Below are 56,760 nucleotides of genomic sequence, written 5' to 3'. Positions count from 1 at the left end.
GCTTAAGGGACGAATCATCACGGATAGGAAACGATCATGCCTTTGACGCCAGCCTCCGTCTCCATTTTTTTCAGCGTGGCTTCCGCCCGCGCCCGATCCAGCTCCGGCCCAACGCGCACCCGGTAACTGTTGCCGTTGGGGCTGGGGATCATCTCCACGAAGGCGGCGACATTGGCTTGGCGCAGCTTGACCAGCAAAGTCTTGGCGTTGGCCTCGTCGCCGAAGCTGCCGGCCTGGATGATCCAGGCCGACATCTTGACCGGAGCGGTCGGGGCCGGCTTCGCATCGGCCGCCGCCGGCGGCTTGGCGGCGACCGGCGCCGCCGCCTTGGGCTTCGCCGCCGCAGGAGCCGCCGCCGGCGTCGCGGGCACGACGGGCGCCTTGGCCGGGGCCGGCTCCGCCACGGGGGCGGGCTTCGGTTTGTCCAGCGGTTTGAGCAGTTCCGCCGCGGTCGGTTTGGACGGCGCCTCCTTGACCAACGGCTTCACCTTGGGCGGCGCGTTCTGCGCTGTCGCGGAGCGGCCGGCGCGGGGCGCGCTTTCCGGCATCAACGCGTCCTGAGCGTCGGCCGAAACGCCCATGTCGTCGGTCGGCTCGCCGCCGCCGCTCGGAACGTCCAGCGGGTCCAACGGTTCTTCGCGGATCGCCGTGGGTTCCGGCGCCGGCGGCAATGCCGCCATTTTCGGCGCGGAGGAAGGAAGCGGCAAAGCCTGGGACTGCAACTCTTGGGGGAACTCGGGTACGTTGGCGGCACCGATACTAGCCGCTTCCCGGTCGCTGCTGTCTTCGAACAGCATCGGCACGAAAATCACGACCAAAGAAACAACGATGGTAACGCCGATTAACCTAGTCTTTAACTGTTGATCCATGAGCTACCTCAACTCCCGACGCCATTTGCGCCAAAAACTCCGCCACCAAAAAAAAGGATCCGAACACCACGATCAAGTCGTCCGCGCGAGCATCCCGCCGCGCCGCCCTAAAAGCCTCGGCCACGTCGGCATAACCTCCATGGATCGGTGCCGCCGTCGCGGCCGCCAACAGCGGGTGCAGCTCGTCCGCCGTGGCCGCCCTCGGCATGGCCAGCGGCGCAAGATACCACGCCGACACCAAATCGGCGACGCCGCCCACCACCCCGGCGACGTCCTTGTCGCGCATGATGGCGAAGACGGCCAACACGCGGCGTCCGCCGAAGGCCTCCCGCAAATACTCGGCCAGTACCCGCGCCGCCTGGGGATTGTGCGCCACGTCGGCCAGGACAGCGGGCGCGCCGGGAATCAATTGGAACCGTCCCGCCAAGCGAACGGTCTCAAGGCCGCGCCTAACCGCCGATTCCGCCACCGGCAAACGCGTTTGCACCAATTGCAGCAGTTGCAGCACCGCCGAGGCGTTGAGCAGCTGGTGCTTGCCGGGCATGGCCGGCAACGGCAACTCTCGCAACGAGCCGGTCGAGCCGCGCCAGTTCCAGCCGGCGCCATCCATCGAATAACCGAACTCCCGCCCCTGGCGGTGCAGCGCGATGCCCTGTTCGTCCACATAAGACAGCAAAGCCGGCGGCGCCTCGGGGTCGCCCAGCACCGCCGGGTGGCCGCGCCGGTAAATGCCGGCTTTTTCCAAGGCGATGGCGTCGCGGCTGTCGCCCAGCCATTCCTGGTGGTCGATGTCGATGCTGGCCACCAGCGCCGCGTCCGCGTCGATGATGTTCACCGCATCCAGTCGGCCGCCCAGCCCCACCTCCAAAATCTGCGCGTCCAAGCCGGCGCGGCGGAAAATATCCAACGCCGTCAACGTGCCGAACTCGAAATAACTCAAGCTGGTGTCGCCACGCGCGCCGTCCACCCGGCCGAACGCCTCGCAGATGGTCGCGTCGTCGACCGGTTCGCCGTCGATTTGGATGCGTTCGTTGTAGCGCAACAAATGCGGCGAGGTGTAAGTGCCCACCCGGTAGCCGGCCGCCCGCAAGATGGCGCTCAACAGCGCTACGCTGGAACCCTTGCCGTTGGTGCCGCCCACCGTGATGGTGAAAGGGGCCGCGCCGCTGCCCAGGGCGTCGTATACGCGCCGGACCCGCTGCAAGCCCAAGTCGATGGGTTTGGGATGCAGCGTTTCCTGCCATGCCAGCCACTCGGCCAGCGTTGAGAAGCGCATGGGTTAGGAGTGCGCCGCGTCTTCCCTGGTGAGCAAGGCCCGCTCGCCGCGCGGTTTGCCGCGGCTATAGCTGAGCATGCCCAGCAACTCGGCCAGTTTGTCGCGCATTTCGCGACGGTCGATGATCATGTCCACCGCACCGTGCTCCTGCAGGAACTCGCTGCGCTGGAAGCCTTCCGGCAGTTTTTCCCGCACGGTCTGTTCGATCACGCGCGGGCCGGCGAAACCGATCAAGGCGTTGGGCTCGGCCACGTTGATATCGCCCAACATGGCCAAACTGGCGGAAACGCCGCCCATCGTGGGATCGGTCATCACCGAAATGAACGGCACGCCGGCATCGGCCATGCGCGCCAGCACGGCGCTGGTTTTTGCCATCTGGAACAGCGACAGCAGCGATTCCTGCATGCGGGCGCCGCCGCTGGCGCTGAACACCACGTAGGGAATCTTCTGCTCCAGGCAGATATTGGCGCCGCGCACGAAGCGCTCGCCCACCACCGAGCCCATGGAACCCGCCATGAATTGGAAGTCGAACGCCGCCGCCACCAGGGGCTGGCCTTTCAACCGGCCGCGCACGACGATGAGGGCGTCTTTTTCGCCGCTGGCTTTCTGCGCCTGCACCAACCGGTCCTTGTATTTTTTGCTGTCCTTGAATTTGAGCGGATCGGTGGGCGCCAATTCCTCGCCCAGTTCCTGGCGCTGCTCCTTATCCAGGAACAGGTGCAAGCGCTGGCGGGCGTTGATGCGCATGTGGTGATCGCACTTGGGGCAAACCTCCAGGTTGCGCTCGACCTCGGCCTTGTAGAGGATGGCGTTGCACTGCGGGCACTTGGTCCACAACCCTTCCGGCACCGTGCTTTTGGTCAAAGCGTCGGTGCGGATCTTCGACGGCATCAATTTGGAAAACCAGCTCATGGCGCGGTCCTCTTAGCGTGTAGCGTCCATTGCGGCGCGCATGGCGCGCAACAGGTCGCTGATCTGATTGGACAACTCGCTCGCGGCGAGCGTCGGATTTTGCTCGATGACGGAGATCAACGCGCTCCCCACCACCACGGCGTCGGCCACGCGGCTCAGCGCTCCCGCCGTCTCGGCGTTTTTCACGCCGAAGCCCACGCCGAGCGGCAGCTGGGTATGGCGGCGGATTTCAGCCAGCTTCTCCTCCACGTCGGCCAGGTCCAGGTTGCCCGCGCCGGTCACGCCCTTGAGGGAGACGTAATAGACGTAACCGCTGCCCACTTCGTCCACCCGCGCAATCCGCTCGGCGGTGCTGGTCGGAGCCAGCAGGAAGATGGGATCGATGCCGGCTTCCTTCAACATGGGCAGGAAGTCGCCCGCCTCTTCCGGCGGCATGTCCACCGTCAGCACGCCGTCCACGCCCACGGCCTTGGCCCGTTCGACGAAAGCCGCGTAGCCCATCACTTCCACCGGGTTGAGGTAGCCCATCAGCACGACGGGCGTGGTGTCGTCCAAGCGGCGGAATTCGGCCACCATGTCCATGGTCTTGCGCAGGCTCATGTGGTGGGCCAAAGCGCGCTCGCTGGCCTTTTGGATCACCGGGCCGTCGGCCATGGGATCGGAAAACGGCACGCCCAGCTCAATGATGTCGGCGCCGGCCGCCACCATGGCGTGCATCATGGGCACGGTGAAGCCCGGCGTCGGATCGCCGGCGGTGATGAACGGAATCAGCGCCTTGCGGCCCTGGCGAGCCAGGTTTTCGAAAGTGGAAGTCAGGCGACTCACAGTTGGATGCCTCCCCGCTGGGCTACGGTGTGGATGTCTTTGTCGCCGCGCCCGGACAGGTTGACCAGCACGGTTTTCTCTTTGCCCAGGGTGGGCGCCAGCTTCATGGCGTAAGCCACCGCGTGGCTGGACTCCAAGGCGGGGATGATGCCTTCCTTGCGCGTCAGCGTGTGGAACGCCTCCAAGGCCTCGTCGTCGGTGATGCTGACGTAATTGGCGCGGCCGATGTCTTTCAGCCAGGCGTGCTCCGGACCGACGCCCGGATAATCCAGGCCGGCGGACACGGAATGGGTTTCGATGATTTCGCCGTCGTCGTCTTCCATCAGATAGGTGCGGTTGCCGTGCAGCACGCCGGGCCGTCCGGCGCTCAGCGGCGCCGAATGGCGGCCGGTTTCGATGCCGTCGCCGGCCGCTTCCACGCCGTACATGGCCACTTGGGCGTCGTCGATGTACGGGTGGAACAGGCCGATGGCGTTGGAGCCGCCGCCCACGCAGGCCACCAGGGCATCGGGCAGCCGGCCGGTCATCTCGGTCATCTGTTGCTTGGACTCGCGGCCGATGATGGCCTGGAAGTCGCGCACCATGGCGGGATACGGGTGGGGACCGGCCACCGTGCCGATGATGTAGAAAGTGTTGTCGATGTTGGTAACCCAATCGCGCATGGCTTCGTTGAGCGCATCCTTGAGGGTTTTGGAACCGGACTCCACCGGCACCACCGTCGCGCCCAGCAACTTCATGCGGTAAACGTTCTGCGCCTGGCGCGCCACGTCCACCGAGCCCATGTACACCACGCACTCCAGACCCAAGCGGGCCGCCACCGTGGCGGTGGCCACGCCGTGCTGGCCGGCGCCGGTTTCGGCGATGATGCGGGTCTTGCCCATGCGCTTGGCCAACAGGGCCTGGCCGACGGTGTTGTTCACCTTGTGCGCGCCGGTATGGTTGAGATCCTCGCGCTTCAGGTAAATCTGCGCGCCGCCCAGCTCGCGGCTGAGACGCTCGGCATGGTAGATGGGGGACGGACGGCCCACGTAGTGCTTGAGGTCCTGGTCCAGCTCGGCCAGGAAGGCCGGGTCTTTCGTGTAATGCTCGTAAGCGTCCTTCAACTCGCCGATGGCATGCATCAGGGTTTCAGCCACGAAAACGCCGCCATAAGGCCCGAAGTGGCCCCGCTTGTCCGGCCAGTTGTAGGGTCCGGATGCCTGCTTAACCTGTGCGCTCAAATTCATACACCTCGTTGAGAAACGCCGCCATTTTATCGAAATCTTTGATGCCCTTGGCCGATTCCACGCCGCTGCTCACATCCAACGCGTAGGGACGGGCAACCGCCAAGGCCTGCCGCACGTTGTCCGGCGTCAAACCGCCGGCCAGCACGATGGGCAGGGAACACTGGGCCGGAACGCGCTCCCAGTCGAATGCCGCGCCGGTGCCGCCCTTGGCGTCGGGATGCCAGGCGTCCAGCAGCAAACCGGCCGAATCGTGGTAGCGCCAGGCCACTTGCGCCAAATCCACGCCTTCCGCCATGCGAATGGCCTTCATGTAAGGCCGCCCGAAACCGCGGCAATATTCCGGCGATTCGTCGCCGTGGAATTGCAGCAAGTCCACCCGCACGTTGGCCAGCACGTCGCGAACCGCCTCTTCCTGCTCGTCCACGAACAACGCCACCACCGTCACGAAAGGCGGCAAAGCCGCCACCACGGCCTGGGCCTGGGCGACGGTCACGGCGCGCGGGCTGGGCGGATAAAACACCAGCCCCAACGCGTCGGCGCCCAAGGCCGCCGCCGCCGCCGCATCCTGCGGCCTGGTAAAGCCGCAAATTTTAACCCGAGTTCGCCGCCAGGGATATGACGATTTCCTTTCCGGCGCCCAGGCAACCCCATTCGGCGCACCAACTTGGCTCATTCCACCACCTCCTCGCCGGCCAGCTCATGCAAGACGGAATCGGCGGGATCGCCGGTATAACGGCAAGCGTCGGCGGGCAAGCGATCCAGCACCGGGTGGCGCGCCAAACCGAATTCCGCCGGATAAGCCACGCCGCCGAAATACAAGCCGTCCGGCGGCGCGGTCACGCCGCCCTGGCTGCGGTCGCGGGATTCCAACACCGCCTTGGCCCACTCCGGCTCTTGCTTGCCGATGCCCACCGCGATCAACACGCCGACAATGTTGCGCACCATGTGGTGCAGGAAAGCATTGGCGGAAATATCGACGATCACCCGGTCTTCCCGGCGGTAAACATGGATGAAATACATGCGCCGCCTCGGGCTCTTGGACTGGCAGCCCAAGGCGCGGTAGGCGCTGAAATCGTGTTCCCCTATCAAGTGCTCGGCGGCCAACTGCATACGGGCCTCGTCCATGGGGTGGTAAACCCAGGTCACCCGCCGCCGCTCCAGCGCCGATCTGACCGGGCGATTGAGGATGACGTAGCGGTAAAAGCGGGCGATGGCGCTGTAGCGGGCGTGGAAGCGGTCGTCCACCGGCTTGGCCCACAGCACCCGCACGTCCTCGGGCAGCGCGGTATTGATGCCCATCAGCCAGCCGCGCAACTCCCGCTTGGCGTCGGTATCGAAGTGAGCCACCTGTTCCAGCGCGTGCACCCCGGTATCGGTACGGCCGGCGCAGATCACGCTGGCCGGGTGATCCGCCACCTTGGAGACCGCCGCCTCCACGCAAGCCTGGACGCTGCGCGGCCCGTCCTGCCACTGCCAGCCGGAAAAAGCGCTGCCGTCGTATTCGATGCCGAGTGCGATACGCACGATAGATGAGAAGGGAAAACTGCCGAAGAAGGAGGCCATTGTAACAGGCCGGACTCGAATCCGCCGCTAGGCGCTAATCGCTCCACAACCACGCCGCGCCGCGCACGCCGCTGGAGTCGCCGAACTTGGGCGGCACCAGGACCGTGTCGACCCGGTCGGAGAAGACGTATTCGCCCCACAGCTTCGGCACGTTGGCGTAGAACCTGGCGCAGTTGGACAGACCGCCGCCCAGCACGATCACTTCCGGGTCGAGAATATTGACGATATGGGCCAAAGCCCGCGCCAAGCGGTTTTCGTAACGCGCCATCGCGGCCTCGCAAGCGGCGTCGCCGGCCCCGGCGCGAGCGACGATGTCGGCGGCGGAAAGCGGATCGCCGCCGGAAAGGGCGCAATCCCGGCTCAAACCCGGCCCCGACAAATAGGTTTCGATGCAGCCGTGGCGCCCGCAATAACAGGCCGGCCCCGGCAACTCCGCCACCGCCGGCCAGGGCAGCGGATTGTGCCCCCACTCCCCGGCGATGGCGTTGGGTCCCGACAATAAACGCCCGTGGACCACGATGCCGCCGCCCACACCGGTGCCGAGGATCACGCCGAACACGCTGGCCGCACCCGCCGCCGCGCCGTCGGTGGCCTCCGACAGGGCGAAGCAATCGGCGTCGTTGGCCAGGCGCACCGGCCGGCTCAGGGCGGCCTCCAAATCCGCCGGCAGGGGTTGGCCGTTGAGGCAGGTGGAATTGCAGTTTTTCATGCGCTCCGTCGCCTTGGACACCGCCCCCGGCGTGCCGATACCCACCGTGCCGGTCGCGCCCAAGTCGCTTTCCGCTTGCCGCACCAAATCGGCCACCGCCGCCACGGTGGCGGCGTAATCACGGGCCGGGGTGGCCGCCCGCCGACGGTAAATCTCGTTGCCCGCCGGATCCAACGCCATGATTTCCACCTTGGTGCCGCCCAAGTCGATGCCGAACCGCACCGCCGCCCCGCTTTTCGCCACGCCCATGCCTCCTATCCATTCGCTCGAAATGACCAATGCGGCCTTACAATACCGCCATGCCTGAATTACCGGAAGTTGAAACCACCCGCCTCGGCTTGGCGCCCCATTTGGTCGGCCAAACCGTTACCCAAGTCCTGGTGCGCGAAAGCCGGCTACGCTGGCCCGTGCCCGGCGACCTCCCCGCCCTATTGCAAGGCGAAACCGCGCATAGCCTCAAGCGGCGCGGCAAATACCTGCTGTTCGGCTTCCGCCACGGCACCCTCATCGCCCACCTGGGCATGTCCGGCAGCTTGCGGCTGGCGCAGCCCGACGAGCCGCTGAAGAAACACGATCACATCGACCTGTGCCTCTCGTCCGGGGCCGTCCTACGCTACCACGACCCGCGCCGCTTCGGCGCCATGGTCTGGACCGCCGACGCGTCGGAAGCCCATCCCCTCCTGGCGTCCCTAGGCCCGGAACCGCTGGACGACGCTTTCGACGGCGACCACCTGCACAAGCTGGCGGAAAATCGCTCCATGGCGGTGAAGCTGTTCATCATGGACAGCAAAATCGTCGTCGGCGTCGGCAACATCTACGCCAGCGAAGCCCTGTTCCGCGCCGGCATCGATCCGCGCAAGGCCGCCGGCGGCATCAGCCGGGCGCGTTACCGACGCCTGGGCGAAACGATCAAAGCGGTGCTTGCCGAAGCCATCCGTCAAGGCGGCACCACCCTGCGCGATTTCGTCAACGGCCACGGCCAGCCGGGCTACTTCCAGCAAACCCTCAACGTCTACGGCCGCGAAGGCCTGCCCTGCCCCGCTTGCGGCGCGGCCGTGCGCTGCCTGCGGCTGGGCCAGCGCTCGACGTTTTTTTGCCCTACCTGTCAGCGCTGAATTGGCTACACTTACAATTTAAGGAAGTGCTGATTGATTCGGCACCGCCGGACGGAATGGGCGACCAGACGTTTCCCAAAAACGCGGGCCTGTTCCATACCTAAAAACATACCGAGAGAGGTAATGCACGCCATGGACCACCGCCACAACTCGCAACGCCGCCGCTTCCTGCAACTGGCCGGCATGGGCCTAATCGCCTCCTCGGGCATCCCCGGCTTGGCCAGGGCCATGACCGGCCCCGCCTTGAGCCGCGCTACGCCCGGTTTCCGCCCCGACGTGGAAATCGAAATGGTGTCCCGCGACGTCATGTTCCCCATCCTGCCCGGCACCCGCACCCGGCTGCAAAAGTACTTCGCCACGGTGCTGAAAGGCCCGGCCAATTGCATCGCCGACATTCCCGGCAGCTACCTGGGCCCGGTGCTGCGCCTGCACAAAGGCCAGAAAGTCCGCATCCACTACCGCAACGAGATGAAAGACCCGTCCATCGTCCACTGGCACGGCCTGCACGTGCCGGCGTTGGCCGACGGCCATCCCATGTACGCGGTCAAGCAAGGCGAAACCTACGTTTACGAATTCGAGGTGATGAACCGGGCCGGCACCTGCATTTACCACTCCCACGCTCACGAGCAAACCGCCGAGCAGGTCTATCAGGGCCTGGCCAGCGGCATCATCGTCACCGACGAGGAAGAACAGAAACTCGGCCTGCCCGGCGGCGAATTCGACCTGCCGGTGGTGATCCAGGACCGCGCCTTCGACGCCTCCAATCAATTGGTCTACGTCTCCATGCCCATGGAACGCATGACCGGCTTCCACGGCGACCGCATCCTCATCAACGGCGCCGTCCACAGCCATTTCGAAGTGGCGAGCCGCGCCTACCGGCTGCGCCTGGTGAACGGATCCAACGCCCGCATCTACAAGCTGGGCTGGGACGACGGCACGCCCATCACCGTCATCGGCAACGACGGCGGCCTGCTGGAGAAGCCGGAAACCCGTCCCTACGTCATGCTGGCGCCGGGCGAACGCTTGGACCTGTGGGCCGACTTCAGCGGCCGCGCCGTCGGCAGCGAGCTGGTCATGCGCAGCAAACCCTTCCACGGCGTTTTGCCGGCCATGGCGGAACGCATGCTCAGCGGCCACAAGGGTGAAAACGCCGGCGGCGAAAAAGGCCACGGCATGATGGGTGGAATGGGAATGATGGGCGGCATGGGCCACGGCGGCAGCAAGGGCATGATGGGAGGCGGCGGCATGGGCGGCATGATGAACATGCCCCACATGAACCTGCCGGTGGGCAGCGACTACCCGGTATTCAAAATCCGCGTTACCCGCCAAGTGAGCGACAGCCCGAAGCTGCCCACACAGCTCTCCACCATCAGGCACTACCAACTCGGCGACGTCGCCAACCCCAACAAGCCGGTGCCGCTAGCCATCGCCGAAGGCCACATGTCCATGACGCTTAACGGCCGCCCCTACAAAATGGGCGAGGTGCAGGACTTCGAGAAAATCAAACTCAACACTTTCCAGCTGATGGAAATCTTCCACGCCCACGGCAGCGAAGGCGGACACGGCAGCAACGGCTCCGGCCAAAAGCAGGAGCATGGCGGCGGCGGCATGGGCGGCATGAACCATGGCTCCGGCCAGCAAGGCGGCGGCATGGGCATGATGGGAATGATGGGCGGCATGCAGCACGGCGGCGACAACCAAGGCGGTGGCGGCACGGAACACGGCTCCGGCGGCCAAGGCGGCGGCATGGGGGGCATGGGCGGAATGGGCAGCATGATGAGCATGGCCCACCCCATCCACCTGCACGGCCAGCAGTTCCAAATCCTCAAGCGCCACACGGAAGGCGTCGACGCCGAAGCCTACGCCACCGTGCGCGAAGGCTTCGTCGACAGCGGCTTGAAGGACACCGTGCTGGTCATGCCCGGCGAAAAAGTCACCTTAATCAAGCCGTTCCAGGACTACACCGGCCTGTTCATGTACCACTGCCACAACCTGGAGCACGAAGACATGGGCATGATGAGCGAATTCCAAGTGGTGGAATAAGCGCCCATCGTTTCCCCCGGCCCCGCAGGGCGGAACGCGCAGCGATTCCGCCGCGGGCGCCGGCAACCCGCACCGAATAGCCCCCGGACCCCGTGCGGGGGCTCGGCACGCCAAGGGCGCGTTTCGCCCGCCCGCAAATTGACATGCCGCAAATTCGGCGCGTATGCTTCGAAAAGCCTCCCTGACGCTGCAGTGGCAGCAACCGATCCAATGGCTACCATGACCTTCGACACGCACGAATCCATCCGCACGCTCAAGGAATCCGGCATACCGGAAAACCAAGCGGACGCCTTTCGAGAGGCCCATTGGGAAGCCGGGCTGGCGACCAAAACCGATCTGCTCGAGTGGAATACCGACTCATCATCAAATTGGGCGCCATGATGATGGCGGCCATCGCCGTTATCGCCACTCAGATCAAGCTGCTTTAACTCATACCCCGCAATCCGCGCGTAGGACGTAATCCCGCCCCTATGCCGCACCGACGACTTATGAATACCAAAATCAACGCATTTGCAGGATTGCTATTGAGCGCCTACGGACTCGCCTATGCCGCCGACGAATACAGCGCCCACCTCGCGCGGGCGCTGGAAGTCGCCGGCACCGCGATCAGCCACGGCGAAGCGCGGCATCCCAGCCTGTCGGCCGAGCATGCCGAAGAAGCCATCAAACACGCCCAAGCGGCCAATCAGCATCATCCGAACCCGCACCTGGAAGAAGCCGTAAACCATCTGAAAACCGCGATCGAACACAGCAAGATGCACCATTCGGATGTCGCCGCCGAACACGCCAAACAAGCCGTCGCGCACCTCAAAGCGGCGCAGCAATAAAGCCCGCAGCCTTAGCGACTTCGTCACCTGAGGACGAAGGAGCCGGAAACGCCGACGCTAAAGCAGCAAGCGATCTTGTCCCTACGCCATTTCCTTAAGAACAGGCAAGCCCATGGATAGACAACGCCGAACCCTGCTGAAAGCGGCCAGCGCCATGGCCGCGCTGGCCATGCTGCCGCTGCCCGTCTCCGCCAAGGGATTCGGTGCCAAGGACTTTGTCGCGCTGTCCGCACGGCTGACCGGACGCCCGACCGCTGACTTCGATCCGGAGACGGCCGCTCGCATGCTGAAGGCATTTCAGGGGCGAGGCCTGGGCCGCGAGCTTGCGCGGCTTTACCTGCATCCCGCCTCGAACGACGCCCTGGCCGGCCAGGTGGTATCGGCTTGGTATACCGGCGTCTGCCAGACGGCGGCAGGGCCTGCCGTGGCAACGTTCAATGACGCCCTGCTTTGGAAAACCGCCGCGTTTCTTCATCCGCCCGGCACCTGCGGCGGCCCCACCGATTACTGGTCGCGTCCACCGTCCGCTTAGGCGTATTACCCCATGGACAACGTCATTCAGGCCGACGTGGTAATCGTCGGATCGGGGATCGCCGGCAGCCTCATCGCCTCGAAACTGGCCGCCGCCGGGGTGAAGGTGGCAATACTGGAAGCCGGCGCATCGGTCGATCGGCCGGCGGCGGTCCAGCGGTTTCGGGAAGCCCTGGTCAAAGTGCCAGAGTGCGCCTATCCTCGCACCGCCCAGGCCATGTTTCCCGTCACCGACAAACCGGGCGACTGGTACCGCCAGAGCGGGCCCGACACGTTCAAAAGCACCTACCTGAAAGTGGTTGGCGGCACCACTTGGCACTGGCTGGGAACCTGCCTGCGCTACCTGCCGGCCGATTTTCAGCTGCAAAGCCGCTATGGGCGAGGCGTCGACTGGCCGCTGTCCTACGCCGACCTGGAGCCCTATTACGGCCAGGCGGAAGTGGAGCTGGGCGTGGCCGGCGACTCCAACGAACACCTGGACTCCCCCCGCAGCACGGCATTTCCATTGCCGGCGCTGGGCCAAACCTACCTCGACGCAACGTTCGCCAAAGCGCTAGCCGGATCGCCCTACCAAGTCCGTGCAACGCCGCAGGCGCGCAACTCCATCGCCCATGACGGCAGGATCGCTTGCTGCGGCAACGCCAGCTGCATCCCCGTCTGCCCCACCCAGGCCAAATACGACGCCACCGTGCATCTGGCCCGAGCGCAGCGGGCGGGAGCCGAGTTGCACGAACGCTGCACCGCCGTCGGACTGGACCTGGACGACCGAGGGCATATCGCCGCCGTGCGCTTCCAGCGATGGGACCGCAGTGCAGGCGTCGCGAAAGCCCAGGTTTTCGTCCTGGCCTGCCATGCCATCGAAACGCCACGGCTGTTGCTGGCCTCCCGTAACGACAGCCTGCCCATGGGTGTCGCCAACCGCTCCGGCCAGGTAGGCCGCAACCTCATGGACCATCCCATCCAGCTGTCCTGGGCGCTGAGCGCCGAGCCGGTTTATCCCTACCGAGGCCCGCTTTCCACCTCGGGCATCGAAAACCTGCGGGATGGAGCGTTTCGCAACACGCGGGGCGCCTTCCGCACCCAGATCAGCAACGACGGATGGTCGTGGCCGACCGGCGCGCCGCTGTCAACCGTGCGGGAACTCATCCAACAGGGACATCGCGGCCAGGCGCTGGATGCCGCCATCGCCGATCAAACCTCGCGCCATTTGCAAATGGCCTCCTTGATCGAACAAGAACCCGACCCCGCCAATCGCATCAGCCTGGACGACGAAGAACGGGACTACTACGGCGTGCCCTTGCCGCGCATCGCCTACCGGCTCAGCGACTATGTGAAACAAGGTCTGGCCGCCGCGACCGCGGCCCACCAGGACATTTTCCAACGGTTGCGCGCCAGCCCCATCCACCATGCCGAAGTCGCCCAAGGCGCAGGACACATCATCGGCACCACCCGCATGGGGGAAAGCCCCAAGACCTCCGTCGTCGATGCCCAGTTGCGCAGCCACGATCACCCCAATCTGTACATCGCCGGCTCAGGCGTCTTTCCCACCAGCGGCACCGCCAACCCCACCTTGACCATCGCCGCGTTGAGCTTGCGATCGGTCGCTTCCATTCAAGAAGCGCTTCGCGGGAAATGATCGCGTTTTAGAGAGGTAGGGTGGGCAGCCGCGAGGCTGCCCACCGCCGCGTAAATTTGGATGTCAAGCCAATGGTGGGCGAGCTATCGCTCGCCCACCCTACTTGGCTCTTCCATTCAAGAAACGCTTAGCGGGAAACGGTCGCGTTTCGATTCAACCCGGTCCGACCAGAAGGTTCTCAAACTCGCCCGCCGGCATGGGCCGGGCAAAAAGGTAGCCCTGGCCGTAATCGCAGCCGATGGTCAAAAGCAAATCGCGTTGCTGTTCCGTTTCTACCCCTTCGGCAATCACCTTCAGGCCTAGCTTGTGGGCCATGACGACGATAGCTTCACACAGCGCCAAATCGCTGGAATCCGGCGTAAGGTTTTTGACGAAGGATTGGTCGATCTTCAAATAATCGATGTCGAACTTTTTGAGATAGGACAAGGCGGAATAGCCCGTGCCGAAGTCGTCGATGGCGACCTGAACGCCCCCGTCGCGGAATCCCAACAGCTTTTGCTGGATCGATTGCTGAGCGTCCAACAGCATTCCTTCCGTGATCTCGACCACCAGGCTCTCACCCGGAAGATTCAGGTTTTGCAGGTAGGCGTTCCATTGATGGCGGCTGGGATTGGTGTCGCGGAACTGAACGGGGGATTTGTTGACGCTAATTTGGAACCGGGGACACAAGCTGTCCCGCCAGCGCTTCACCTGATTCACCGCCTCACGGAACACCCACTCGCCCAGGTCATGGATGAGGCCGGTATCCTCCGCGATGGGAATGAACCGACTCGGCGGAATATAGCCTTCTTCAGGATGTTTCCAGCGAATCAGCGCCTCAGCCTTGTAAATAGCGCCTGTGGCGAGTTCCACAATAGGCTGGTAATGGACCTCCATTTGTTGCTTGGATAAGGCGAAACGAAGCTCGTTGGCAAGGTGCATTCTTTGCTCGGCGGCCTCTTGAAGAACCGACGTGAAATAGCAAAACCGGTTTTTCCCTTGCGCCTTGGCGGCGTACATGGCTTGTTCGGCGTTCTTAACGAGCTGCTCGATCTCCCCGCTGTCGTCCGGATAGAGGGTGATGCCGATGCTGACGGAAACGTAGGCGGTTTCCGACCCCAATGCATAGGGCTGGCCGAGGCGCTCCAAAATGTCCCGACAGATGCGATCGAGCGTTTCAAGCCCTTCCAGCTGCGCCAGGATGACGGTAAATTCATCCCCGCCCAATCGGGCCACGGTATCGGTCTCCCGCACGCAGCTGGTGAGGCGAAGGGCTGCCTCCTTGAGCAAGGCATCTCCCACGTCGTGCCCCAAGGTCTCGTTGACTTCCTTAAAGCGGTCGAGGTCAAGAAACAACAACCCCAGCGGCACTCCCGCCCGCTGGCTTTTTCTCATCTCCAGCATCAACCTATCCCTAAACAAGCGCCGGTTGGGAAGCCCGGTGAGTAAGTCCAGGTTGGCCTGTTTCCACAACAGGTCTTCATTGCTTTTCTGCTGAGTAATATCGAAAAACAGCCCTATCCGTTTCCAAGGCGTTCCATCGCTGAGGAAAATGGTGCTGATGGCTAGACGCTCGACATACAGCTCGCCGTTCTTGCGCCGGTTCCAAATTTCGCCTTCCCACATCCCGGTGGTCTGGATGGATTCCCACATCGCATGATAGAAGCCCGGTGGGTGCTGGCCGGAGGAAAGGATGCTCGGATTTTTCCCCAAAACGTCTACCGCCGCATATCCCGTTATGCGGGTGAAAGCCGGGTTCACCGATACGATGGTTCCGTCCGCCTCGGTCACGAGGATGGACTCGGCGCTGTGTTCGTACACCTGCTGGGCCAGGCGCTGCGCATCTTCGGCCTGTTTATGCTGGCTGATGTCTTCCGTCAGGATTACGATGCCGCCGACGGCTTCCCCCTTCCACCAAGGGCGTACTTCCCAGCGAAGCCATTGAATGTCGCCGGAAAGCCGCGCAAATGGGTCGGACTCGCAACGAATAACTTCTCCCTCCATGCACCTGGCGTGAATCTCTTTCCATCGTTCGGGAATTTCGGGAAAAACTTCGTAATGGGAGCGCCCCAAAATGCTCTGCTCCCCAAGGCGGTAGTCCTCCAGCCAGCGGCGACTGACGGCGAGGTAGCGCATGTCACGGTCGAACATGGCGAGCGCGGCGGGCGCATAGTCAATAAACAATTTAAAGAGCTGTTGCTTTTGCAGCGCCAGCTCTTCGGCAGTTTTACGATCGGTGATGTCTTGTACGATGCCGCACATTCGCGCCGGAACGCCGTTGCAGTCGCGTTCCACCTGTCCCGCAGAGCGCATCCACCGCAATTTCCCATCCTGGGTGGTAATGCGGTATTCCACTTCGTACGGAACGCCTCCTCGAAGGTGCGCTTGATAAACATCGACGATGCGTTCCCTGTCCTCTGGGAGCACCGCGTTTATGAACGCTTCCCAGCACGGCTTCTGCACCTGAGGAAACCCCAAAATGGAGTAAACAGAATCGGACCAGTGCTGGCCGCCGGTTAACAAATCACTGACCCATACGCCCACCCCGCCATAGGTTTGGCTTATCCGCAGCCGCTCCTCCGATATCCGCACTTTTTCCTCGGCTCGCTTGCGCTCCGTAATATCACGTGCAATGCCGAAAACGCCGATCACGTTCCCTGTTTCGTCGCAAATCGGTCCTTTGGTCGAAAGAAACGTGCGCAAGACTCCATCCGCTGAAGTGACTTCTCCTTCATAGGTTTTCACCATGCCGCCTTCCATGACCCACCTATCCTCGGCTTGGATTCGACGGGCCTCATCCGATGAGAACAATTTCTTGTCGTCAAACCCGATAATCTGTTCTCTGCCTTTGCCCAGAAATTTTTCTGTCGTTTGATTGCACAAAAGGTAATGCCCACTTCGGTCCTTCACGAAAACCGCATCGGTGGTGCCTTCCACCAGGGCATAAAGGTATGCTTCGCGCCGGAGCAGAGCCGCTTCCGCCCCCTTGCGCCCCTTGATAGTCAAGGCCAACGCAATACCCGTCACGGTCAAGACCAGCAGATAAAACCAACAGTTTTGCAAACCCGTATGGGCAACATCGTTGCGAAAGAAACCGACGCCAAGACTTGCCCCCAACAGTGCTTGCACCGCGGTCTGGGAGAGCACTAGCAGTGCGCCGTGTCGCCCGAAGTACACGGTGGCTATCACCACGACCAAAAACATCCAGTAACCAAGGGCGATATTCCCGAACAGGTCGTGGAACCAATCCAGAAAAATTATCTGCCCGACTAAAAACGACAGAGAAAAGAACAGCAGAACTTGCACGAAGCGAGCAGGTTGACGCCAGTTCCCTGGCCAATTCATCCAGATGAGGAACAAGGGGGTGCCAAGCAGAATGCCCAAGAAATCCCCTTGCCACCAATGCTTGAACGTGTCGGGGAGGTCTGATGGGCTCAAATAGCCGGAAACATGCAGTGTGACCAAGCCAATCAGGGCGCTGATGGCGGAAGCGAGCCCCCCAGCCAGAGTCATGGAGAGAAAGTCTTGGGGGGTTTCGAACTCCGTGTCGAAACGCAGCCGGTTTCGCAGCAGCCAAAACGCGACTAGGGTTTCCAGCGTGTTGCCCACAGCCAAAAAGATGGAAATTGCCGGCGAATCGCCCACCAACAATCCGGCAGAGACTGCCCCAGCAAACACCGCCGGCCAGAACCCCCATCCCCAGGCCAACAACGCCGCCAAAGCAAGCCCTCCCGGGGGCCAAAAAATGGTGACGTTGCCGTTGACGGTGGAAAAGGTTAGCAGCAGACGGGCGAACAGCGCGTATGCGAGAGCTAATCCCAGCCACTTTACAGCAGCTGTGCCGCGGCGACTCGAGGACATCATATCTTCCACTGCATCCCCTATAGTGCGACAGATCGGATTTGCGCCTACGCACCCCCTTGATCGTCAGGCCGCCATTCAACTCTAGTATGTAACTGCGCATTTTAGCCATTTGCTAAGCCAATCTTAATTACCATGCTCCATAAAAATTTCTTATTCGATTAACCTCACTCTCCGCTTGCCTCGTCCAGCCATGAATCCGAATATCGGCAGAATTTGCGACTGGCGGCGGCAAAAAAAAAGCCCCGTCCGAAGACGGGGCTTTTCGTTGAGTCTGCGCCGGAAACCCGGCGCAATCTCGGGGCTTCGCCTAAGGGCTGGCTTACATCATACCGCCCATGCCGCCCATGCCACCCATACCGCCCATGTCACCCATGCCGCCGGCGGATTCCGTCTTCGGTTCTTCCGCCACCATGCATTCGGTGGTGATCATCAGGCCGGCTACGGACGATGCGTTCTGCAGCGCCGTGCGGGTTACCTTGGCGGGGTCCAGGATGCCCATGGCGATCATGTCGCCGAACTCGCCGCTGGCGGCGTTGTAGCCGAAGTTGCCGGTACCTTCCGACACCTTGTTCAGCACCACGGACGGCTCGTCGCCGCAGTTGGCGACGATCTGACGCAGCGGTTCTTCCATGGCGCGGCGCAGGATGCCGATGCCGACGTCCTGATCGTGGTTGGCGCCTTTCAGGTCCTTGATTTTCTGCAGGGCGCGCACCAGAGCGACGCCGCCGCCGGCGACGATGCCTTCTTCAACCGCTGCACGGGTAGCGTGCAGGGCGTCTTCCACGCGGGCTTTCTTTTCCTTCATTTCCACTTCGGTGGCTGCGCCCACTTTGATCACCGCAACGCCGCCGGCCAGCTTGGCCAGACGTTCTTGCAGCTTTTCGCGGTCGTAGTCGGAAGTGGTGTCTTCGATCTGGCGACGGATTTGCGTTACGCGGCCTTCGATCTTGTCGTGGGCGCCGGCGCCGTCGATGATCGTGGTGTTTTCCTTGGTGATCTGTACCTTCTTGGCGGTGCCCAGCAGGTCCAAGGTCACTTGTTCCAGGGACAGACCCACGTCTTCCGCGATCACGGTGCCGCCGGTCAGGATGGCGATGTCTTCCAGCATAGCCTTGCGGCGGTCGCCGAAGCCCGGTGCCTTAACAGCGGCCACTTTCAAGATGCCGCGCATGGTGTTCACCACCAACGTAGCCAGCGCTTCGCCTTCCACGTCTTCTGCGATGATCAACAGGGCGCGACCGGACTTGGCGACGGCTTCCAGGGTCGGCAGCAGGTCGCGGATGTTGGAGATCTTCTTGTCGTAGATCAGGATGAACGGGTTTTCCAGCTCCACGTTCATGGTCTGCTGGTTGTTGATGAAGTACGGCGACAGGTAGCCGCGGTCGAACTGCATACCCTCGACGATGTCCAGGGTGTTTTCCAGGCCGGAGCCGTCTTCCACGGTGATGACGCCTTCCTTGCCCACCTTGTCCATGGCGTCGGCAATGATCTTGCCCACGTCTTCATCGGAGTTGGCGGAGATGCTGCCCACCTGGGCAATGGCCTTGCTGTCGGCGCAGGGTACGGCCATGGCGTGCACGGCTTCCACAGCGGCGGCGCAGGCCTTGTCGATGCCGCGCTTCAGGTCCATGGGGTTCATGCCGGCGGCAACCGCCTTCAGGCCTTCGTTCATGATGGCCTGGGCCAGCACGGTGGCGGTGGTGGTGCCGTCGCCGGCCACGTCGGAAGTCTTGGAAGCGACTTCCTTTACCATCTGGGCGCCCATGTTTTCGAACTTGTCTTTCAGTTCGATTTCCTTCGCCACGGACACGCCGTCCTTGGTCACGGTGGGAGCGCCGAAGCTCTTTTCCAGCACCACGTTGCGGCCTTTCGGACCCAGGGTCACTTTCACCGCGTGAGCCAGGATGTTTACACCGCGCACCATGCGGACACGTGCGTCGTCGCCGAATTTAACGTCTTTTGCTGCCATGTGTTGAATTCCTAATGTTGTTCAGGGAAAAAGGAAGGGAGGCTATTAGCCTTCGATGACGCCCATGATGTCTTCTTCGCGCATCACGACGACTTCTTCACCGTCGATCTTCACCTCGGTGCCGGAGTACTTGCCGAACAGCACCTTGTCGCCGGCCTTGACGGCCATGGCGCGCACGCTGCCGTCGTCGAGAATCTTGCCGTTGCCAACCGCCAGCACTTCGCCGCGCATGGGCTTTTCTTTGGCGGTGTCGGGAATGACGATGCCGCCGGCGGTCATCCGCTCTTCTTCCAAACGCTTAACAATGACTCGGTCGTGCAGGGGACGAATTTTCATAGCTTCTCCTGTTGAGATGATCCGTAAACGAATTTCCGCTGTCGCCGAACGCTATTAGCACTCGATGCGGGTGAGTGCTAATAATAAACCGGGATTCGGCCATGTCAAGGCCGCAAAGGCGGCCCGCACCGTCTACGAGCTCCGGCCGACGCGACCCGATCCCGTAGGCCCAGAATCGCCTTGCGTCCCGTAGAGGCGGGAAACCTGCCCCTCCCCTTCGCTAACGGGCCGCGCGCGCCGGTCTTCGACCATTAAAGACCGGCCGCCCGAACCTAGCCATGGACTGCCGACAGGAAACCTCGCACCCCGCCCCGCCGCAGCCAAGCCGGAGACGCGGCGCCGACGCGATTTGCGGACGAAGCCGGCACGAACATCTTGAGCCGCACGAATCCTGCGTGTTCTCATAGATAATCCTTGATCGGCGAATACATCGATATGCATCACGGACATTCGTTTGCGGCTTCATCTATAGGCAGAGTCATGGCAATCGGCAGGCGACTGAGAGAGGAGAGAGAGAGGCTTCAGCTTTCTCAAGCCGATCTCGCGGAACAAGCGGGCATACCGCGCGGCACCCAGGCCGACTACGAGCTAGGGGAGGCCGAGCCCGACTCCGGCTACCTGGAAACAGTCAAGACCCTGGGGATAGACGTCGATTACGTCCTGTTCGGCGTGGACGAACCGGAGGCGATGGTGGAATGCCCGGCGTTTCGGTCGCTGCTCGTCGAACGGCCTATTACGCGGGAGGAGTGCCGGCAATACGCATCGAAAGGCGGCCCCGGCGGCGCCATAACCAAGGCGCTTTTCAGTTCCACATGCCCCAAATGCGACAAAAACCCCATCACTCGGCCGCCCCGCACCGACGGCAAAGCGAACACGGCCGATATTGACGCGAGATTGCTGGAAAATTTGCTGGAAACGCTGGAAACGATGCTGGAACAAACCGGAACCACGCTGCCGCCCCCCAAAAAAGCGCGGCTGGTCGTCATGCTGTATCGAACCTTCCGCGCCAGCGGCGTCATCGACAAAAAAACCATCGAAGATGCGCTGAACCTTGCCGTCTAACCCCATTGCAGCCTTAAACGGCGACGCCGCGGCGATACCGCGAACCAGGGCACGCCGCTGGGGAGCGGACACTCGCCGTCGCCCCGCGACAACGATTCATACCTGGGGAGCGGCCTCATCCGAGGCGTCCCCATCAAAATGGCCGGCGAACGCCAAAACCGCTTTTGCCCTACCCTTCGCCGCGCCCGCGCAATTGCCCTAATACCAAGCTTATGATATCCTGAGGAGGTTAAACTGCATGCTTATACCAGGGGCGAAATGCAACTAATACCAGTAATTCTTTGCGGCGGCGCAGGTTCGCGTTTATGGCCGGTTTCCCGGGCGCTGCACCCCAAACCATTTATCCGCTTGGCGGATGGGCAAAGCTTACTACAAAAAGCATTCCTACGAGGGGCCGAATTACCGAATGTTAAAACGGTACTAACGGTCACCAACCGCGATTTCTTCTTTAAAACGGAAGACGAATTCCGCGAGATTAACGCGACCAATATCGCAACCTCTTTTATTCTCGAGCCCTATGGCCGAAATACCGCGGCGGCGATCGCTGCAGCGGCGTTGCAAATCGCTAAAACCCACGGACCGGATACGCTCGTCCTAGTTCTCGCAGCCGACCACCTCATCGCCGACCAGGAAGCCTTCCAAAAAGCCGTTCTCGCAAGCATCGAATTGGCCGCCACCGGGAAACTGGTCACGTTCGGCATTCAACCAAACGCTCCGGAAACCGGCTACGGCTACATTGAGGCCGACGGAAACAACGTGCTTCGCTTCATTGAAAAGCCTTCTCGAGAAAAAGCCCAAGAATACCTCGCATCCGGCCGTTACCTCTGGAATTCCGGGATGTTTTGCTTTTCCGCCAACAGCATGCTGCAGGAAATGGAGCGGCATTGCCCCGAAATCCTTTCCGAGACCAAACGCTGCATTGAGCGATCCAGGCTCGCCGAAGGCAAGGACTTCACTCAACTCGAGCTGGACTCCAACACGTTTTCCAGCGTTCCGGAACTGTCCATCGACTACGCCGTCATGGAAAAATCGAGCGAAGTCGCCGTGGTTCCCTGCGATATCGGCTGGAGCGACATCGGCTCCTGGACGGCATTAGGTGATTTGGACGAACCGGACGCCCACGGCAACCGCACCCAGGGCGAAACCTTGCTGCACAGCAGCCGTAACTGCACCATCCACAGCAACGACCGCCTGGTCGCCGCCGTCGGCGTGGAAGACCTGATCATCGTGGACACGCCGGACGCCCTTTTGGTCACAGAAAAGTCCTGCTCGCAGGATGTCAAACACATCTACGCGGAACTGAAAACCAAAGGACACATCACCCACCAGCTTCATCGCACGGTGCATCGGCCGTGGGGCACTTATACCGTGCTTGAAGAAGGCAGCGACTTCAAAATCAAGCGCATCGTAGTCAAGCCCGGAGCCAGGCTCAGCCTGCAAATGCACTACCATCGCAGCGAACACTGGGTGGTGGTCAGCGGCACGGCGAAAGTGGTGAACGAAGACAGCGAAATCATCGTCAACACCAACGAATCGACCTACATCAAAGCCGGACGCAAGCACCGCCTTGAAAACCCCGGGTTGCTCGACCTGGTCATGATCGAAGTACAAAGCGGCGCCTATGTCGGCGAAGACGACATCGTGCGCTTTGAAGACAATTACGGGCGCGCCTAAATGTCGGAATTAACCTGCTTTAAAGCCTATGACGTTCGCGGCAAACTCGGCGACGAACTCAACGAAGACATCGCCTATCGAATCGGGCGCGCCTATGCGCAATACCTCGGCGCCGCGCGCGTGGTTGTCGGCAGCGACGTACGCAAAACCAGCGCCCCCCTCAAGCAGGCCCTGGCGCAAGGGTTGATGGACGCGGGAGCGGACGTCATCGACATCGGCCTGAGCGGCACGGAAGAAATTTATTTCGCCACCTTCCACCTCGACGTGGACGGAGGAATAGAAGTTACCGCCAGCCACAACCCCATGGACTACAACGGGATGAAATTCGTAGGCAAAGGCGCCCTGCCGATCAGCGGCGATTCCGGCTTGCGGACCATCCAAAAGCTGGCTGAAACAGCGGACTTTCAGCCGGCCGCCCGCCAAGGCGCGCTCACGCACCAATCCATTCTGGAACCCTATGTTGACCACCTGCTCGGCTACATCGACCAGGCCAAGCTACGGCCGCTCAGGCTCGTGGTCAACGCCGGCAACGGCGCCGCCGGCCACGTCATCGACGCCATCGAACAGCGGTTTGCCGACGCGAACACGCCCATAGAGTTCATCAAGGTGCACCACGCGCCGGATAGCGACTTCCCCAACGGCATCCCCAACCCGCTTTTGCCCGAAAATCGGGCGGCAACCGCCGAGGCCGTGCAACAACACGGCGCCGATATCGGCATCGCCTGGGACGGCGACTTCGACCGCTGCTTCCTGTTCGACGAAAAAGGCCGGTTTGTCGAAGGCTATTACATCGTCGGACTATTGGCCGAAGCGTTCCTGCACAAGCATCCGGGCGAGAAAATCATTCACGACCCGCGCCTCACCTGGAACACCATCGACATAGTCACCCAAGCGGGAGGCGTACCCATTCAGAGCAAAACCGGCCACGCTTTCATCAAGGAACGCATGCGCGCGGAAAACGCCATATACGGCGGCGAGATGAGCGCCCACCACTACTTCCGCGACTTCGCCTACTGCGACAGCGGCATGATCCCCTGGCTGCTGGTCGCCGAACTATTGAGCACAAAACAAAAAACCTTGTCCCAATTAGTCGACGAGCGCGTATCCACCTACCCTTGCAGCGGCGAAATCAACTATAAGGTTTCCAGCCAGCCCGAAGCGATCAACCGAGTGCTCGAGCACTACGCCCCCTTGGCGCCCCGCATCGACAATACCGACGGACTCAGCATGGAGTTTTCCGACTGGCGCCTCAACCTGCGCGGCTCCAACACCGAACCCCTGCTTCGACTGAACGTAGAAAGCAGAGCCGATCCTGCATCCGTCGACGAGCACGTACGGCAAATCGAGCGTTTAATCGCCGCAACCACCTAAACCGGTTCCACGTTCGCCCTGACATCGGGGCGACATATGCACGTCGCCCATGAAAAGGCGAAATGTTGAGAAAGTCACCTCGGAAAAACTGCGAACTCCCGCCGCCAGCAACACCCGCGTCCCAATCGCGAGCTCGGAGCGAGACGCCCCATTAATGCGCCGGAAAATTTCAACCACAATAACCGGCCGAGCGGCAGGCAGCGCCGATCCTCGAACAAGTCGCGAGTTCAGACATTAGCCGAACCGCTCCAGCATTAGCGAAAAACCGCTACTGGCAGAATCGGCCAAGATTTTAGAGAAAACGGAATGGCAATAAATTTGCGATCGATAAAAGAAATAAACAACGGGATAGTGCCATTGCTTCTTCTCCCCAAAAATTTCAGCGGTCTTTTGTCGATCTTGCTCGTGTCGGTGCTGTTGTTGTCCAAGCCCGCCCAAATCAATATCCCGCTTCCAACCGACCAGATCAAGCGACACGAAGGCTGCGCTTATACCGTAGACATCCCGCCCCACAACGACTCGCTATTCTGGACATTCGAAGGCGACTCAACCAAAGGGGTTTTTTCAAAGTTACGGCTATACGAAAACAAAATTCAGCTAGGCCCAAACAATACGGCCTATGCCGACATCCAAACCAAAGGCCGCGGCGCTTATTCGCACTGGCAAAACGAATTGTATTTTTCCACGAGCGACTGCTCATCCCCCGTGGTTAACGGCAAGCTTTACAAAATCAAAATACCGCCGAGGCTTTCGCCTGCCGGCAACGCCATCATTTTCGGGATATTTATCGCGTTTTCTTTTTTCGCCAGCCACTCCGGCCTGTTAAAAAAAATAGCGGAAACCAGGAACAGGCTAACGAATTTCCTTCGCAATTCGGCGCCGAGATCCACCGAAATCGCCATCGCCGCAATTTTAACCAGCGCCGTCTGCGCTTACATATTTCACCAGTGGTTTAACGACATTACGACAAACTCCTTCTCGCTGGGCGGGCGATATGTGGTAAGCGATGGGCTAGGCTATTACGAATGCGCAAATTCGCTGATTGAGAAAGGAAGATTTGATTACGACTGGTGCGACCGGCGGGTAATTTATCCTTACCTACTAGCGGGCTTCTCCAGCATTACCGAAAACCTGGCCGGCACCCTCATCCTGCAAGGGCTGACCGTAACCCTATGCCTCTATTTGGCGGCAAAGCACTTATACCGCCACCTTGGGCTGGGATCCGCTATTTTGTTCACCGGGTTTCTGCTCAACTACGCGGCCTCGGAAGTGTTCGCGACCACGACGACCGAGAACGCGGGGCTGATGTTCGGAGCGCTCGGCATGGCATTTTTATTGTCCAGCGCGAAAATGCTCGACGCGAACAACCAAGGGCCGGCTTCGCTAGCGCAAAAGCCCATTAGCGACGCGCCATTCGCCCTCATACTACTAGGCCTCGGCACCATTTCCATTGCTTTAAGCGCCCGCGCCGGAGCGATGTTCTGTTTGCCTTTGCTATTCTGCTGGTCGTGGCTGATGCTAAGGCGCCGCTTCGAGCTGCGATGGCATCATTTTGCGCTCCTATTTTTGGCGCTTGTCGCAGGCAATATCACCCAAGTCATACTGTTAAAGGCCTCCGGAGCAACTCCCGGGAACTCCTACGGGAATTTTTCATTAACGCTATACGGATTATCGGTAGGCGGAAAAAACTGGAATCAATTCTTCCTGGACCACCCAGGGCTGACATTCCAATCCGACGCGCAAGCGTCGTCGACAGCTTACAAAATGGCGTTCGAAAATATCGTTACTCGTCCGGAAAAGCTTTTCGAGGGACTAATACACAATATTTCGATTTTCCTTGAAAACGGCACCGTGGGATATTACCGATACGGTGCATTTCAGTCATTCGCAAGCATTCTCTGGTGGACAGGACTGTGGCCGATCGTCCTTTACAGGAGACGCGCCCTATTCAGCCTAATTGGATTGATGTCGCTTGGCGTCGTGTTGACTGCCCCTCTTTTGATGGAAGACGCCGGATCCCGGGTATTCGCTGCCAGCGCTACGGCGGATTTCGCGCAAATAACGATCGGCTGCTGGTGGTTATTGACAATCTATCTTCGATTCGTTGAAGCGCCCTCATTCGCCCAAATCAAACGGCTGTTTTTCTCCAGCACTTTCGATGTCGTTGCGAATACGGATTACGAAAGGAAAGCCCCCTATCAAACATCCAAGACGTTCGAACAGGCCATGATTGCGCTGTTGGTCGTCATCATGGCCGCCCCTGTTTGCATCAAAAGGCCTACGCCCTTCGATGCTTCTTACAAATGCGCCAGCGGTGAACTAGCCGTGACGCAACTGGGGAAACGATCGCAAGGCGTGATTTTTTCCTCCAACGCTGGAAGTACCGATTTTACTCACCGGTTATGGGTTGCTGACCGCAAGCGGCTGCAGGAAAACGTGCCGGCCATCATGTGGTGGAAAGACGACCTGAAGTCGGCGCAGTTAACCTCCATCGTTTCCGGTACGCAAATTAACCGTGTGGGAGGGGTTTACGCATTTTCGGAAAAGGACCTAACCCCTTACATCGGAAAAATCGTCAACATTTGCATCAACCGCTCCAGCACCCAAAAGCTGTTCGGGCTAGATTACTCGCGCATCGAGTCGATCGAGATCGCTGGCGACTCAAACTAAGCGAGCTGGTATACTACTCTCCACAAGGCTAACAATCCGGCAACCCAATCGTCACCACGTGAGCACCCAATGAAAATACCTTTAAACAAGTCCACTCTCAGCGAGGAAGAGTATAAAGCGGTAATCGACGTTCTCGACTCCGGCTTCCTCACGATGGGCTCAAAATGCTTTGAGTTCGAAGCGGAGTTTGCGAAATACGTTGGAAGCAAAAATGCTGTTTTTGTAAACTCGGGTTCGTCCGCCAATCTTCTAGCGTTTTTCGCCATAGCCAATCCGCTATGCCCCATCAAAGGGAAAAAGCGCAAACTAATGCCGGGCGACGAAGTCATCGTTCCGGCCGTAACGTGGTCCACGTCTGTTTGGCCGATCATTCAGGCAGGCGCCATCCCCCGCTTCGTGGATTGCGATCCCACGACCTTGCAAGTGACGCCGGAAACCGTCAAAGCAGCCATCAACGAAAAAACCGTAGGGATATGCGCGGTACATATCCTGGGAAATGGTCTCGACGGCAGCGCGTATGCGCAGATCGCGAACGAGCACGGACTGTGGTTGATCGAAGATACGTGCGAATCCCTCGGCGTGAAATCGGACAATAAGCATGTAGGCACTTTCGGCGACATCGGCACCTACAGCTTTTATTTCTCGCACCACATCACGTCCGTCGAAGGCGGAATGGTGGTGACGGACGACGATGACATGGCCAATCTCTTGAGGTCGTTGCGCAGCCACGGTTGGACCAGACACCGGACCGATACGGACAAGTTCACTCAACTTTATCCCGAAGTCGACCCCAGATTTATGTTTATCACAACGGGCTTTAACGTCCGTCCTACGGATATCAACGCGGCCATTGGCTTGAAGCAGCTGCCCAAACTGGAAGGCTTCAATGCGCATCGCAGGGATATTTCCGCCGCGATATCCGCCGGCCTGAAGCCGCTCGCGGATGAAGGCATATTATCCTTGATTCGATACGATGCGAAAATTTCGGCGGCCCCGTTCGGGTATCCGGTAATTTGTTCCTCGCGCGCCATTAGGGACAAATTACAAAAGCATCTCGAAAACTCCGGCATAGAAACTCGGCCGATTATATGCGGCAACATGACTAGACAGCCGGCGTTCCAGCACTATGACTACTTGGTGTCCGGGGATCTACGCGGCGCCGATGCCGTGATGGACTGTGGGTTATACTGGGGAACGCACCCGGGTATGACTCAGTCTGAAGTCGATTATATTGTTAATTCAGTTCGGGAGTGTTTTGCAAAATGAAAAGAGCTCTTATTACCGGTATTACCGGGCAAGACGGCGCCTACCTAGCGGAACTTTTGCTGGAAAAAGGCTACGAGGTACACGGTATCATCCGCCGTTCCTCGTCTTTCAATACCGGCCGCATCCTCCATCTGTACAAAGACTTGCATGAAAGCGACGTCAGGTTACACCTCCACTACGGTGAGCTGAGCGACTCCAGCCGCTTGGAAAGAATCGTCGAGCTGGCGCAGCCGGACGAGGTTTACAACCTTGGCGCGCAGAGCCACGTGAGAGTTTCCTTCGACGAACCGGTTTATACCGCCGACGTCGTGGGATTGGGATCGCTCCGCATGCTCGAGGCGATAAGAAACGTTTTCGGCGCGTCCAAAACCAAGTATTACCAGGCCTCTAGTTCCGAGATGTTCGGCGACGTTAGAGAAGTCCCGCAGACGGAGAAAACGCCGTTTTACCCGCGCAGCCCGTATGCCTGCGCCAAGGTTTACGCGTATTGGCAGGTGGTCAACTATCGCGAAGCTTATGGCATGCACGCGTCCAACGGAATCTTGTTCAACCACGAGAGCCCGCTGCGCGGCGAGACCTTTGTGACCAGAAAGATCACGCGCGGACTAAGCCGCATCGTTGCCGGAAAGGAAAAGAAAATTTATTTGGGCAATCTGGATGCGAAACGCGACTGGGGCTTCGCCAAGGATTACGTGGAGGCCATGTGGTTGATGCTGCAACAGCCCGAACCAGACGATTATGTCATCGCTACCGGCCAAACCTGGAGCGTACGCGACTTTTTGATCAAGGCCTTTGAATGCGTCGGACTCAATTGGGAAGACCATGTTGAATTCGACCCCAGATATCTCCGCCCGACCGAAGTGGACCTGCTCATTGGCGATGCGGCAAAGGCGAGAGAAAAACTGAATTGGGTTCCGAGAACCTCCTTTGACGAACTGGTGCGCCTGATGGTACAGGCGGACTTGGCGCTCGAAGGCGTGGCCGATCGCATGGTGCCAAAATGAGTTACCGAACCGCGGTCACCGCCCGGGACTTTCACGAAAAGACGCGGGATTACTTCGCCTCCAAACGAGTGCTCGTCCTGGGGGGAAGCGGTTTTATCGGCAGCCACGTGGTCGAGCAGTTGCTCGCTATCGGGGCCAAGCCGGTCGTAATTACGCGTGTCCCTCAGCCCAAATATCTCGAAACGCCGATTCGGAATGGGGAATGCGAGATCCATTGCGGGAACCTGAATGATCTGGACTTCGTCGCCAAGGTTCTGAAGACCTGCCCTATCGTCATGTACATGGCGGCGTCCGTCGGTGGCCTGGAATTCAATTTCAAACATCCCGCATCGATATTTCACGACAATATGACGCCTTTTTTAGGCGTCATTCGCTTGGCGCAGCAATCGGCCGTCGAACGGTTCCTGGTCACCAGCTCCGCTTGCGTTTATCCGCGGCATTGCTCCATACCGACCCCCGAAGAAGAGGGCGTTCTGGATCAGCCGGAACCGACCAATGCGGGTTATGGATGGGCCAAGCGCATGGAGGAATTTGTCGGACAGGCATACGCGAAGGAATACGGCATGTCCATTGCCATAGCGCGTCCGTATAACGCCTATGGTCCCAGGGACAACTTTGACCCGGAGAAATCCCATGTGATTCCGGCCCTTATTCATAGGGCCATGACAACGGAATCCGATTACTTTGATGTTTGGGGCGACGGATCGCACTCCCGGTCATTCCTTTATGTGGACGACTTCGCCAGGGGATTGATCGAAACAACCGCGCTTTATCCGGAAGCCGATCCTATCAATATAGGAACCGCCGAGGAAATACAAATATCGCGCGTCGCCGAACTCATTGGAGAAACGGTATCGAAAATCAGGGGACGTTCGATAGCCCCGAAATTCAACCCCGATGGCCTTACCGGACAACCCAGGCGGATGTGCGACACGAAAAAAGCCTTCGAAAAAATCGGGTTCCAAGCCAAGACTCCGTTCTTGGATGGCATATCTAAAACTATTACTTGGTATTCAGAAAATGCGAATAGCACTGTGCATTCTAACTAAAAACGAGAAAGAGTGTGTCGAGGTAATGTTCCCTCGCATACCGGCCCCCTCGACACCCAACGCCGGCTTCGACGAAATTGTCGTAGTCGACGGCGGCTCGACCGACGGCACTGTCGAATACTTCACCCAGCGTGGCGTAAAAGTTATCGGACAGAGTAAACGGGGACGGGGTGAAGCGTTCCATCTCGCATTCGAGCAAATCAAAGCGGATGCCTATATCTTTTTCTCCCCCGACGGAAATGAAGATCCGGAAGACCTGCCAAAGTTCAGGAAGTATCTTTCGGAAGGCGCCGATATCGTCATCGCCTCCAGAATGATGAAAGGCGCAAGAAACGAAGAAGACGACCAAATCTTCAGATGGAGAAAATGGGCCAATAACGCGTTCAACCTCATGGCAAACATTGCCTTCCGGAAGAAGGGCCCCTTTATCACCGACTCTATTAATGGTTATAGAGCGATAACCAAGAGCGCCACGGAAACTCTTAAGCTGGATGCGAGCGACTATACGATCGAGTACCAGATGACGATGAGAGCGTTCAAGTCTGGGCTGAAGATTGCAGAATTCCCGACCATCGAAGGCAATAGAATTTTTGGGGAAACGCAGGCGCGCAGCATACCTACCGGAATAAGATTCTTGAAGGCTTTCTACCACGAATTGACGCACTAATAACTGCAATCGATTTCCTGGCGCGGCTCGCCACTCTTAATATAACCGCTAAGATATGAGATCAAACATGACCAAGGGAGACCGCGCCACAGGAATCAAGAAAAAAATCGCTTTCCTGATAAAGCTGGCTATTTCAATAACGCTGCTATTTTGGCTATTCACCAAGTTTGATCTGCAGGCGCATCAATTTACGCCGAAAGAGCCTATGTGGTTGATTGTTGGAATTGTCGCAACATTGATTCAGCCGGCCATCATGGGAGAACGCTGGCGTATTATTTTATCCGCGTACGATTTGAAAACCGCCCTATCGACGCTGGTGAAAATCACCTATCTTTCCGTTTTTATGGGGCAATTTTTGCCGGCATCCATCGGAGGAGACGCCATTCGCGTGGTCATGATTAAGCGATGCGGCGTTCGCCTTACGTTGGGCGCGGTCAGCACGGTTATCGATAGAGGTTTCGCTTTAATTGCGCTGTTTTTCCTTGTCCCCCTGGCCTTTGTAAACGACATTAAGGAATTCCAAAACACGGAAACCCAAATTATCGCCGCGTCGCTGACCTTTCTAATGTTGGTCTCGCCGCTCGTGCTCGCCTACATGGCGCCGTTCTTTGAAAGAAAGGCTCACCATCGCCGGTGGATACGACCGATTGCGTACATTGCCTCCGGCATGAAACACCTCATTTGCAGCCCGCTAAAGATTTTTTCGGTCCTGTCCATTTCCCTGGCCGTTCATTTGCTCTCGGCCGTTGCGTTATGGTCCGTCATGATGGGCCTCGGTTCGGAAATCAGTTTTTGGCTCGGATTAACCATTTTTCCCGCGATTATTTTGGCGCAAATGCTTCCTGTATCGTTGGGAGGCTGGGGGGTAAGAGAGGTCGCGGCGATCTCCGTCCTCGGCATGGTGGGGGTCAACCCCCAAGTTGCGCTCACCTCTTCGGTCATGCTGGGTATTTTTTACGCATTAGCCAGCCTTCCTGGCGCTTGGTACGCATTTCAGTGGCACAAAATCGATGCCTGACGCTCCTTTTAGGCTTGTAGTCGATTTATCCGCTCACGGATACGGACACCTAGGCCAGTCGGCCCCTTGGCTTAATGCGCTGGTTCGCAACAATCCTCGGCTTGAAATGGTTGTTCGATCCGAGCTGCCTCGGAGCAAGCTCGGTGAACGGCTGAATTTCGACTTCGACCACCGCCCCCTGGAAACGGACGCCACGATTTTTTTACGCGACGGTTTCGAGATCGATTGGCGGAAAACCAAGCAGGCGTTTCACGACTTGATGGATAACTTCGATGCGCACGTCGATGCGGAAATCGAAAGGCTGGCGTCCCTGCAAGCGAATGCGTTAATTTCGAATACCGGCTTTGTTGCAATCGCGGCAGCGAATGCGCTGGAGATTCCGTCGGTGGTAGCCAGTTCGTTGAATTGGGCCGATATTTTCTCCTATCACGCCGACGGCTCCGCTTACGATGCGGAGCACATCGGCTTGGCGAGAAATGCTTATAAAAGGGCCTCCTCATACGTTGCGATAACGCCAGGAATCCTGCCCGAATGGCACCCGAGGGTTCAGCCCATCGGTCCGATTTCCGCCGTGGGCCAAAACCGCCGTGCGCAAATCGCCCAGGTGCTCGGTATAGATGAAACGGCCGCCTGGGTCGTCTATGCCTTCGGCCGGGACGTTCCCGCCGCGCCAGCCTCGCCCCCGCACAACCGCAATTTTGTCTTATTTACGCCCGACGCCTGGGATTTACCTCACGGCATTAAAATCGGTGCAGTACCCTTCGATTTTATAGACATCGTCGCCAGCTCCGATATTGTCATTTCAAAGCCCGGTTATGGAATTATCAGCGAAGCCTGCTGCCACGACAAGAAACTGGTATTGCTGACGCGGGAAGGCTGGGCCGAAACCGACGCCTTGGTCGACTGGACCAAGAATATCGGCTTGCTTTACGGCCAATACGGCTGTTTGGACGAAATTCCGCTAGAAAACGTTGCGACATGGAAGCCGGACAGTCAAAAAGTCACAAGCCTCCATTTAGCCGGCGCTCACGCCACCCAGGTTATCGAGAATGCTATTTATGCATAGTGCGCAGATAAGCAATAACGACCGTTGCCGAACGGTGGCGGGTTGGCTTTCCATGGCGGCGCTGCTGTTACTGTTCTGGGGCTTGCGAATTTATTATTGGCATCAGATCGACGAACCGCCGTTTTCCGATTTGGAAGACTATGTCAAATTGGGCTCGGGGGTAGCAAGGAGCTTCGACTTTTCGTTCGATAGCTTCTGGCGCAGCTATAAACCCCCCACCATCCCGCTTTTCCACGGCTTGGTTTTCTTTCTTTTCGGGGATGCCAACCTCGACGCGCTGCGCTACGCGCAAGGCCTGTTTGTTTTCGGCTCGGCGGGGTTTCTGGCTCGGGAGATCTACATCGCCAGCGCGTCCAAGCCGCTGGCTTTTTCGTTCCTCCTAATCGTTGCCGTCGCCAAATCGTCGGTCTTCTGGAGCTACAAGGCCGGAACGGAATCACTGGCGGAAGGATTCCTATACCTGGTGCTGGGCGTCTCTCTCTGGGCGCAGCGGGCGCCCGCGGTTTGTCAGGCCTATTTCGCTCTCGGCGCGCTATCGGTCGCGGCCATACTGGCCCGCCCCAACTTCGTGCCATTCCTATTTCTGCTTTCGATACTGCCGTTGGTTAAAGCCTGGAAGTCGTCGCCATCCAGCTTTTCCAAATGCCTGTCGGCCTATATTCTGGCCATTGTTCTGGCTTGGTCGCCTTGGATCACGAGAAACTACCGGATCTACGGCGATTTCTTGCCGCTGTCCACGCAAGGCCCCTATTCGTTTATCTGGGAATTGGGCAAAGTTGCAATACCAGGGGCAGGGCCGGAGGAGAAAATGGACGTCAACGAGATTCAAGCGATGGCGTCCCATCGCTTTAAAAGCGACTTGGAAGCATCGAGATTCGCCAATCAAGTATCGGCTTTATGGCTTAGGGAACACGCCAAAGAATATCCGCGTATCGTCGTCAACAGAATACTGAACCAGGTCAACGACCGGGACGTGCATTTAACCAAGGTCTCGCGAATCGAATTGTTTGACGGCTTTATCCCGTTGCTGGACAAAAATCGCTGGAATGTTTGGTCCGGCTTTCTCGGTATCGCGATTATGGCGTTGCGCTACCCCTGGGCTATTCAGCTGCTCCTTGGCGTAGTGCCCACCTTTGTTTTTGGCGCGCTTTTCCTTGGGTATGCCAGGATGCTGGAGCCCATACTTCCCATGGTGCTTTCCGGAAACATCATGCTGGTTTACGTCCTGTCGCAAGGGGCGAAATCGCTGATGAAGCATCGCCTGCCAGGCGCCTAATCGACCGGGATAGCTCCCCGGCCGCTTTTGCCGTCGACCGCGTCCGGCGCGCCCTACCGAGGCGAGGCCAACCAGATTAAGCTGGCCATGCGCCCTGTGACCGGCTCACGGCGGTAGGAATAAAACCGTTCGCCGTCGCTGTAAGTGCACAAGCCGCCGCCGTAGACGCGGGTGACACCCGCTGCCGCCAAATCCAGCCGCGCCAGGGCGTATAAATCGGCCAGCCATTTTCCCTGCCCTTTCGGAGAAAAGGCCGCGTCGGCCCCGGACAAACGGGCCAGGAACGCTTCGCGCACTTCGCCGCCCACTTCGAAAGCGCCGGGACCGATGGCCGGCCCCAGCCAGGCGATGATTTCGCGGGTGTTTGCGGGAAAGCCGGCGGGCTCCCTCGACGCGACGGGAGCGGAGAGCGCTTGCGCCGTTCGGCGCAACACGCCCGCCGCCAACCCTTTCCAGCCGGCATGGGCGGCCGCCACCCGGGTGCCGGCCACATCGCAGAACAGCACCGGCAGGCAATCGGCGGTCAGGACGGCACAAACCGTCCCGGCTTCGTCGGTGAAACTGGCGTCGGCGCGGCGGCTTTCGGAACGGCCGGCATCGACGGCGGCATCGCCGTGCACCTGCTCCAACCAAGCCGGCTCGGCCGGCAGATCCAGGCGCTCCCGCAACCGGCGGCGGTTCTCCGCCACATGGGCGGGATCGTCGTTCACGTGGGCGGCGAGATTGAAAGCGGCGTAGGGACCGACGCTGACACCGCCCGAGCGGGTGGTAACCGCGGCCCGCACATTGGCCGGCGCCGGCCAGTCGGGAATGATGAACGAATCGGTCATGACGCCTGCTCCCCTTCCCGTCCGGCCAGCCGCGCCACTTCTTGCGGGAACACCTCGCGGCCGATGCGTTCCGCCACGGCGGCGAAATCGTGTTGCGACGACAGCGGTCGCCACCCCAAGCCGTCCAACAGGGCGCGCAATACCGTCCGCACGGTGCTTTCTCGATTGCCGATGCCCATGGCGCCATAGCCGAAGTTGTAGTTTTCCATCATCAACTCGCCGTAGTGCACAGCCCAGAAGCCGTAAACCAGATCCTGCGGACGCATGTCCCGGGGCAGGCTCAAATCGCCGGCGGCGATGGCTTCGTCCACCACCACGACCACCCGGTCCAGCACCTCTTTCAGCAGCGCGTTGTGGGCGGCGTGGTTGTCCGCGGAGATTTTGTCGCGCACCCCGGCGGATTTCACCGTGTAGCTGGCCTCGTACTCCACCGGATAGAGCCGGGCGTAATAATCGTGCCCCAGGTGAAAAGCCTGCAGCCGCTCGCGGCTGTTGCCGCGGAACGCCAACGCGCGGTCGAAAAACTCCCCCCAAATACGCAGGCCCCGCATGCACAGTTGCATCAGCACCTCCTCCTTGCACTGAAAGTGCTGGTAGATGGTGCCCTTGGAGTATTCCATCGCTTCGGCGATGCGATCCATGCCCAGATTGGCGAAACCGTGTTCGGCGATAAGCCGGGCCGCCACGTCCAGGATCAACTCGTGCCTGACTTTGAGTTCGCGTTGCTTGCGGGTGATTGCTTCGGCCATTTTGACGTTAAGGATAGTTTTTGACGCGGCGTCATTTTTTGTGATTCAATCCGTTTCATTGTGACACAGGACGCCGCCCGCCCGCAGCCGCCAAGGCGATACCGGGGTTTGCAGCGCGATGGGTTGGACCGAACGCGCCCCGGCTCGCCCGCATCGAGCGGCGGCATCCGGTCGTCGCCAAATCGCTAACGTGAAGAAGGAAAGTCGCCATGCCCCTCCTGAAAAACCCGCTCGGACCGGTCCTCGCCCTGCTCTTGCTCGTTTCCCTCTCCGCCGGGGCCGACACGCCCATCGCCGTGTTGGATTTCGAGCTACACGACATCACCTCCAACCCCGGCGTTGCCGAAGAGGTACGAAGAACCGCTTCGCTCAAGCCTTTGCTGGAAAGCAGCCTGTCCGGCAAAAACGGCTACCGTATCGTTGCCGTGGACGCCGATGTCCAAAGGGCCGCCAGCCACGGCTTCGGGTATTTGTGGGATCACCCCGACGAAGCGGCGCTGCTGGGCAAATCCCTGGGCAGCCGGTTCGTGATCGTGGGGCGGGTCAGCAAGCCCAGTTTCCTGTTCGTCCACTTCACCGCCCGCGTCGTCGACGTGCAGACCGGCCGCCTCGTGGAAGAGTTCGTGGTGGAGGTCAAAGGCCAGCAACAGAACTTCAGCGGCAAAGGCGTTGAAAACTTGGCGCGGCAAATCGACGCGAAACTGCAAACGGTCGCCCGAGCCCGGCCTGATTGAGCGCTCGCCGTTTTACAATGCCTCCGAACTAAACCTCTGTAACTTAAGGGACTAAACATGACCCACTTTCTCCGGCGCATCTTGGCCGTCGCCTTGCTCGCACTCGCCCCCCTCGCCCAAGCGGACGCCCCGCAAGCGCAAACCCAGGTGCCCGGCTATTACCGCGCCCAACTCGGCCGGTTTGAAATCACGGCGCTTTTCGATGGCGCCATCGAATTGGACAGCAAGGTACTAAAGGACGCCGCAGCCGCCGATCTGCAACGCCTGCTGTCGCGCATGTTCGTCGGCAACCCCAAAATGCAAACGGCGGTAAACGCCTATTTGATCAATACCGGCAATCACCTGGTGCTGGTCGATACCGGCGCCGCCAAGCTGTTCGGCCCTTCGCTGGGCTTTGTGTTGCAAAACATGAAGGCCGCCGGTTATGAACCCGCCCAAGTGGACACCGTGGTCATCACCCATCTGCACGCCGACCACGTGGGCGGGCTGAACGACGCCGACGGCCGACCGCTATTCGGCAACGCCAAAATTTTCGTTTCCCAAGCGGACAGCGACTTCTGGCTGTCGCAACAGGTCGCCGACAACGCGCCGGCCGAAGTCCAGCCATTTTTCAAAATGGCGCGCGACAACGCCGCGCCTTATGTGGCCAGCGGGCAGTGGACCACGTTCACGCCCGGTAGCGAACTGGTGCCGGGCGTGACGTCGGTCAAAGCCGACGGCCATACGCCGGGCCACACCGCCTATGCGGTCGAATCCGACGGCCAAAAGCTGCTGATTTGGGGCGACCTGGTGCACGCCCACGCCGTGCAGTTCGCCAAACCAGGAGTTTCCGTCGAATTCGACATCGACCAGAAACAAGCTATCGCCACCCGGCTCCGCATCATGAAAGCGATGGCGGCGAGCAAATCCCTGGTGGCCGGCATGCACCTGCCGTTTCCCGGAATCGGCCACGTCCGTGCGGACGGCAAAGACCGTTACAGCTGGGTGCCGATCGAGTTCACCCCGTTGGCCAAGCCGGCCGACGCCGCGAAAACGCCGTGAAAGCCACCCGCCAAGGAGCGCCATGAACAATCAAGATCGTCCTCCCATCGCCGTGGTGGCGGAACAAGCGGCCCCGCGCACCAAACCGTCGATTTATCCCGCGCCCTTCGCGTCCCTCATGGCGGGCCGGGAAAAACGCCCCCTCGGCGATTTGTTCGGGCTGGCCAATTTCGGCGTGAACCTGACGACGTTGTCGCCCGACGCCGTTTCCGCGCTGCGCCACGCCCACTCCACACAAGACGAATTCGTCTACATCCTGCGCGGCCATCCCGTGCTGATCACCGATGCGGGAGAGACGCAGCTTGCGCCCGGCATGTGCGCCGGATTCAAGGCGGGCACGGGCGACGCCCACCGCTTGCTCAATCGTACCGATGAAGACGTGCAGTACCTGGAGGTGGGCGATCGCAGCGCCGGGGATTCGGTCGTCTATCCCGACGACGACATGCAAGCCGACTTCGTCGACGGGAAATGGCGCTTTTCCCACAAGGACGGCTCGCCCTATTAAGCCCCCTCGACCAAGGAATCGCTATGCAATACGTTTTAATCATGCACGAAGTCGCGGACTATCCGGCATGGAAAAGCATTTTCGACCAAGCGGCCGGCATCCGAAAAAGCGCCGGCGAAATCAGTTACCAATTGCTGCGGCACGAGCACGACGCCGACAACATCATCCATTTTTCCGCATGGTCTTCGCTGGAGGACGCCCGGCGCTTCTTCGAGTCTCCTGAACTGGCGGAAATCCGCCGCAAGGCCGGCGTCAAGGCCCCGGACTTCCGCTATTTGCGCGAAATCGAAAGCGGCGTTCTGTAACGGGCCAACCGGCGGCGGCCATCCCCGGCCGCCTGTGCCGGCCCGCACCGCCCTCCCTATCTCCCCGTCCACGCCCCAGCCGGCCGCCCCTCCCTTCGCGTCCATTCACCATAACAGTTGCCCGGTTTTTCCGGCATAACAGATGCGCTCGAGCGGCATCTGTACCGCTAAAAAGCCTAGATACCTGAATCTGTCGGCGTCCGCGTCTCGCTCTTAAAGTAGTTCCCGTCAATCACTCCCCCGATTGGCAGTCACGACGTTCCCCGTGCCGCCCATTGCGGCGCGGGGTTTTTTCGAACGATTTGCGAGGTGCTCTCCATGCCCAACGTTGAAAAACCGGCTCACGCCAAAGGCGATTTTTTTGTCGATTACGAGGAAAAAGTCTTCGAAGACGTCAAAGCCCAGCCGGGTGAAAAAGCCCTGGTGAAATTCCACACCGTGGCCTTCGAAGGCTCCATCGGCTTCGTCAACCTGTTGCAGGCGACCCGCCTGCAGCGCAAGGGTTTCGAAACCTCGATCCTGCTGTATGGGCCGGGCGTCACCCTGGGGCTGCAACGCGGCTTTCCGCGCCTGGGCGACGAAGCCTTTCCCGGCCACCAAAACTACGCCAACCAGATCGCCAAGTTCATCGCCGAGGGCGGCAAGGTATACGCCTGCCGCTTCGCGTTGCAAGCCCTCTACGGCCACGGCGAACCCAGCCTGCTGGAAGGCATCCGGCCCGTCAGCCCCCTCGACGTGCTGGATCTCATGTTGATCCACCGCCGCGAAAACGCCTTCGTTTTGGACACCTGGACCTTGTAAGCCCCATCCCCCAGCCGCCGGCTCCCCGGCGGCGAGCGAGAGGAGAACAGACTGTGACATCGAAAAGAATCGTCAGGGCCGCCGCGGTACAGATATCGCCGGAGTTCGGCCCTTCCGACGGCACCGTCGCCAAGGTTTGCCAGGCCATCGCCGACGCGGCGGCGCGCGGTGCGCAACTCGCGGTGTTTCCGGAAACCTTCGTGCCCTACTACCCCTATTTTTCCTTCGTATTGCCGCCGGTGGCGGCTGGCCGCGAACACCTGAAACTGTACGAGCGAGCCCCGACGGTGCCGGGCCCCGCCGTGGACGCGGTGGCCGCGCAAGCCAAGGCCCACGGCGTAGTAGTGGTATTGGGGGTCAACGAGCGCGACCACGGCAGCCTCTACAACACCCAGCTGATTTTCGACGAAACCGGCCGACTGGCCCTGAAGCGCCGCAAAATCACCCCCACTTACCACGAACGCATGATCTGGGGCCAAGGCGACGCCGCCGGCCTGAAAGTGGTCGACACCGGCATCGGCCGCATCGGCGCCCTGGCTTGCTGGGAACACTACAACCCCTTGGCCCGCTACGCCTTGATGGCGCAGCACGAAGAAATTCACTGCAGCCAGTTTCCCGGTTCGCTGGTCGGGCCGATCTTCGCCGAACAGATGGAAGTCACCATTCGCCACCACGCCCTGGAATCGGGCTGCTTCGTGGTCAACGCCACCGGCTGGCTGAGCGAAGAGCAAATCGCCTCGGTCAGCACCGATCCCGCCCTGCAAAAATCCCTGCGGGGCGGCTGCTGCACGGCGATCGTCTCGCCGGAAGGCCAGCACTTGGCGGAGCCGTTGCGGGCGGGCGAAGGCATCGTCGTCGCCGACCTGGACATGAGCTTGATCACCAAGCGCAAGCGCATGATGGACTCGGTCGGCCACTACGCCCGGCCGGAATTGCTGAGCTTGAGAATCAACCGGCAGGCCGCCGCCCCCCTGTTCAGCGATCCGCCCGGCGCCGATGCGGCGGCGCTGTTTTCCCAACCGATCCCCGAGGGCGAACGCCATGAACCGACCGATGCCCGCTGAATTCCCCACGGCGGGGCTCGTCGCCGAACTGCAATCGCTGGGCTTGCGCCTGGAAGGCGAGCCGGCCGGCGTGCAGGGCCGGCGCGGCGGCGCCGGCCCTTCGGATCACAAGGCCGTGACGCTGGCCGACCGCACCGTGATGATTCCCGTCGCCACCGCGCCAGCCGCCGCATCGCCCTTCGTCGCCGGCCCGCCCGACGCGCAAGGCTCCGCCGTGATCCGCCGCGACGGCGTCGCCGTCGCCCACATCACCTTTCCGCGCCAGCCGCGTTTCTACGATTTAGCCACCGCCGACGGCGTGCCCTACTCCCATATCGCCACCTTGCACGGCGCCGACGTGCTGGCGACCACCGTGCTGCAATCCTGCATCCGCTACGGCAACCGCAAGACCACCTGCCAGTTCTGCGCCATCGGCCAATCCCTGGCCGCCGGCAAAACCATCCTGCGCAAAACGCCGCAACAACTGGCCGAGGTGGCCCGCGCCGCCGTGACGCTGGACGGCGTCAAACACATGGTGATGACCACCGGCACGCCCAATCTCGCCGACCGGGGCGCGGCCATCCTGTGCGAAAGCGCCGCGGCGGTGAAAGCCGCCGTGGACCTGCCGATCCAGGGCCAATGCGAGCCGCCGGACGACGCCGCCTGGTTCGCGCGCATGAAAGCCGCCGGCATCGACAGCCTGGGAATGCACCTGGAAGCCGTCACCCCGGACGTGCGCGCCCGCATCATGCCGGGCAAGGCCGGCATCCCCCTGGCACGCTACATGGACGCCTTCGACGCGGCGGTGGCGGTGTTCGGCCGCGGCGAAGTCAGCACCTACATCCTGGCCGGCCTGGGAGACAGCGCCGAGGCGATCCTGACCGTCTGCGAGCGATTGATAGACCAAGGCGTGTATCCCTTCGTGGCGCCGTTCGTGCCCATCGCCGGCACACCGCTGAAACGCCACCCGCCCCCGGAGCCGCAGTTCATGCAAGCGATCCTGCCGCGCCTGGGGGCGATGCTGAAGCGGGCGGGCTTGCGCTCGGCCGACACGACGGCGGGCTGCGCCAAGTGCGGCGCTTGCTCGGCCCTGGCCGGCTACGAGGTGTGACATGCTGAACGAACCCATGGGACGATTTTTCCCCAGCGAGTACCGCGTCAAATGGGCGACCCAGGACTGGGAGCTCCGGCAAATGTGGGCTTTGCGGCAAGCCGTGTTCTGCGAGGAACAAGGGGTTTTCCAGGGCGACGACCGGGACGGCGTCGATGCCGTCGCCACCCCCATCGTCGCCGTCGCCTGCCTGGGTGGAATACCCGACCGGGTGGTCGGCACTGTGCGCATCCATCAAGCCGAGCCCGGCGTATGGTGGGGCTCGCGCCTGGCGGTGGACTTGGACTACCGCAGGCAGGGCAACCTGGGCGCGGCGCTGATCCGGCTGGCGGTATGCAGCGCGCATGCCCGCGGCTGCCGCACCTTCCTGGCCCAGGTGCAAAGCCGCAACGTGCCGCTGTTCCGGCGCTTGCACTGGTGCTCCCTAGAGGAAATCACCCTGCACGGCCGGCCCCATCATCTGATGCAAGCGGACTTGGACTGGTATCCGCCCTGCGCCGACGGCGCGGCCGGCCTGGTCGCAACCGGAAGGCTGGCGGCATGAGCGGCCTGACGCGCTTGACCGATGCCGTCCGCGACAGCGTGGGCTTGGCGCACAAACGCGATATCGCCGGGGTGATGGCGAGCCTGGCCCCGGCGGCGCAGCGGGCCGTGCCCCTGGGCGACGACTGCGCCGCCATCCCCGACGGCGACGGCTATCTGCTGTTGGCGACCGAAGGCTTCCTCAACGACTTCGTCGCCGCCCAGCCATGGTTCGCCGGCTATTGCGGCGTGATGGTCAACGTCAGCGACATCTACGCCATGGGCGGCCGGCCGACGGCCGTGGTGGACGCCGTCTGGAGCGACGGCGCGCGCCAAGCCGAGCCGGTGCTGGACGGGCTCGCCGCCGCGTCTCAGGTTTACGGCGTGCCGCTGGTCGGCGGCCACAGCAATCTGCGCGGCGACCGCCCGCAATTGGCGGTGTCCATCCTGGGCCGGGCCCGGCGGCTGTTGAGCAGTTTCGCCGCCGAACCCGGACAAACGCTGCTGGCGGCCATCGATTTGCGCGGCCGTTTCCGCGAACCCTATTTATGGTGGGACGCCAGCACCGGCGCCCCGCCCGAGCGCTTGCGGAGCGATCTGGAGCTGTTGCCGTCGCTGGCGGAGGACGGCCTGTGCGCCGCCGCCAAGGACATCAGCATGGCCGGCTTGGCCGGCACGGCGCTGATGCTGCTGGAGTGCTCCGGCCTGGGCGGCGTCATCGACGTGAACGCCGTGCCGCGCCCGCCGGAAATTCCCCTGGAACGCTGGCTGCGCTGCTTCCCCAGTTACGGCTTCGTCCTCAGCGTGGACCAGCGGCACGCCGAGGCCGTCGCCGCGCGCTTCGCCCGGCGGGGCATCGCTTGCGCCGCCGTGGGCCGCACCGACGGCAGCGGCCGCCTGCGCTTGAGCGACCGCGGCAGCGAAGCGCTGCTTTGGGATATCAACGCCGCGCCGCTGCTCGGCTGCGGCCCCACTCACTTAACCCCGACATCCCTTAGGAGGTGATCCATGCCGCAACTGCATTTCATCGTCCGCTGGCCGGACGGCTCCCGTAGCCGCTGTTACTCGCCGTCCACCGTCGTCAAGGATTACTTCAGCCCCGGCACGGCTTACGGCTTGGACGACTTCCTGGCCAAAAGCGAAGCCGCCCTGCGCTTGGCCAGCGAACGGGTGAAGCAAAAACACGGCTTCTATTGCAGCGGCGCCATGGACGAACTGGCGGCCATCCGCGCCGCCGCCGGCAAATTCGCCGCGTACGACAACCCCACGGTGTGGGTGGAAGGGTTCGAACCCTGACCGCCCGGCACCGCCCCCGGCACAACGCCGCAACAACGACAAAGACGCACGAGGCAACGACATGAACCAACCACATCCCAGCGAACACTACCCGGTCATCATCGTCGGCGGCGGCCAGGCCGGCCTGTCGATGAGCTACCAACTGCAAAAGCGGGACATCCGGCACATCGTTTTCGAGAAAAACCGCATCGGCCACTCCTGGCGCGCCGACCGCTGGGACAGCTTTTGCCTGGTGACGCCCAACTGGCAGTGCCGGCTGCCGGATTTCCCCTATCAGGGCGACGACCCCAAAGGCTTCATGCTCAAGGACGAAATCGTCGAATACATCGAAGCCTTCGCCCGCAAGGTCGACGCGCCCATCAAGCAGGGCGTGGCCGTTACCCGCGTGCGGCGCGGCAAACAGGACCGGCTGGAAATCCGCACCAGCGACGGCGACTACACCGCCGACCATGTGGTGGTGGCCACCGGCGGCTACGACATACCCATCGTGCCCGATTACGCCCACAGCCTGCCGCAACGCATCGCCCAGGTGCATTCGATGCATTACCGCAATCCCGGCCAACTGCCGCCCGGCGAAGTGCTGGTGGTGGGCTCCGGCCAATCCGGCGTGCAGATCATGGAAGACCTGCACCTGGCCGGCCGCAAAGTGCATCTGGCGGTGGGCAGCGCGCCCCGCTCGCCGCGCCTGTACCGCGGCCGCGAAACCACCGAATGGCTGTACGACCTGGGCTTTTACGACCTCACCGTCGACCGGCACCCGCTGGGCGACGAGGCGCGGCACAAGACCAACCATTACCTGACCGGACGCAACGGCGGCCACGAAATCGACCTGCGCCGCTTCGCCCTGGAAGGCGTGAAGCTTTACGGCAGCATGGCCGGCATCCAGGGCGCGCGGTTGGAATTCAAGCCGGACCTGCGCAAAAACCTGGACGAGGCCGACGAGGTTTACGCGCGGATACGCGCCGACATCGACAAGTACATCGCGGCCAACCGCATCGGCGCGCCGGAGGAAGCGCCGTTCCGCAAGGTCTGGGAACCGGAATCCGAGCCGCTGAGCGTGGACGCCGACGAGGCCGGCATCACCGCCATCGTTTGGGCCATCGGTTTCCGCCCGGACTACCGCTGGATCGAACTGCCCGTCTTCGACGGCCGCGGCCACCCGCAATTCCGGCGCGGCGTCACCGACGCGCCAGGGCTGTATTTCGTCGGCCTGCCCTGGCTCAACACCTGGGGGTCGGGGCGCTTCCTGGGCATCGCGGAAGACACCGAATACCTGGCCGCGACCATCGCCGAACGCTCGGCGTCCCAGCGCGCGGCGGCCTAAAGCCGGCCGAAGGCTCAGTCGCGATTGAGCGCCGCCGCGGCATCCTGGTCGCGGCCCGCCAGATGCGCGTCCTTCGGCGGCAACACGTCGGCCACGGCCTCCAGGCTTTTCCAGGCCGGCGGCGGCGTGTCGCAGCCCTGTTTCGGCACGAAGGGGGACTCCTCCACCAGGGCCATTTTGTGGATGTAGCGCGGGCAGTTGGGGAACATTTCCCGCAGCTTGACCCGCACCACCAGCTCCGCCTCCGGCCACAGCTCCCGCAACGCATCGTCGTCTTGGATCGACGCCTCGCCGTTCAAGCGCAGGCGCGCTTGGCGCTGGAAGTCCATGAACAGCAGGCTGACGTGGGGATTGGCCAGCACGTTGCCGGCGGAAAGGTACATGCCGTTGCCGTCGTAGAGCGGAAACGCGATGGTCGTTTCGTCCAGCACCCGCACCAAGCCGGCGCTGCCGCCTTTGTAGGAGCAATTCGGCCGCCCCTGCGGATCGACCGTGGCGAGGAAAAACATGTTCTGCTGCTCGATGAACCGCTGGTCCGCCTCGCTGATGACGTCGCTGACGATGAGCTCCACGGTGCGCTCGGCCAGCTGGCGGGTTTCGAATCGGTCCTGAAATCGACGGCTGCCGTCGTGAAAAAAGTCGCTCATTGCCGCTCCGTTTGAAGTGAATTGTGACTATCGAGGCAAAGCGGCGTCGATCAAAACCGCCGCCGCTCGCTTGGCCGCCGCCGCCGCGCCGGAGCCGCGCTTCATCTGCTCCGACACGATGGCGCCTTCCACCAGCAGTCCCAGCTGCAGCGCCAGACCGTGGGGATCTTCCGCGCCGCACAAGCCCGCCAGCCCGGCCATATAGGCGCGGAATTTGTCGTAGAACTCCGTGGAAACCCGGTGCACCGGATTGTTTTCCAGCGGAAATTCCGCCGAGGCGTTGATGAAGGCGCAGCCGCGGAATTCGGGGGCGTCCATCCATTCGCCGATCAGGTCGAACACCGCCAACAGCCTGTCGCGGGGATCGCCGGCGCGCGCTTCCAGCTGCTCGACGAACCAGCGGGTGAAGTCCTCGTCGCGCTTGCGCAGAAAGGCGATCACCAGGTCGTCCTTGGACGGAAAGTATTTGTAAAGGCTCATCTTGGTGGTGCCCGCCGCCTTGACGACGGCGTCGACACCGGTGGCCTTGATACCCTGGCTGTAAAAAAGCCCGGTAGCGGCGTCGAGAATCCGCTCTTTCAGGTTGCTGGCCATAAGGACTCACCCTTTCACGCTGTGTCGGCTTGCAACTATACCGACCGGTCAGTAACATTACAAACGGACTTACCGGTCGGTATAGCCATCACCGTTCGCAAACCAATAACAAACCAAAACGGAGCACCCATGGAAATCTTGTTGAAAGGCGCCGTCGTCATGATCGTCGCCGCGCTGGCAGCCGCTTGGCTAATGACCTTCGCGCGCTGGTTCCCCATCCAAGGCGTCGACGGCGGTTTCCTGAAAGACTACAAAACGATGATCCGGGCCCACGTGGACTACATCCTCATGGCGCTTCTGTGCCTGGGCTTATACGGCATCAAGATTCCCCTGTCCGTCACCGCCTGCTGGCTGGTGGTGATCGGCGGCTTCACCAATCCCACGGTGTTCACCATCGCCGCCTTCAAGCCGGACTTCTGGGAACACCGCTGGGCGCGGATGTATACCGCCGCGAGTTTCGCCGTTTCCACGGCGGGATTCCTATGGGTCAGCAAGGACATACTGGCGGCCGTATAAGCCGCGAGCGTAATCAACCGGCCGAACGCCGCCGGCGTTCGGCCTCCAAACGAAGGAGACCACCATGACCACGCTATACCATCGTCTCGGCGGCTACGACGCCATATCCGCCGTCGCCGAAAACCTGCTGCCGCGCCTGCAAGGCGATGCGCGCCTGGGCCGCTTTTGGGCGCACCGCGGCGAAGACGGCATCAACCGGGAAAAACAGCTCCTGGTCGATTTTCTCTGCGCCAGCAGCGGCGGCCCCATGTACTACACGGGGCGGGACATGAAAACCACCCACAAAGGCATGAAAATCGACGAGGCGGATTGGTCCGCCTTTTTCGCTCATCTCAACGCCACGCTGGACGCGTTTCAGCTGCCTCGGACCGAGCGCGACGAGGTGATCGCCTTCGTGCTTAGCCTCAAAGCGGACATCGTCGAAGCCTGACACCGCCCCAACCCAGTCCCGGCGGGACGCGCGAACAAGCGCGCCGCGCCGGCTCAGCCTGCTACGGCATCAGCGCCCTGACCATTTCCCCCAGTTTTTTCAGCGCCTTTTCCAAACGGTCCGACCAGGGCACGGCGCAGCTAAGGCGAATGAAATTGCCGTATTTCTTTTGCGTGGCGGAAAACAACGGGCCGGGCGCGACGATGATGCCTTCCAGGCTGGCGCGGCGGTGCAGTTCCATGGCGTCGACGCCTTGCGGCAACTCCACCCACAACGCGAATCCCCCTTCCGGCTGCGTCATGCGGGTGCCGTCGGGAAACAACAGGCTCACCGCCTTCACCATGCGGGCGACGTTGCGGGCGTATTCCTGCCGCACCTGGCGCAGGTAACGGTCGTAACCGCCCTGCTCCAGCAATTGGGCGACGATGAGCTGATTCAGGGTGGGCGTGGCCTGATGCTGCATGTATTTCAGATTTTCCACCTGCGCCATGTAACGCCCCGGCACCAGCCAACCGACGCGCAAGCCCGGCGCCAGGGTCTTGGCAAAGGACGAGCAATACAGCGCATTGCCCTGCCGGCTCCAGGCCTTGGCCACGGACGGACGCTTGGCGGCGAAGCCCAGGTCGCCGTATACGTCGTCCTCCACCAAGGGAATGTCGTGCTGTTCCAGCAAGGCCGCCAGCGCCTGCTTGCGTTCGTCCGGCATGCAGGAGCCCAGCGGATTGTTGTAATTGGGGATCAGCAGGCAGGCCTTGATCGGCCACTGCTCGATGGCCAACTGCAAAGCCTCCAGGGAAATGCCGTCGCGGGGATGGGTGGGAATTTCCAATGCCTGCATGCCGCAGGACTCGATCACTTGCAGCAAGCCGTAGAAGGTGGGCGACTCGATGGCGACCACGTCGCCCGGCTGGCACACCGCTCTCAGCGCCAGGCGCACCCCGTCCCGCGCGCCGTGGGTGATGACGATGTCGTCCGGCCCGGCGGCGCACTGTAGCGCCACCATGCGCTTGGCGATCTGTCGCCGCAGTTCTGGGTTGCCCAGCGGCTCCTCGGCATCGAAACAGCGCTTGCCGTGCAAACGCACTACGCTGTTGGCCGCTTGCTGCAATGCCCGCGTCGGGAAAAACTCCGGAAGCGGCACGGACGAGCCGAGATTGACCTGATAAGGGTCCTTGGCCGCGCGCAGAATCTGCCGCGTCAGCGACTGGCCGGTCACCCGGGAGGGAATCGCCGGCGGGTCCGACATGCCGGGCTCGGTGACGGCTTGCCGTTGAAAGCTGCCCACGTAATAGCCCGAACGCGCCCGCGCCTGAATGCGCCCCTGGTCTTCCAGCAAGCGGTAAGCCTCCAGGGCGGTCGAAACGCTCACGTTCAACTGCTGGCTCAAACGGCGCACGCCGGGCAGCCGTTCTCCCGGACGATACACGCCCTGCTCCATGCGGGCGGCGATTTCCTCCGCCACCGTTTCGTATAAATGTTTCATCGATTCCCAGCGGGCCGCCGCGCGAACAGTCGCGCCGGCGGCGAGCGCGATTCCGGTGTCATAAGGCCGCCGCCAGGCACGCAGGCGAAAAGGCGGCTCCCGGCGGAATTATTTCACGTTCCCGAGGCGCCAAGGGGCGCCGTTGCCATGCAACCACACATTGGTTGCCCGAAAACGACAAAACCCGCGACGACGGGCTAGCCTTTCGCGCCGATTTTGCTTTATACTAGGCGGACCAAAGCCGGGGTGGCGGAACTGGTAGACGCGCCAGACTCAAAATTTGGTGATGGTGACATCGTGCCGGTTCGATTCCGGCCCTCGGTACCAAATTGGAAGAAAAAGGCCTAGCGCAAAACGCTAGGCCTTTTTTGTTGCCCGCCGTTTTGCTTAGTGCCCGATTCGGGCCGCGCATTTTTGAGGCGTCGAAGAAACCGGCGGTTTCCCTGGTGCTCACTGCCTTGTCCCGCGCCGCCAGCGGCGCATCGAGACCGGCCACCGCGCCTTGAACACGACGATGGGCGGGTGAAAGGCAAGCATTGCGCTCCGCTCACACCTTGCTGGATGGCCTCTTCCTAACTCCCCCGGGCAGTCGGCAATCAAAGCTTGGCACCGGAGCTTTCGCCGCCGACAACGCTCTCATCGGCACCCTCCTCCAAACCACGCCCGACTCCGTCAAAACAGCTCGACGGCGCCGGTACTCATGGAGCCCTGGCCCACCCGATGCCGTTGCCGAAAGGAGGCGGCGTCCCAATCGCCGCGCGCCTGCGCCAGCCCGCTGTGCAGCCGATCCAAATCCGCCGGCCTGTCCGTCACCCCCTGCCAGCGCTGCGCCAGGGACTTGTGCAAGGCCGCCAGACGCTCGGCACTGGCGCCGACTTCCTCGCCCAATTGCCTGACAATGTCCTCGAACTGCAAGGAAACCAAGGTGTTGGACACATTGCCGGCGACGCTCGCGCTGATGTCGGAAATGTCTCGCAACACATCGCTGGAGTATTGATTGAGCGCCTCCATTTCCTCCAGCATCTCGTCGACCCGCGCCTTGGCTTTGAGCGCCAGGCTCATATCCTTGGCAGCGATGGCGCCCACCACCTCCCGCGTTTCGTTGGTAATCGCGCGGGTAATGTTCACCTGTTCGCGGATGCGTTCGTTGAATTGATTGGAGCGATTAGAGAGGCTGCGGATTTCATCGGCCACCACGGAAAAGCCCCGTCCCGCCTCGCCCGCGCGCGCCGCTTCTATGGCGGCATTTAACGCCAGCAAATTGGTTTGATCGGCGATCGACTTAATATCGGCGACGAAGGCGTTTATCTTTTCCATTTCATCCGCCATATCGTCGATTTTATGCACCGTCTTAATACTCTTTTCGCTGATCTCGACGATCAGGTCGATGAAGTATTCCAGTATTTCCGACATTTCCACCGGAAACGGCTTGGGATTTTCCCCGCCGGCCGAAGCCAGGGACTTTTTTCCGGCGATGATTTGGGCCAAATTCATGGCATGGCCGTGCTGGCGGGAGGTGGCGGTTTCAATCTCTTGGAAACTGCCCATCAGCAACTGCAGCGCCTCGGCAACGATGCGCCCGATCCGCGCCATTTTGTCGGCCACCGTGGCCGACTCCTCGGCCGCGGCATGGTGCAGTTGCTGCAAGGCCGCCGCCGTCTGCTCCCACGGAACCACCGCCGACGGTTCCGGCGGGGCCGCAACGAAGCGGAACTCCCGGCGGGCCAGCAGCCATCCGACGGCCGACCCCGACAACGCCGCAGCGAGCGGAACGGCGACCGGCGCCGCCGGTTGCAGCCAACGGCCCACCACCGCCGCCGCCGACAGCGCCAGCCAAAACAGCGCTAGAGCACGCATAACGCTTCAAACGGCGAAACAAAGCGACCGATCTTCGCTACGCTCGCCCGGCGCGTCCAAACCGGCGATTTCGAAAAATTGCCCGAATCGGGCAATGCGCAAAATTTCCAGCACCTCGGAACCGCACTGGATCAGGGCGATGGCGCGGCGGTCCTCGCCCGCATGGCGATAGAGCAGCATCAGCATGCCCAAAGCGGCGCTATCGATACAGTCGATGCCGCCGAGATCGATCACATACCGGCGGTAACGCCGAACGTGGCAGGCGGCCCTGAATTCCCGCTGCAGGCGAAAATCGAAACGCGAATGGACGCGGACGAACAAAGTATTTTTATCCGCGCTTTCGAATTTGCTGATCCGGCCGATAAAACCCATGGCATTCTCCCGTGTCGCACTGTTATTTTCCCTAGGGATTGTAGGCCATTTATTATTACCGCCAGGTAAACGTTCCGTGACGGAACGGTGACGATGACAAACGGTGGAATTCCGCGCCGCTTAGGCGATGTGGTTTCGCCGGCCGGTGTTCGCTTGGATTAGCGCTTCACGATACTTTCACTTTCCTTGCGTGCCGCCGGAACCCGGCAACGACGACGTGTTCCAGATGTTGCAAGAATAGGAGGACCGATCGCGCGGCGCCGGTCAGTGCCAATCCAGGCGGTAGAGATCCAAGCGGCGGTTCGCCAGGTTGCACGACGCGCCGCGGCTGCGCACTTGCCGCAGCAATTCCAGATTGACGTCGGCCAACAGGGTCATCTCCGTGTTGGGCGTCGCTTCGGCCAGTATCGCGTCGTGGGGGAAGGAAAAATCGCTGGGGCTGAAAATGGCCGCTTGGGAATACTGGATGTCCATGTTTTCCGCGTGGGGCAGATTGCCCACGCTGCCGCCGATGGCGACGAAGCATTCGTTTTCGATGGCGCGAGCGTGGGAGCAGTAGCGCACCCGCTGGTAGGCGTTCTTGGTGTCGGTCCAGAACGGCACGAACAGGATTTGCGCGCCCTGGATGGTGGCCAGGCGCGCCAGCTCAGGAAACTCCGAGTCGTAACAAATCAAGACGGCGATTTTGCCGCAGTCGGTATCGAACACCTTGAGCGCGTCGCCGCCCTTGACGCCCCAGCAGCTCACTTCGTCCGGGGTGACGTGGATTTTGTACTGCGCCTCGAACGTGCCGTCGCGCCGCAGTAGCCAGGACACGTTGTACAGCTCGTGGGCGCTGTATTCCGGCAACGAGCCGGCGACGATGTTGATGTTGTAGGACATGGCCATGTTCAGCAGGCCGTTGCGGATTTCCTTGCTGAAGCCGGCCAGGGCGCGAATGGCGTCGGCCGGGCGCTTGTCGTTGAAAAGGCCCATGAGCGGCGCGCTCATGTATTCCGGGAACAGCACGAAGTCTGCGTTGTAGCCGGCCACCGCGTCGATGAAGAATTCGGCGTGCTGCAATAGTTCCGGCACGCTGCCGAGGGTGCGCATTTGCCACTGCACCACGCCCAGGCGGATGACGTTCTTCGGCCCGCCCAGAGACGGGCCGTGCTCCACATAGTCCAGATTGACCCACTCCAGCAAGGTGGCGTAACCGTGGGACTCGGCGTCCACCGGCAAATAGCCGGTCAGCACTTTCCTGACGTGAAAGCCGTTGGCCAATTGGAACGACAGCACCGGATCGAACAATTCCCGGCTTTTCACCTGCTCGATGTACTGCACCGGCGTCAAGGACTCGGCGTGCTTGGCGTAGCCCGGAATGCGTCCTCCGGCAATAAACCGCCGAATGTTGAGGTTGCGGCACAGCTCCTTGCGGGCGTCGTACAGCCGGCGGCCCAGCCGCAGGCCGCGATGTTTGGGATGAACGAATATGTCCACGCCGTACAAGGTGTCGCCGTTGGGATCGTGATGGGTCAAATGGCCTTCGCCGGTGATCTGCGCATAGGTGTGGGTATCGCCGAAACGGGCGTAATCCACGATCATGCTGAACGAGGCGGCCACCAGCACGCCGTTGTCCTCGATGCCGATTTGTCCCTGCGGGAAACGGGTCACCTGGGAGGTGTATTGCTCCTTGCTCCAAGCGCCGCCGAGGTTGCCGTAGACATGATTCATCAAATCGGCGACTTGGCCGTAATCGTCCAGGGTCAGGTTGCGCAACAACAGTTTGTGTTTCTTGGCTTTATCTTTCTTCACGCCTGCCGCCTTCCGGCACCGACGCGGCGCCTGGCTCGAGTTTCGAATGCCCGTCGCCCGCTACGGGGCGCTGAATCGGCGACGGACGGAACGGCCGAGACGCGCGTCGGCGGCCGATGTCCCATTGTGGGCAGCAATTGTGATGATTCGATGACGGTGTGCGTTTTGCCCGTCGGTCGCGGCGGAAATCCGCGGCAGCGCCGGACCGTGGGAACGGCGCCCGCAAAAAAGGCCTGCGAACGCGGTTCGCAGGCCTTCAGGCTTGGCGGGCGGCGCTCGCGCCGGCCCCGTTTAAGCGGATTTGGACAGCATCTGCGCGATTTGCCCTTCGGCTTCCGCCCAATAGGCTTTCGGGTCGCCGGCGAAGCCGTTGCGCTGGGCGATGTAGTACGCGGCGACCTCGGTCATTTTGTAGCGTTCTTCGGCGCTCATCGCCTGCTGCGCGGCGGCGGGCGCGGCCTTAGGCTTGGCGGCCCGCTTGGCGGCGGGGGCCTTGGGCTTGGGAGCGGCGGATTCGGCGCTGGTCTTGGTTGCGGCTTTCTTGGCCGCCGGTTTGGTTTTTGCTTCAGCCATGGAATTTCCTTTGGAAGTACAGGTGTCGGGTTTGATTATAGACTTCTATGCTATGCACGACGGCGCCGCCGCGCGCCGGCCGCCCCGCCAACCCGCAAAATCCGATTAACGCGCCAACCGATATGTTCCGTCCCCATAAACGCCCCCTTGCCGTCCATCCCGCCGCCGGCGCGCTGCTGGCCGCGATTTGCCTGTTGAGCGCCGGCTGCGCCCCAACCCCAGGGCAGCGCCAAAGCGCCGACGCGCCCCGCCACGGGCTGCACGAGGAGCGCCTGCGCCAGTTGATGCAGGAAATGAACGCCTTGATGTTCGAACGCTATTTAACCCAGCCGGACATCGACCGCCAGCGCCGCTCAAAGGCGCGGGAAATCGCCGCCGCCGCGGCCGCCATGGCCGATACGTTGAAGGAGATCCAGCTGTCGCGGACCCGCTTGCCCCTCAACGCCACGGAGCACACCTTGTTCGCCACGCTGACCGATCGTCTGAGCCAGCAAATCCAGCAAATGCGCCAACAGGCGGAAAGCGGCCAGACGGAATCCTTGCCCCAAATCCGCGAAGACATGCGGGCGACCTGCGCTGCTTGCCATCTGTTGTTCCGCGACAACCGCCCCCTCGCCGAGACTGTCCCATGACGGCACGCCGGCTGTCGTTGCTGTTGCTGGCGATGGGCCAGGCCGCATCGGCCCACGCGGACGACGAGGAACTGAAGCGCACGGTGGAGTTGCTCAAGGCGGAGGTCCAGCGCCTGGCCGGCCGGGTGGGAGATTTGGAAGAGCAACTGCAACGCCAGCGGCGGGACGCGGCGAGGGGCGAAAGCGGCGCGCCCGCGAGCTTGTCGCCCCTCGCCGCCGACGCCGCCGCCAAGGGCGCGACCGCCCCAGCGGCGCCGCCCGCCGGCGCCGGAAACGGCTATACCATCCCCGGCACCGATACTTCGCTGACCCTGGGCGGCTTCGTCAAGCTCGACGCCATTTACAACAGCGTCAGCGCGGGCGCCGCCAACATCGGCGACCAGCAGCTCATCGCCGGCGCCATCCCCCTAAACGGCCAAGGGGAACGGAACCAAGTCACTTTCCACGGGAAAGGCAGCCGGCTTTGGCTCAAAGCGCTGACTCCCACCCGCTTGGGCGACTTGACCAGCTATTTCGAAATGGAGTTTTTCTCCACCCAGGCGCCCGGCGAGGAACGCACCACCAACGCCTACAGTCCCAGCCTGCGCCATGCCTACGGCAGCCTGGGCCGCTTCCTGGCCGGCCAGACCTGGAGTACGTTCTTGAACGCCAACGCGCTGCCGGAACTCAACGACTCCGGCGGCTCGGTGGGACGCATCTACACCCGCCAACCCTTGATCCGCTGGACCCAGCCCTTCGACGGCGGCGACTGGCAAGTCGCGCTGGAGAATCCCGAAACCACGCTGACCGGCGCCAACGGCGGCCGCATCGTGCCGGACGACGACCGCTACCCGGACTTGGTCGGCAAAGTGGGCTGGCGCGGCGATTGGGGCGATGTGTCGGTGGCCGGTTTGACCCGGCAAATCCGCCAAGACGGCGGCTGCCAGGGCAGCCCGGCCGGCAGCGGCTGCAACGCGCCGGCCACGCAAGCGAGTTCCGCCTGGGGTGGCGCGGTCAGCGTGGGCGGACGCCTGAAGACGCTGGGGCAGGACAACCTCCGCTTTATGCTCAACTACGGCAACGTCTTGGGGCGTTATACCGCCACCAATTTGTTCAACGACGGCGTATTAAGCAACGACGGCCGCATCCGTTTGACGCCATCGTATAGCGGCTTCGTCGCCTATCAGCACTGGTGGAACGAGCAGTGGCGCTCGACGCTGGTCTACGGCGCGGCCTACGCCGACTATGCCGGCCAGACGCCGGCCAACGCCAACCGCATGGCTCAATCGGTCCACGCCAACCTGCTGTGGAGCCCGCTGCTGAAAACCACCTTCGGCCTGGAATACATCTACGCCACCCGGGAAATCGTCAGCGGCCAGGAGGGAACCTTGCAGCGGCTGCAATTCATGGCCAACTACAATTTTTAACCATGTCCACCTCCGGTCTAGGCCAGCGGAATTTTCACTGTACAATGCGGCCAACACCGTAACAGAACCGATACGCGCCATGGCTTTCACCGGTCCCCGCCCACCACAGTTCGTCTCCCGCGCCCTACCCGGCCTGCTCGCCGCGTTGCTGGCGGCCTGCGAAGAGCACGGCGGAGCGCCCCAATTCACGCCGGCGGAAGTGACCGTGCAGCGCATCGCGCCGCAAACGCTGCCGCAAACCTGGGATTTCATCGGCCAAACCCAAAGCTCCCGCCTGGTGGAAATCCGCACTCGAGTGGAAGGTTTTCTCGAGCGGCGCGTCTACCAGGAAGGCAGCCTGGTGCAAGCCGGACAAACCCTGTTCCTGCTGGACGCCAAGCCCTTCACCGCCGCCTTGCAGGGCCAAAAAGGCCAGCTGGCGCAGCAGGAAGCCAGACAAGCCAACGCCAAGCGCAATCTGACGCGGTTGAAAAATCTGGTGGAGCAAAAGGCGGTCAGCCAGAAAGACGTGGACGACGCCATGTCGGCCCTGGCGGAGGCCGACGCGGCCGTGTTGTCGGCCCGCGCCCAGGTCACGACGGCGGAACTTAACTTGAGCTACGCCACCATCCAATCGCCCCTCACCGGCCTCAGCAGCCGCTCGCGCAAGGACGAAGGCAGCTTGCTCAGCCCCGGCTCGGAAGGCCTGCTCACCACCGTGGCGCAGATGGACCCCATGTGGGTCAATTTCAACGTCTCGGAAAACCAGCTGCTGCGCATCCGCAGCGCGGTGCAGAAAGGCGAACTGCAAACGCCCGGCCGGGACGGCTATGTGGTGGAGCTGACCCTGGGAGACGGTTCCGCCTACCCCAAAACCGGCAAAATCAATTTCACCGACACCCTGCTGGCTTCCCAAACCGGCACCGCCAACATCCGCGCCGAGTTCCCCAACCCGCATTTCCTGCTGAGCCCCGGCCAATTCGTCCACGTCAAACTCACCGGCGCCGTCCGCCCCAACGCCATCAGCCTGCCGCAACGGGCGGTGCAGCAAGGCCAACAGGGCAAATACGTGTACGTGGTCGGCAACGACAACAAAGCCGCGGTGCGGGAAGTCCAGGTGGGCGACTGGTACGGCGAAGACTGGCTGATCGAAAGCGGCCTGCAAGCGGGAGAATTGGTGGTGGTGGACGGCATGAGCCACGTGGTGCCGGGCATGCCGGTGAATCCCCGCGAACTGCCGGCCGGCCCTAAGCCATGAACCCGGCTTTTTTCATCGCCCGCCCCATTTTCGCTGCCGTTCTGTCGGTGGTCATTCTCATGGCCGGCTTGGCGGCCCAGCGCCAATTGCCGGTGGCGCAGTTCCCGGAAATCACGCCGCCGCAAATCCAGGTCACCACCGTCTACCCCGGCGCCAATGCCGAGACCGTGGCCCAAACCGTCGCCGCGCCCATCGAGCAGCAGGTGAACGGCGCGGAAAACATGCTTTACATGTATTCCTCCAGCTCGTCCGACGGCTCCTTGACCTTGAACGTGCTATTCGACATCGGCACCGACATCAACCAAGCCCAGGTGGAGATACAGAACCGAGTCAAGCTGGCGGAGCCGCAACTGCCCGACGAAGTGCGCCGGGGCGGCGTCCAGGTGGTCAAATCCACCGCCAACATCCTGCTGATCGTGGCGATCCAATCGGACGGCCGCTACGACCCCACCTATGTGTCCAACTACGCCAGCCTGCACGTGGTGGACAAGCTCAAGCTGATTCCGGGCGCCAACCAAGTCAGCGTGATGGGCACTTCCGACTACGCCATGCGCATCTGGCTGCAGCCCGACCGCATGGCCCAGCTGGGCATCACCACCGGCGACATCCGCAACGCCATCACGCAGCAAAACGCCCAGTTCGCCGTGGGCCAGATCGGCCAGCAACCCAGCGGGCAGCCGGTGGCGCTGACCTTGCCGGTGGCGACGCAAGGCCGCTTGAGCGATCCCCGCGAATTCGCCGACATCATCCTGCGGGCCGATTCCGACGGCGCAGCCATCCGCTTGCGCGACGTGGCGCGAGTGGAACTGGGCGCCCAGGGCTACGACATGCGCACCCGCCTCAACGGCGAGAACACCACGCTGCTGGCCGTTTACCAGCAGCCGGGCGCCAACGCCCTCACCGTCGCCGAGCAGATCCATAGCGCCATGGACCACTTGGCCGCCAACTTTCCCGCCGGCATCCGCTATTCCATCCCCTACAACACCACCGAGTTCGTCAAGCTGTCCATCGAAGAGGTGATCCACACCCTGCTGGACGCCATCGCCCTGGTGATCGCCGTGGTGTATTTGTTCCTGCAGGACTGGCGCGCCACGCTGATTCCCACCCTGGCAGTGCCGGTGTCCATCGTCGGCACCCTGGCCGGCATGTACGTGC

The 56,760-nt window shown here is 61.5% G+C and carries 54 protein-coding genes and 1 tRNA gene (1 of these 55 running past the window's edge); 35 read left to right on the top strand and 20 right to left on the bottom strand.

All coding sequences use genetic code 11. The features are described 5' to 3' along the window. Nucleotides 1-17: 17 nt before the first annotated feature. The 8 genes from K5607_RS08350 to K5607_RS08315 all read right to left on the bottom strand — a co-directional run bounded on the left by K5607_RS08350 (nucleotide 18) and on the right by K5607_RS08315 (nucleotide 7,629). On the bottom strand, nucleotides 18-869 hold the full coding sequence (locus K5607_RS08350) for an SPOR domain-containing protein (RefSeq protein ID WP_221048788.1): 852 nt from the start codon (nucleotides 867-869) through the stop codon (nucleotides 18-20). Beyond that, entirely contained in the window at nucleotides 847-2,145 is a 1,299-nt protein-coding gene (gene folC, locus K5607_RS08345; RefSeq protein WP_221048787.1) for a bifunctional tetrahydrofolate synthase/dihydrofolate synthase, read from the bottom strand. The genes K5607_RS08350 and folC overlap by 23 nt, the downstream gene beginning before the upstream one ends. A gap of 3 nt (nucleotides 2,146-2,148) precedes the next feature. Continuing rightward, nucleotides 2,149-3,057, bottom strand: coding sequence for an acetyl-CoA carboxylase, carboxyltransferase subunit beta (gene accD, locus K5607_RS08340; RefSeq protein WP_221048786.1), 909 nt, complete (start codon nucleotides 3,055-3,057; stop codon nucleotides 2,149-2,151). A gap of 12 nt (nucleotides 3,058-3,069) precedes the next feature. Then, on the bottom strand, nucleotides 3,070-3,882 hold the full coding sequence (gene trpA, locus K5607_RS08335; RefSeq protein WP_054774515.1) for a tryptophan synthase subunit alpha: 813 nt from the start codon (nucleotides 3,880-3,882) through the stop codon (nucleotides 3,070-3,072). Further along, the gene (gene trpB, locus K5607_RS08330) at nucleotides 3,879-5,108 is read right to left on the bottom strand and encodes a tryptophan synthase subunit beta (protein ID WP_221048785.1); all 1,230 of its coding nucleotides are present in this window, start codon (nucleotides 5,106-5,108) and stop codon (nucleotides 3,879-3,881) included. The genes trpA and trpB overlap by 4 nt, the downstream gene beginning before the upstream one ends. After that, nucleotides 5,086-5,781 (bottom strand): phosphoribosylanthranilate isomerase, encoded by a 696-nt coding sequence (locus K5607_RS08325; RefSeq protein WP_221048784.1) that lies wholly within the window; start codon nucleotides 5,779-5,781, stop codon nucleotides 5,086-5,088. The genes trpB and K5607_RS08325 overlap by 23 nt, the downstream gene beginning before the upstream one ends. Further along, nucleotides 5,778-6,632 (bottom strand): tRNA pseudouridine(38-40) synthase TruA, encoded by an 855-nt coding sequence (gene truA / locus K5607_RS08320; protein ID WP_054774971.1) that lies wholly within the window; start codon nucleotides 6,630-6,632, stop codon nucleotides 5,778-5,780. The genes K5607_RS08325 and truA overlap by 4 nt, the downstream gene beginning before the upstream one ends. A gap of 73 nt (nucleotides 6,633-6,705) precedes the next feature. Continuing rightward, nucleotides 6,706-7,629 (bottom strand): ROK family protein, encoded by a 924-nt coding sequence (locus K5607_RS08315; protein WP_221048783.1) that lies wholly within the window; start codon nucleotides 7,627-7,629, stop codon nucleotides 6,706-6,708. A 50-nt stretch (nucleotides 7,630-7,679) separates the two neighbouring features. Between K5607_RS08315 and mutM the strand changes: the two genes are divergently transcribed. The 6 genes from mutM to K5607_RS08285 all read left to right on the top strand — a co-directional run bounded on the left by mutM (nucleotide 7,680) and on the right by K5607_RS08285 (nucleotide 13,532). Continuing rightward, nucleotides 7,680-8,495 carry a bifunctional DNA-formamidopyrimidine glycosylase/DNA-(apurinic or apyrimidinic site) lyase gene (gene mutM / locus K5607_RS08310; RefSeq protein WP_221048782.1) on the top strand — a complete coding sequence of 272 codons (816 nt, stop codon included), beginning with the start codon at nucleotides 7,680-7,682 and terminating at the stop codon, nucleotides 8,493-8,495. Between the two features lie 132 nt (nucleotides 8,496-8,627). Continuing rightward, a complete protein-coding gene (locus tag K5607_RS08305) occupies nucleotides 8,628-10,538 on the top strand; it encodes a multicopper oxidase family protein (protein ID WP_221048905.1) in 1,911 nt (636 codons plus the stop codon). A 210-nt stretch (nucleotides 10,539-10,748) separates the two neighbouring features. Beyond that, a complete protein-coding gene (locus tag K5607_RS08300; RefSeq protein ID WP_246598991.1) occupies nucleotides 10,749-10,919 on the top strand; it encodes a hypothetical protein in 171 nt (56 codons plus the stop codon). Between the two features lie 107 nt (nucleotides 10,920-11,026). Continuing rightward, the gene (gene smbP / locus K5607_RS08295) at nucleotides 11,027-11,365 is read left to right on the top strand and encodes a small metal-binding protein SmbP (protein ID WP_054772572.1); all 339 of its coding nucleotides are present in this window, start codon (nucleotides 11,027-11,029) and stop codon (nucleotides 11,363-11,365) included. A 112-nt stretch (nucleotides 11,366-11,477) separates the two neighbouring features. Then, nucleotides 11,478-11,897 carry a sugar dehydrogenase complex small subunit gene (locus K5607_RS08290; protein ID WP_054772573.1) on the top strand — a complete coding sequence of 140 codons (420 nt, stop codon included), beginning with the start codon at nucleotides 11,478-11,480 and terminating at the stop codon, nucleotides 11,895-11,897. A 12-nt stretch (nucleotides 11,898-11,909) separates the two neighbouring features. Beyond that, nucleotides 11,910-13,532: a GMC family oxidoreductase gene (locus tag K5607_RS08285; RefSeq protein WP_221048781.1), complete on the top strand. Its 1,623-nt coding sequence runs from the start codon at nucleotides 11,910-11,912 to the stop codon at nucleotides 13,530-13,532. Nucleotides 13,533-13,685: 153 nt separating this feature from the next. Here K5607_RS08285 and K5607_RS08280 read toward each other — a convergent pair whose 3' ends face one another. From K5607_RS08280 to groES, 3 genes are all read right to left on the bottom strand, one after another. Beyond that, entirely contained in the window at nucleotides 13,686-17,375 is a 3,690-nt protein-coding gene (locus K5607_RS08280; RefSeq protein ID WP_246599014.1) for a bifunctional diguanylate cyclase/phosphodiesterase, read from the bottom strand. A gap of 319 nt (nucleotides 17,376-17,694) precedes the next feature. Continuing rightward, complete coding sequence (gene groL / locus K5607_RS08275) at nucleotides 17,695-19,344, bottom strand: chaperonin GroEL (RefSeq protein WP_221048780.1); 1,650 nt, start codon at nucleotides 19,342-19,344, stop codon at nucleotides 17,695-17,697. A gap of 45 nt (nucleotides 19,345-19,389) precedes the next feature. Beyond that, nucleotides 19,390-19,680 (bottom strand): co-chaperone GroES, encoded by a 291-nt coding sequence (gene groES / locus K5607_RS08270; protein WP_054772575.1) that lies wholly within the window; start codon nucleotides 19,678-19,680, stop codon nucleotides 19,390-19,392. Between the two features lie 414 nt (nucleotides 19,681-20,094). On the opposite strand from groES, the gene K5607_RS08265 reads away from it, so the two are divergent. From K5607_RS08265 to K5607_RS08215, 11 genes are all read left to right on the top strand, one after another. Next, nucleotides 20,095-20,742, top strand: a complete 648-nt coding sequence (locus tag K5607_RS08265) for a helix-turn-helix domain-containing protein (RefSeq protein WP_156302239.1) — start codon at nucleotides 20,095-20,097, stop codon at nucleotides 20,740-20,742. A 258-nt stretch (nucleotides 20,743-21,000) separates the two neighbouring features. Next, nucleotides 21,001-22,416, top strand: a complete 1,416-nt coding sequence (locus K5607_RS08260; RefSeq protein ID WP_054772577.1) for a mannose-1-phosphate guanylyltransferase/mannose-6-phosphate isomerase — start codon at nucleotides 21,001-21,003, stop codon at nucleotides 22,414-22,416. Further along, entirely contained in the window at nucleotides 22,417-23,787 is a 1,371-nt protein-coding gene (locus tag K5607_RS08255) for a phosphohexomutase domain-containing protein (RefSeq protein WP_221048779.1), read from the top strand. A gap of 306 nt (nucleotides 23,788-24,093) precedes the next feature. Then, nucleotides 24,094-26,457 (top strand): hypothetical protein, encoded by a 2,364-nt coding sequence (locus K5607_RS08250; RefSeq protein ID WP_221048778.1) that lies wholly within the window; start codon nucleotides 24,094-24,096, stop codon nucleotides 26,455-26,457. A 69-nt stretch (nucleotides 26,458-26,526) separates the two neighbouring features. Beyond that, the gene (locus K5607_RS08245; protein WP_054772580.1) at nucleotides 26,527-27,723 is read left to right on the top strand and encodes a DegT/DnrJ/EryC1/StrS family aminotransferase; all 1,197 of its coding nucleotides are present in this window, start codon (nucleotides 26,527-26,529) and stop codon (nucleotides 27,721-27,723) included. Next, nucleotides 27,720-28,727, top strand: coding sequence for a GDP-mannose 4,6-dehydratase (gene gmd / locus K5607_RS08240; protein ID WP_054772581.1), 1,008 nt, complete (start codon nucleotides 27,720-27,722; stop codon nucleotides 28,725-28,727). The genes K5607_RS08245 and gmd overlap by 4 nt, the downstream gene beginning before the upstream one ends. Then, nucleotides 28,724-29,776 (top strand): NAD-dependent epimerase/dehydratase family protein, encoded by a 1,053-nt coding sequence (locus K5607_RS08235; RefSeq protein WP_054772582.1) that lies wholly within the window; start codon nucleotides 28,724-28,726, stop codon nucleotides 29,774-29,776. Before gmd ends, K5607_RS08235 begins: the two co-directional genes overlap by 4 nt. Further along, entirely contained in the window at nucleotides 29,748-30,443 is a 696-nt protein-coding gene (locus K5607_RS08230) for a glycosyltransferase family 2 protein (protein ID WP_221048777.1), read from the top strand. The genes K5607_RS08235 and K5607_RS08230 overlap by 29 nt, the downstream gene beginning before the upstream one ends. A 67-nt stretch (nucleotides 30,444-30,510) precedes the next feature. After that, nucleotides 30,511-31,461, top strand: coding sequence for a lysylphosphatidylglycerol synthase transmembrane domain-containing protein (locus K5607_RS08225; protein ID WP_054772584.1), 951 nt, complete (start codon nucleotides 30,511-30,513; stop codon nucleotides 31,459-31,461). Beyond that, on the top strand, nucleotides 31,454-32,527 hold the full coding sequence (locus K5607_RS08220; RefSeq protein ID WP_221048776.1) for a hypothetical protein: 1,074 nt from the start codon (nucleotides 31,454-31,456) through the stop codon (nucleotides 32,525-32,527). Before K5607_RS08225 ends, K5607_RS08220 begins: the two co-directional genes overlap by 8 nt. 52 nt (nucleotides 32,528-32,579) lie before the next feature. Then, complete coding sequence (locus tag K5607_RS08215; protein ID WP_054772586.1) at nucleotides 32,580-33,803, top strand: hypothetical protein; 1,224 nt, start codon at nucleotides 32,580-32,582, stop codon at nucleotides 33,801-33,803. A gap of 53 nt (nucleotides 33,804-33,856) precedes the next feature. Here the strand turns inward: K5607_RS08215 and pgeF are convergent, their stop codons facing one another. Continuing rightward, nucleotides 33,857-34,633, bottom strand: a complete 777-nt coding sequence (gene pgeF, locus K5607_RS08210; protein ID WP_221048775.1) for a peptidoglycan editing factor PgeF — start codon at nucleotides 34,631-34,633, stop codon at nucleotides 33,857-33,859. Then, nucleotides 34,630-35,382 carry a TetR/AcrR family transcriptional regulator gene (locus tag K5607_RS08205; protein WP_221048774.1) on the bottom strand — a complete coding sequence of 251 codons (753 nt, stop codon included), beginning with the start codon at nucleotides 35,380-35,382 and terminating at the stop codon, nucleotides 34,630-34,632. Before K5607_RS08205 ends, pgeF begins: the two co-directional genes overlap by 4 nt. A 209-nt stretch (nucleotides 35,383-35,591) precedes the next feature. Between K5607_RS08205 and K5607_RS08200 the strand changes: the two genes are divergently transcribed. The 11 genes from K5607_RS08200 to K5607_RS08150 all read left to right on the top strand — a co-directional run bounded on the left by K5607_RS08200 (nucleotide 35,592) and on the right by K5607_RS08150 (nucleotide 44,064). Continuing rightward, a complete protein-coding gene (locus K5607_RS08200) occupies nucleotides 35,592-36,116 on the top strand; it encodes a DUF2380 domain-containing protein (RefSeq protein WP_054774401.1) in 525 nt (174 codons plus the stop codon). A 57-nt stretch (nucleotides 36,117-36,173) separates the two neighbouring features. Continuing rightward, entirely contained in the window at nucleotides 36,174-37,157 is a 984-nt protein-coding gene (locus tag K5607_RS08195) for an MBL fold metallo-hydrolase (protein ID WP_221048773.1), read from the top strand. A gap of 22 nt (nucleotides 37,158-37,179) precedes the next feature. Then, entirely contained in the window at nucleotides 37,180-37,662 is a 483-nt protein-coding gene (locus tag K5607_RS08190; RefSeq protein ID WP_054774400.1) for a cupin domain-containing protein, read from the top strand. Between the two features lie 23 nt (nucleotides 37,663-37,685). After that, complete coding sequence (locus K5607_RS08185) at nucleotides 37,686-37,967, top strand: antibiotic biosynthesis monooxygenase (RefSeq protein ID WP_054774399.1); 282 nt, start codon at nucleotides 37,686-37,688, stop codon at nucleotides 37,965-37,967. A 318-nt stretch (nucleotides 37,968-38,285) separates the two neighbouring features. Further along, a complete protein-coding gene (locus tag K5607_RS08180; RefSeq protein WP_054774816.1) occupies nucleotides 38,286-38,768 on the top strand; it encodes an MSMEG_0572/Sll0783 family nitrogen starvation response protein in 483 nt (160 codons plus the stop codon). Nucleotides 38,769-38,821: 53 nt separating this feature from the next. After that, entirely contained in the window at nucleotides 38,822-39,832 is a 1,011-nt protein-coding gene (locus tag K5607_RS08175; RefSeq protein ID WP_221048772.1) for a Nit6803 family nitrilase, read from the top strand. Continuing rightward, nucleotides 39,810-40,922, top strand: coding sequence for an MSMEG_0568 family radical SAM protein (locus K5607_RS08170; protein WP_221048771.1), 1,113 nt, complete (start codon nucleotides 39,810-39,812; stop codon nucleotides 40,920-40,922). Before K5607_RS08175 ends, K5607_RS08170 begins: the two co-directional genes overlap by 23 nt. 1 nt (nucleotide 40,923) lies before the next feature. Next, nucleotides 40,924-41,466, top strand: a complete 543-nt coding sequence (locus K5607_RS08165; protein WP_054775119.1) for an MSMEG_0567/Sll0786 family nitrogen starvation N-acetyltransferase — start codon at nucleotides 40,924-40,926, stop codon at nucleotides 41,464-41,466. After that, nucleotides 41,463-42,449, top strand: a complete 987-nt coding sequence (locus K5607_RS08160; RefSeq protein ID WP_221048770.1) for a sll0787 family AIR synthase-like protein — start codon at nucleotides 41,463-41,465, stop codon at nucleotides 42,447-42,449. The genes K5607_RS08165 and K5607_RS08160 overlap by 4 nt, the downstream gene beginning before the upstream one ends. 3 nt (nucleotides 42,450-42,452) lie before the next feature. Continuing rightward, nucleotides 42,453-42,740, top strand: a complete 288-nt coding sequence (locus tag K5607_RS08155; protein WP_221048769.1) for an MSMEG_0570 family nitrogen starvation response protein — start codon at nucleotides 42,453-42,455, stop codon at nucleotides 42,738-42,740. A 61-nt stretch (nucleotides 42,741-42,801) separates the two neighbouring features. Continuing rightward, entirely contained in the window at nucleotides 42,802-44,064 is a 1,263-nt protein-coding gene (locus K5607_RS08150) for an MSMEG_0569 family flavin-dependent oxidoreductase (protein WP_221048768.1), read from the top strand. A gap of 14 nt (nucleotides 44,065-44,078) precedes the next feature. Here the strand turns inward: K5607_RS08150 and K5607_RS08145 are convergent, their stop codons facing one another. Continuing rightward, on the bottom strand, nucleotides 44,079-44,711 hold the full coding sequence (locus tag K5607_RS08145; protein ID WP_221048767.1) for a pyridoxamine 5'-phosphate oxidase family protein: 633 nt from the start codon (nucleotides 44,709-44,711) through the stop codon (nucleotides 44,079-44,081). A gap of 27 nt (nucleotides 44,712-44,738) precedes the next feature. Then, nucleotides 44,739-45,305 (bottom strand): TetR/AcrR family transcriptional regulator, encoded by a 567-nt coding sequence (locus K5607_RS08140; RefSeq protein WP_221048766.1) that lies wholly within the window; start codon nucleotides 45,303-45,305, stop codon nucleotides 44,739-44,741. A gap of 129 nt (nucleotides 45,306-45,434) precedes the next feature. Between K5607_RS08140 and K5607_RS08135 the strand changes: the two genes are divergently transcribed. Together K5607_RS08135 and K5607_RS08130 are read left to right on the top strand one after the other, a co-directional pair. Continuing rightward, nucleotides 45,435-45,821 (top strand): hypothetical protein, encoded by a 387-nt coding sequence (locus K5607_RS08135; RefSeq protein WP_221048765.1) that lies wholly within the window; start codon nucleotides 45,435-45,437, stop codon nucleotides 45,819-45,821. Nucleotides 45,822-45,885: 64 nt separating this feature from the next. After that, nucleotides 45,886-46,251: a group I truncated hemoglobin gene (locus K5607_RS08130; protein ID WP_054774041.1), complete on the top strand. Its 366-nt coding sequence runs from the start codon at nucleotides 45,886-45,888 to the stop codon at nucleotides 46,249-46,251. A gap of 61 nt (nucleotides 46,252-46,312) precedes the next feature. On the opposite strand, the gene K5607_RS08125 is transcribed toward K5607_RS08130, so the two are convergent. Further along, nucleotides 46,313-47,734: an aminotransferase-like domain-containing protein gene (locus tag K5607_RS08125; protein WP_221048764.1), complete on the bottom strand. Its 1,422-nt coding sequence runs from the start codon at nucleotides 47,732-47,734 to the stop codon at nucleotides 46,313-46,315. A 240-nt stretch (nucleotides 47,735-47,974) separates the two neighbouring features. On the opposite strand from K5607_RS08125, the gene K5607_RS08120 reads away from it, so the two are divergent. Beyond that, a tRNA-Leu gene (locus tag K5607_RS08120) sits at nucleotides 47,975-48,061 on the top strand. Between the two features lie 345 nt (nucleotides 48,062-48,406). Here K5607_RS08120 and K5607_RS08115 read toward each other — a convergent pair. From K5607_RS08115 to K5607_RS08100, 4 genes are all read right to left on the bottom strand, one after another. Further along, complete coding sequence (locus K5607_RS08115) at nucleotides 48,407-49,591, bottom strand: methyl-accepting chemotaxis protein (RefSeq protein WP_221048763.1); 1,185 nt, start codon at nucleotides 49,589-49,591, stop codon at nucleotides 48,407-48,409. 6 nt (nucleotides 49,592-49,597) lie between these two features. Then, nucleotides 49,598-49,963, bottom strand: a complete 366-nt coding sequence (locus K5607_RS08110) for an STAS domain-containing protein (protein ID WP_221048762.1) — start codon at nucleotides 49,961-49,963, stop codon at nucleotides 49,598-49,600. Nucleotides 49,964-50,227: 264 nt separating this feature from the next. Further along, a complete protein-coding gene (locus tag K5607_RS08105) occupies nucleotides 50,228-51,757 on the bottom strand; it encodes a bifunctional GNAT family N-acetyltransferase/carbon-nitrogen hydrolase family protein (RefSeq protein WP_054774611.1) in 1,530 nt (509 codons plus the stop codon). 291 nt (nucleotides 51,758-52,048) lie between these two features. Continuing rightward, a complete protein-coding gene (locus tag K5607_RS08100; protein ID WP_221048761.1) occupies nucleotides 52,049-52,330 on the bottom strand; it encodes a DUF2934 domain-containing protein in 282 nt (93 codons plus the stop codon). Nucleotides 52,331-52,452: 122 nt separating this feature from the next. On the opposite strand from K5607_RS08100, the gene K5607_RS08095 reads away from it, so the two are divergent. From K5607_RS08095 to K5607_RS08080, 4 genes are all read left to right on the top strand, one after another. After that, complete coding sequence (locus K5607_RS08095; RefSeq protein WP_221048760.1) at nucleotides 52,453-52,962, top strand: hypothetical protein; 510 nt, start codon at nucleotides 52,453-52,455, stop codon at nucleotides 52,960-52,962. Next, nucleotides 52,959-54,368, top strand: a complete 1,410-nt coding sequence (locus tag K5607_RS08090) for a DcaP family trimeric outer membrane transporter (RefSeq protein ID WP_221048759.1) — start codon at nucleotides 52,959-52,961, stop codon at nucleotides 54,366-54,368. Before K5607_RS08095 ends, K5607_RS08090 begins: the two co-directional genes overlap by 4 nt. A 79-nt stretch (nucleotides 54,369-54,447) precedes the next feature. Beyond that, nucleotides 54,448-55,605, top strand: a complete 1,158-nt coding sequence (locus tag K5607_RS08085; protein WP_221048758.1) for an efflux RND transporter periplasmic adaptor subunit — start codon at nucleotides 54,448-54,450, stop codon at nucleotides 55,603-55,605. Next, on the top strand, nucleotides 55,602-56,760 hold the 5' end (the start) of the coding sequence (locus K5607_RS08080) for an efflux RND transporter permease subunit (protein ID WP_221048757.1). 1,991 nt of this gene lie beyond the right edge of the window; only the first 1,159 of its 3,150 coding nucleotides appear in the window; the start codon lies at nucleotides 55,602-55,604; its stop codon lies off the right edge, out of view. Before K5607_RS08085 ends, K5607_RS08080 begins: the two co-directional genes overlap by 4 nt.

This window comes from Methylogaea oryzae (assembly GCF_019669985.1).
Taxonomy (GTDB): domain Bacteria; phylum Pseudomonadota; class Gammaproteobacteria; order Methylococcales; family Methylococcaceae; genus Methylogaea; species Methylogaea oryzae.
Note: the sequence above shows the minus strand (reverse complement) of the source record. Positions and strands in the feature narration are given on the sequence as shown.

Coding starts and splice junctions, on each gene's coding strand:
- K5607_RS08290 (WP_054772573.1), top strand. CDS start 11,478: ATGGATAGACAACGCCGAACCCTGCTGAAAGCGGCCAGCGCCATGGCC.
- K5607_RS08280 (WP_246599014.1), bottom strand. CDS start 17,375: ATGATGTCCTCGAGTCGCCGCGGCACAGCTGCTGTAAAGTGGCTGGGA.
- mutM (WP_221048782.1), top strand. CDS start 7,680: ATGCCTGAATTACCGGAAGTTGAAACCACCCGCCTCGGCTTGGCGCCC.
- K5607_RS08325 (WP_221048784.1), bottom strand. CDS start 5,781: ATGAGCCAAGTTGGTGCGCCGAATGGGGTTGCCTGGGCGCCGGAAAGG.
- K5607_RS08245 (WP_054772580.1), top strand. CDS start 26,527: ATGAAAATACCTTTAAACAAGTCCACTCTCAGCGAGGAAGAGTATAAA.
- K5607_RS08200 (WP_054774401.1), top strand. CDS start 35,592: ATGCCCCTCCTGAAAAACCCGCTCGGACCGGTCCTCGCCCTGCTCTTG.
- K5607_RS08115 (WP_221048763.1), bottom strand. CDS start 49,591: ATGCGTGCTCTAGCGCTGTTTTGGCTGGCGCTGTCGGCGGCGGCGGTG.
- K5607_RS08235 (WP_054772582.1), top strand. CDS start 28,724: ATGAGTTACCGAACCGCGGTCACCGCCCGGGACTTTCACGAAAAGACG.
- K5607_RS08110 (WP_221048762.1), bottom strand. CDS start 49,963: ATGGGTTTTATCGGCCGGATCAGCAAATTCGAAAGCGCGGATAAAAAT.
- K5607_RS08170 (WP_221048771.1), top strand. CDS start 39,810: ATGAACCGACCGATGCCCGCTGAATTCCCCACGGCGGGGCTCGTCGCC.
- K5607_RS08195 (WP_221048773.1), top strand. CDS start 36,174: ATGACCCACTTTCTCCGGCGCATCTTGGCCGTCGCCTTGCTCGCACTC.
- K5607_RS08305 (WP_221048905.1), top strand. CDS start 8,628: ATGGACCACCGCCACAACTCGCAACGCCGCCGCTTCCTGCAACTGGCC.
- K5607_RS08185 (WP_054774399.1), top strand. CDS start 37,686: ATGCAATACGTTTTAATCATGCACGAAGTCGCGGACTATCCGGCATGG.
- K5607_RS08180 (WP_054774816.1), top strand. CDS start 38,286: ATGCCCAACGTTGAAAAACCGGCTCACGCCAAAGGCGATTTTTTTGTC.
- K5607_RS08315 (WP_221048783.1), bottom strand. CDS start 7,629: ATGGGCGTGGCGAAAAGCGGGGCGGCGGTGCGGTTCGGCATCGACTTG.
- K5607_RS08130 (WP_054774041.1), top strand. CDS start 45,886: ATGACCACGCTATACCATCGTCTCGGCGGCTACGACGCCATATCCGCC.
- K5607_RS08140 (WP_221048766.1), bottom strand. CDS start 45,305: ATGGCCAGCAACCTGAAAGAGCGGATTCTCGACGCCGCTACCGGGCTT.
- K5607_RS08125 (WP_221048764.1), bottom strand. CDS start 47,734: ATGAAACATTTATACGAAACGGTGGCGGAGGAAATCGCCGCCCGCATG.
- K5607_RS08085 (WP_221048758.1), top strand. CDS start 54,448: ATGGCTTTCACCGGTCCCCGCCCACCACAGTTCGTCTCCCGCGCCCTA.
- K5607_RS08230 (WP_221048777.1), top strand. CDS start 29,748: ATGCGAATAGCACTGTGCATTCTAACTAAAAACGAGAAAGAGTGTGTC.
- K5607_RS08160 (WP_221048770.1), top strand. CDS start 41,463: ATGAGCGGCCTGACGCGCTTGACCGATGCCGTCCGCGACAGCGTGGGC.
- K5607_RS08225 (WP_054772584.1), top strand. CDS start 30,511: ATGACCAAGGGAGACCGCGCCACAGGAATCAAGAAAAAAATCGCTTTC.
- K5607_RS08190 (WP_054774400.1), top strand. CDS start 37,180: ATGAACAATCAAGATCGTCCTCCCATCGCCGTGGTGGCGGAACAAGCG.
- K5607_RS08145 (WP_221048767.1), bottom strand. CDS start 44,711: ATGAGCGACTTTTTTCACGACGGCAGCCGTCGATTTCAGGACCGATTC.
- K5607_RS08260 (WP_054772577.1), top strand. CDS start 21,001: ATGCAACTAATACCAGTAATTCTTTGCGGCGGCGCAGGTTCGCGTTTA.
- K5607_RS08095 (WP_221048760.1), top strand. CDS start 52,453: ATGTTCCGTCCCCATAAACGCCCCCTTGCCGTCCATCCCGCCGCCGGC.
- K5607_RS08285 (WP_221048781.1), top strand. CDS start 11,910: ATGGACAACGTCATTCAGGCCGACGTGGTAATCGTCGGATCGGGGATC.
- pgeF (WP_221048775.1), bottom strand. CDS start 34,633: ATGACCGATTCGTTCATCATTCCCGACTGGCCGGCGCCGGCCAATGTG.
- folC (WP_221048787.1), bottom strand. CDS start 2,145: ATGCGCTTCTCAACGCTGGCCGAGTGGCTGGCATGGCAGGAAACGCTG.
- K5607_RS08220 (WP_221048776.1), top strand. CDS start 31,454: ATGCCTGACGCTCCTTTTAGGCTTGTAGTCGATTTATCCGCTCACGGA.
- K5607_RS08250 (WP_221048778.1), top strand. CDS start 24,094: ATGGCAATAAATTTGCGATCGATAAAAGAAATAAACAACGGGATAGTG.
- K5607_RS08300 (WP_246598991.1), top strand. CDS start 10,749: ATGGCTACCATGACCTTCGACACGCACGAATCCATCCGCACGCTCAAG.
- K5607_RS08205 (WP_221048774.1), bottom strand. CDS start 35,382: ATGGCCGAAGCAATCACCCGCAAGCAACGCGAACTCAAAGTCAGGCAC.
- K5607_RS08100 (WP_221048761.1), bottom strand. CDS start 52,330: ATGGCTGAAGCAAAAACCAAACCGGCGGCCAAGAAAGCCGCAACCAAG.
- K5607_RS08090 (WP_221048759.1), top strand. CDS start 52,959: ATGACGGCACGCCGGCTGTCGTTGCTGTTGCTGGCGATGGGCCAGGCC.
- groES (WP_054772575.1), bottom strand. CDS start 19,680: ATGAAAATTCGTCCCCTGCACGACCGAGTCATTGTTAAGCGTTTGGAA.
- K5607_RS08155 (WP_221048769.1), top strand. CDS start 42,453: ATGCCGCAACTGCATTTCATCGTCCGCTGGCCGGACGGCTCCCGTAGC.
- K5607_RS08350 (WP_221048788.1), bottom strand. CDS start 869: ATGGATCAACAGTTAAAGACTAGGTTAATCGGCGTTACCATCGTTGTT.
- groL (WP_221048780.1), bottom strand. CDS start 19,344: ATGGCAGCAAAAGACGTTAAATTCGGCGACGACGCACGTGTCCGCATG.
- gmd (WP_054772581.1), top strand. CDS start 27,720: ATGAAAAGAGCTCTTATTACCGGTATTACCGGGCAAGACGGCGCCTAC.
- K5607_RS08255 (WP_221048779.1), top strand. CDS start 22,417: ATGTCGGAATTAACCTGCTTTAAAGCCTATGACGTTCGCGGCAAACTC.
- K5607_RS08215 (WP_054772586.1), top strand. CDS start 32,580: ATGGCGGCGCTGCTGTTACTGTTCTGGGGCTTGCGAATTTATTATTGG.
- smbP (WP_054772572.1), top strand. CDS start 11,027: ATGAATACCAAAATCAACGCATTTGCAGGATTGCTATTGAGCGCCTAC.
- trpB (WP_221048785.1), bottom strand. CDS start 5,108: ATGAATTTGAGCGCACAGGTTAAGCAGGCATCCGGACCCTACAACTGG.
- accD (WP_221048786.1), bottom strand. CDS start 3,057: ATGAGCTGGTTTTCCAAATTGATGCCGTCGAAGATCCGCACCGACGCT.
- K5607_RS08135 (WP_221048765.1), top strand. CDS start 45,435: ATGGAAATCTTGTTGAAAGGCGCCGTCGTCATGATCGTCGCCGCGCTG.
- K5607_RS08165 (WP_054775119.1), top strand. CDS start 40,924: ATGCTGAACGAACCCATGGGACGATTTTTCCCCAGCGAGTACCGCGTC.
- K5607_RS08150 (WP_221048768.1), top strand. CDS start 42,802: ATGAACCAACCACATCCCAGCGAACACTACCCGGTCATCATCGTCGGC.